The organism is Methylobacter sp. (genome assembly GCF_004322395.1).
Taxonomy (GTDB): Bacteria; Pseudomonadota; Gammaproteobacteria; order Methylococcales; family Methylomonadaceae; genus Methylobacter_A.
On record NZ_SCTW01000132.1, the window covers coordinates 1 to 57,136 of the forward strand.

Annotated in this window: 50 protein-coding genes and 2 other RNA genes; 10 read left to right on the plus strand and 42 right to left on the minus strand. The window is 47.4% G+C overall.

Annotated elements, in window-relative coordinates; genetic code table 11:
• Window positions 1-382: 382 nt before the first annotated feature.
• The 9 genes from EPO18_RS17485 to EPO18_RS17525 all read right to left on the minus strand — a co-directional run bounded on the left by EPO18_RS17485 (window position 383) and on the right by EPO18_RS17525 (window position 8,240).
• Complete coding sequence (locus EPO18_RS17485; protein ID WP_292435534.1) at window positions 383-772, minus strand: glycine zipper family protein; 390 nt, start codon at window positions 770-772, stop codon at window positions 383-385.
• 523 nt (window positions 773-1,295) lie between these two features.
• Window positions 1,296-1,634, minus strand: a complete 339-nt coding sequence (locus EPO18_RS17490; protein WP_292435535.1) for a histidine triad nucleotide-binding protein — start codon at window positions 1,632-1,634, stop codon at window positions 1,296-1,298.
• Between the two features lie 52 nt (window positions 1,635-1,686).
• The gene (gene recR, locus EPO18_RS17495) at window positions 1,687-2,283 is read right to left on the minus strand and encodes a recombination mediator RecR (protein ID WP_292435537.1); all 597 of its coding nucleotides are present in this window, start codon (window positions 2,281-2,283) and stop codon (window positions 1,687-1,689) included.
• Between the two features lies 1 nt (window position 2,284).
• Window positions 2,285-2,608 carry a YbaB/EbfC family nucleoid-associated protein gene (locus EPO18_RS17500; RefSeq protein ID WP_292435538.1) on the minus strand — a complete coding sequence of 108 codons (324 nt, stop codon included), beginning with the start codon at window positions 2,606-2,608 and terminating at the stop codon, window positions 2,285-2,287.
• A 34-nt stretch (window positions 2,609-2,642) separates the two neighbouring features.
• The gene (dnaX, locus tag EPO18_RS17505; RefSeq protein WP_292435539.1) at window positions 2,643-4,244 is read right to left on the minus strand and encodes a DNA polymerase III subunit gamma/tau; all 1,602 of its coding nucleotides are present in this window, start codon (window positions 4,242-4,244) and stop codon (window positions 2,643-2,645) included.
• Between the two features lie 37 nt (window positions 4,245-4,281).
• Window positions 4,282-4,378, minus strand: an RNA gene (ffs, locus tag EPO18_RS17510) — signal recognition particle sRNA small type.
• 134 nt (window positions 4,379-4,512) lie between these two features.
• Entirely contained in the window at window positions 4,513-5,778 is a 1,266-nt protein-coding gene (locus tag EPO18_RS17515; protein ID WP_292435540.1) for a hypothetical protein, read from the minus strand.
• Window positions 5,779-5,934: 156 nt separating this feature from the next.
• Complete coding sequence (locus EPO18_RS17520) at window positions 5,935-7,146, minus strand: GNAT family N-acetyltransferase/peptidase C39 family protein (protein ID WP_292435541.1); 1,212 nt, start codon at window positions 7,144-7,146, stop codon at window positions 5,935-5,937.
• A complete protein-coding gene (locus EPO18_RS17525) occupies window positions 7,143-8,240 on the minus strand; it encodes a DUF2817 domain-containing protein (protein WP_292435542.1) in 1,098 nt (365 codons plus the stop codon). The genes EPO18_RS17520 and EPO18_RS17525 overlap by 4 nt, the downstream gene beginning before the upstream one ends.
• A 483-nt stretch (window positions 8,241-8,723) precedes the next feature.
• On the opposite strand from EPO18_RS17525, the gene EPO18_RS17530 reads away from it, so the two are divergent.
• The gene (locus EPO18_RS17530; RefSeq protein WP_292435544.1) at window positions 8,724-10,199 is read left to right on the plus strand and encodes a RimK family protein; all 1,476 of its coding nucleotides are present in this window, start codon (window positions 8,724-8,726) and stop codon (window positions 10,197-10,199) included.
• 41 nt (window positions 10,200-10,240) lie between these two features.
• Here the strand turns inward: EPO18_RS17530 and EPO18_RS17535 are convergent, their stop codons facing one another.
• From EPO18_RS17535 to EPO18_RS17555, 5 genes are all read right to left on the minus strand, one after another.
• The gene (locus EPO18_RS17535; protein WP_292435546.1) at window positions 10,241-10,723 is read right to left on the minus strand and encodes a hydrogenase maturation protease; all 483 of its coding nucleotides are present in this window, start codon (window positions 10,721-10,723) and stop codon (window positions 10,241-10,243) included.
• Window positions 10,716-12,215, minus strand: a complete 1,500-nt coding sequence (locus EPO18_RS17540; RefSeq protein ID WP_292435548.1) for a Ni/Fe hydrogenase subunit alpha — start codon at window positions 12,213-12,215, stop codon at window positions 10,716-10,718. Before EPO18_RS17540 ends, EPO18_RS17535 begins: the two co-directional genes overlap by 8 nt.
• Window positions 12,216-12,315: 100 nt before the next feature.
• Window positions 12,316-12,855, minus strand: a complete 540-nt coding sequence (locus EPO18_RS17545) for an NADH-quinone oxidoreductase subunit B family protein (protein ID WP_292435550.1) — start codon at window positions 12,853-12,855, stop codon at window positions 12,316-12,318.
• Window positions 12,845-13,564, minus strand: coding sequence for a 2Fe-2S iron-sulfur cluster-binding protein (locus EPO18_RS17550; protein WP_292435553.1), 720 nt, complete (start codon window positions 13,562-13,564; stop codon window positions 12,845-12,847). The genes EPO18_RS17545 and EPO18_RS17550 overlap by 11 nt, the downstream gene beginning before the upstream one ends.
• Complete coding sequence (locus EPO18_RS17555; protein WP_292435554.1) at window positions 13,557-15,344, minus strand: NAD(P)H-dependent oxidoreductase subunit E; 1,788 nt, start codon at window positions 15,342-15,344, stop codon at window positions 13,557-13,559. Before EPO18_RS17555 ends, EPO18_RS17550 begins: the two co-directional genes overlap by 8 nt.
• Before the next feature lie 168 nt (window positions 15,345-15,512).
• On the opposite strand from EPO18_RS17555, the gene EPO18_RS17560 reads away from it, so the two are divergent.
• Window positions 15,513-15,983 (plus strand): DciA family protein, encoded by a 471-nt coding sequence (locus tag EPO18_RS17560; RefSeq protein ID WP_292435556.1) that lies wholly within the window; start codon window positions 15,513-15,515, stop codon window positions 15,981-15,983.
• 30 nt (window positions 15,984-16,013) lie between these two features.
• Here EPO18_RS17560 and lpxC read toward each other — a convergent pair whose 3' ends face one another.
• From lpxC to rsmI, 19 genes are all read right to left on the minus strand, one after another.
• Window positions 16,014-16,937, minus strand: coding sequence for a UDP-3-O-acyl-N-acetylglucosamine deacetylase (gene lpxC, locus EPO18_RS17565; protein ID WP_292435558.1), 924 nt, complete (start codon window positions 16,935-16,937; stop codon window positions 16,014-16,016).
• 87 nt (window positions 16,938-17,024) lie between these two features.
• Complete coding sequence (gene ftsZ / locus EPO18_RS17570) at window positions 17,025-18,194, minus strand: cell division protein FtsZ (RefSeq protein ID WP_292435560.1); 1,170 nt, start codon at window positions 18,192-18,194, stop codon at window positions 17,025-17,027.
• Between the two features lie 37 nt (window positions 18,195-18,231).
• Window positions 18,232-19,458, minus strand: a complete 1,227-nt coding sequence (ftsA, locus tag EPO18_RS17575; RefSeq protein WP_292435562.1) for a cell division protein FtsA — start codon at window positions 19,456-19,458, stop codon at window positions 18,232-18,234.
• 42 nt (window positions 19,459-19,500) lie between these two features.
• Window positions 19,501-20,271, minus strand: coding sequence for a cell division protein FtsQ/DivIB (locus EPO18_RS17580; protein WP_292435564.1), 771 nt, complete (start codon window positions 20,269-20,271; stop codon window positions 19,501-19,503).
• Entirely contained in the window at window positions 20,271-21,209 is a 939-nt protein-coding gene (locus EPO18_RS17585) for a D-alanine--D-alanine ligase (RefSeq protein ID WP_292435566.1), read from the minus strand. Before EPO18_RS17585 ends, EPO18_RS17580 begins: the two co-directional genes overlap by 1 nt.
• Window positions 21,206-22,078 carry a UDP-N-acetylmuramate dehydrogenase gene (gene murB / locus EPO18_RS17590; RefSeq protein ID WP_292435567.1) on the minus strand — a complete coding sequence of 291 codons (873 nt, stop codon included), beginning with the start codon at window positions 22,076-22,078 and terminating at the stop codon, window positions 21,206-21,208. Before murB ends, EPO18_RS17585 begins: the two co-directional genes overlap by 4 nt.
• Entirely contained in the window at window positions 22,075-23,535 is a 1,461-nt protein-coding gene (gene murC, locus EPO18_RS17595; protein ID WP_292435569.1) for a UDP-N-acetylmuramate--L-alanine ligase, read from the minus strand. The genes murB and murC overlap by 4 nt, the downstream gene beginning before the upstream one ends.
• Entirely contained in the window at window positions 23,532-24,638 is a 1,107-nt protein-coding gene (murG, locus tag EPO18_RS17600; protein WP_292435572.1) for an undecaprenyldiphospho-muramoylpentapeptide beta-N-acetylglucosaminyltransferase, read from the minus strand. The genes murC and murG overlap by 4 nt, the downstream gene beginning before the upstream one ends.
• Window positions 24,631-25,791, minus strand: coding sequence for a putative lipid II flippase FtsW (ftsW, locus tag EPO18_RS17605; protein WP_292435574.1), 1,161 nt, complete (start codon window positions 25,789-25,791; stop codon window positions 24,631-24,633). Before ftsW ends, murG begins: the two co-directional genes overlap by 8 nt.
• Window positions 25,792-25,816: 25 nt before the next feature.
• The gene (gene murD, locus EPO18_RS17610; RefSeq protein ID WP_292435576.1) at window positions 25,817-27,241 is read right to left on the minus strand and encodes a UDP-N-acetylmuramoyl-L-alanine--D-glutamate ligase; all 1,425 of its coding nucleotides are present in this window, start codon (window positions 27,239-27,241) and stop codon (window positions 25,817-25,819) included.
• 4 nt (window positions 27,242-27,245) lie between these two features.
• Window positions 27,246-28,328 (minus strand): phospho-N-acetylmuramoyl-pentapeptide-transferase, encoded by a 1,083-nt coding sequence (mraY, locus tag EPO18_RS17615; protein WP_292435578.1) that lies wholly within the window; start codon window positions 28,326-28,328, stop codon window positions 27,246-27,248.
• A 23-nt stretch (window positions 28,329-28,351) separates the two neighbouring features.
• The gene (locus tag EPO18_RS17620; protein WP_292435580.1) at window positions 28,352-29,809 is read right to left on the minus strand and encodes a UDP-N-acetylmuramoyl-tripeptide--D-alanyl-D-alanine ligase; all 1,458 of its coding nucleotides are present in this window, start codon (window positions 29,807-29,809) and stop codon (window positions 28,352-28,354) included.
• Complete coding sequence (locus tag EPO18_RS17625; protein WP_292435582.1) at window positions 29,806-31,317, minus strand: UDP-N-acetylmuramoyl-L-alanyl-D-glutamate--2,6-diaminopimelate ligase; 1,512 nt, start codon at window positions 31,315-31,317, stop codon at window positions 29,806-29,808. Before EPO18_RS17625 ends, EPO18_RS17620 begins: the two co-directional genes overlap by 4 nt.
• A 5-nt stretch (window positions 31,318-31,322) precedes the next feature.
• Entirely contained in the window at window positions 31,323-33,053 is a 1,731-nt protein-coding gene (locus EPO18_RS17630; RefSeq protein WP_292435585.1) for a peptidoglycan D,D-transpeptidase FtsI family protein, read from the minus strand.
• On the minus strand, window positions 33,054-33,302 hold the full coding sequence (ftsL, locus tag EPO18_RS17635; protein WP_292435643.1) for a cell division protein FtsL: 249 nt from the start codon (window positions 33,300-33,302) through the stop codon (window positions 33,054-33,056).
• 24 nt (window positions 33,303-33,326) lie between these two features.
• Window positions 33,327-34,253 (minus strand): 16S rRNA (cytosine(1402)-N(4))-methyltransferase RsmH, encoded by a 927-nt coding sequence (gene rsmH / locus EPO18_RS17640; RefSeq protein WP_292435588.1) that lies wholly within the window; start codon window positions 34,251-34,253, stop codon window positions 33,327-33,329.
• 16 nt (window positions 34,254-34,269) lie between these two features.
• On the minus strand, window positions 34,270-34,737 hold the full coding sequence (mraZ, locus tag EPO18_RS17645; protein WP_292435590.1) for a division/cell wall cluster transcriptional repressor MraZ: 468 nt from the start codon (window positions 34,735-34,737) through the stop codon (window positions 34,270-34,272).
• 363 nt (window positions 34,738-35,100) lie between these two features.
• Window positions 35,101-35,451: RNase P RNA component class A (gene rnpB, locus EPO18_RS17650), an RNA gene on the minus strand.
• Window positions 35,452-35,560: 109 nt separating this feature from the next.
• Window positions 35,561-36,421 carry a 16S rRNA (cytidine(1402)-2'-O)-methyltransferase gene (gene rsmI / locus EPO18_RS17655; RefSeq protein ID WP_292435605.1) on the minus strand — a complete coding sequence of 287 codons (861 nt, stop codon included), beginning with the start codon at window positions 36,419-36,421 and terminating at the stop codon, window positions 35,561-35,563.
• A gap of 141 nt (window positions 36,422-36,562) precedes the next feature.
• Between rsmI and EPO18_RS17660 the strand changes: the two genes are divergently transcribed.
• The 6 genes from EPO18_RS17660 to EPO18_RS17685 all read left to right on the plus strand — a co-directional run bounded on the left by EPO18_RS17660 (window position 36,563) and on the right by EPO18_RS17685 (window position 45,360).
• Window positions 36,563-38,380, plus strand: coding sequence for a penicillin-binding protein activator (locus tag EPO18_RS17660; RefSeq protein ID WP_292435607.1), 1,818 nt, complete (start codon window positions 36,563-36,565; stop codon window positions 38,378-38,380).
• 2 nt (window positions 38,381-38,382) lie between these two features.
• Window positions 38,383-38,742, plus strand: coding sequence for a YraN family protein (locus EPO18_RS17665; RefSeq protein WP_292435610.1), 360 nt, complete (start codon window positions 38,383-38,385; stop codon window positions 38,740-38,742).
• 148 nt (window positions 38,743-38,890) lie between these two features.
• Window positions 38,891-42,658, plus strand: a complete 3,768-nt coding sequence (locus tag EPO18_RS17670; RefSeq protein ID WP_292435612.1) for a bifunctional diguanylate cyclase/phosphodiesterase — start codon at window positions 38,891-38,893, stop codon at window positions 42,656-42,658.
• A 149-nt stretch (window positions 42,659-42,807) separates the two neighbouring features.
• Complete coding sequence (locus EPO18_RS17675; RefSeq protein ID WP_292435614.1) at window positions 42,808-43,395, plus strand: SIS domain-containing protein; 588 nt, start codon at window positions 42,808-42,810, stop codon at window positions 43,393-43,395.
• Between the two features lie 2 nt (window positions 43,396-43,397).
• Entirely contained in the window at window positions 43,398-43,970 is a 573-nt protein-coding gene (locus EPO18_RS17680; protein WP_292435616.1) for a BON domain-containing protein, read from the plus strand.
• The gene (locus EPO18_RS17685) at window positions 43,954-45,360 is read left to right on the plus strand and encodes an FAD-binding oxidoreductase (protein ID WP_292435619.1); all 1,407 of its coding nucleotides are present in this window, start codon (window positions 43,954-43,956) and stop codon (window positions 45,358-45,360) included. The genes EPO18_RS17680 and EPO18_RS17685 overlap by 17 nt, the downstream gene beginning before the upstream one ends.
• A 96-nt stretch (window positions 45,361-45,456) precedes the next feature.
• On the opposite strand, the gene EPO18_RS17690 is transcribed toward EPO18_RS17685, so the two are convergent.
• The 3 genes from EPO18_RS17690 to EPO18_RS17700 are packed head-to-tail and all read right to left on the minus strand — an operon-like array spanning window position 45,457 to window position 48,778.
• Window positions 45,457-45,945 (minus strand): flavin reductase family protein, encoded by a 489-nt coding sequence (locus EPO18_RS17690; protein ID WP_292435622.1) that lies wholly within the window; start codon window positions 45,943-45,945, stop codon window positions 45,457-45,459.
• On the minus strand, window positions 45,945-46,775 hold the full coding sequence (nadC, locus tag EPO18_RS17695) for a carboxylating nicotinate-nucleotide diphosphorylase (protein ID WP_292435624.1): 831 nt from the start codon (window positions 46,773-46,775) through the stop codon (window positions 45,945-45,947). The genes EPO18_RS17690 and nadC overlap by 1 nt, the downstream gene beginning before the upstream one ends.
• Window positions 46,772-48,778, minus strand: a complete 2,007-nt coding sequence (locus tag EPO18_RS17700) for a DUF1631 family protein (protein ID WP_292435626.1) — start codon at window positions 48,776-48,778, stop codon at window positions 46,772-46,774. The genes nadC and EPO18_RS17700 overlap by 4 nt, the downstream gene beginning before the upstream one ends.
• Window positions 48,779-48,944: 166 nt before the next feature.
• On the opposite strand from EPO18_RS17700, the gene ampD reads away from it, so the two are divergent.
• On the plus strand, window positions 48,945-49,499 hold the full coding sequence (gene ampD, locus EPO18_RS17705) for a 1,6-anhydro-N-acetylmuramyl-L-alanine amidase AmpD (protein WP_292435628.1): 555 nt from the start codon (window positions 48,945-48,947) through the stop codon (window positions 49,497-49,499).
• A 79-nt stretch (window positions 49,500-49,578) separates the two neighbouring features.
• Here ampD and lspA read toward each other — a convergent pair whose 3' ends face one another.
• The 5 genes from lspA to EPO18_RS17730 form a co-directional block, all read right to left on the minus strand.
• On the minus strand, window positions 49,579-50,058 hold the full coding sequence (gene lspA, locus EPO18_RS17710) for a signal peptidase II (protein WP_292435647.1): 480 nt from the start codon (window positions 50,056-50,058) through the stop codon (window positions 49,579-49,581).
• 7 nt (window positions 50,059-50,065) lie between these two features.
• Entirely contained in the window at window positions 50,066-52,897 is a 2,832-nt protein-coding gene (gene ileS / locus EPO18_RS17715) for an isoleucine--tRNA ligase (protein WP_292435631.1), read from the minus strand.
• 286 nt (window positions 52,898-53,183) lie between these two features.
• Window positions 53,184-54,158 carry a bifunctional riboflavin kinase/FAD synthetase gene (gene ribF, locus EPO18_RS17720; protein ID WP_292435633.1) on the minus strand — a complete coding sequence of 325 codons (975 nt, stop codon included), beginning with the start codon at window positions 54,156-54,158 and terminating at the stop codon, window positions 53,184-53,186.
• A gap of 141 nt (window positions 54,159-54,299) precedes the next feature.
• Window positions 54,300-54,578 carry an Lpp/OprI family alanine-zipper lipoprotein gene (locus tag EPO18_RS17725; RefSeq protein ID WP_292435635.1) on the minus strand — a complete coding sequence of 93 codons (279 nt, stop codon included), beginning with the start codon at window positions 54,576-54,578 and terminating at the stop codon, window positions 54,300-54,302.
• Window positions 54,579-54,658: 80 nt separating this feature from the next.
• Window positions 54,659-55,201 (minus strand): L,D-transpeptidase family protein, encoded by a 543-nt coding sequence (locus EPO18_RS17730; protein WP_292435637.1) that lies wholly within the window; start codon window positions 55,199-55,201, stop codon window positions 54,659-54,661.
• A gap of 72 nt (window positions 55,202-55,273) precedes the next feature.
• On the opposite strand from EPO18_RS17730, the gene EPO18_RS17735 reads away from it, so the two are divergent.
• The gene (locus EPO18_RS17735; RefSeq protein ID WP_292435639.1) at window positions 55,274-56,908 is read left to right on the plus strand and encodes an alpha-D-glucose phosphate-specific phosphoglucomutase; all 1,635 of its coding nucleotides are present in this window, start codon (window positions 55,274-55,276) and stop codon (window positions 56,906-56,908) included.
• Here EPO18_RS17735 and EPO18_RS17740 read toward each other — a convergent pair.
• The coding region (locus tag EPO18_RS17740) for a hypothetical protein (RefSeq protein ID WP_292435641.1) at window positions 56,905-57,136 on the minus strand (232 nt) is incomplete at its 5' end. The genes EPO18_RS17735 and EPO18_RS17740 overlap by 4 nt on opposite strands.

Consider the following 57,136-nt stretch of genomic DNA (forward strand, 5'->3'; position numbering starts at 1 on the left):
CGATAAACCAGTAAACTTCCTTCAGAAACCTTAGCCGCTCAAAGCGGCACCAGCTCATCAGAACTGCTTGAGATCCGCTGGGTATTTTAGCCGTTCGACGTTTTGACACGGCCTGGACCCAAACCAGCCTTCCAATCTAAATTTTCGATCGGCTGATTAGTGGCGCAATTCTGACTGTCGTTAGGATAAGCGGGAACTATATGTCACTCTTTACGGGAAGATATAATGCTCGCAGCTCGATCTGTGCCGGTATATTGGGCAGATACATCAGGATACATCAGGTTCACACTTTTATTTGCTACCTGTGTACGTCCTTTGCAGAAGTTTTGTTTTTTTCAGAAACGAGTACTTCGTCAAAAATGACGGTTTTTTAAGGTTGCCTTTAGTTGACCAGTGTATGGCCGCGCTGACGCATACATGTTTTGAATGATCGTTTAAAGTCCTCGTTGGCCTCATAACCTTTCCACAATCCAGCGGGAATGGCCAAAATAGCACCACCCGCGGCACCTGTTGCAGCACTACCCGCTATAGCGCCAACAGCTGCGCCACCAGCTGCACCAGTAACAGCACCGACACCTGCGCCCATGCCGACTTCTTTCGTGATATCCGATGCTTGGTCTGCCAGCGCCTTACACTCTACCATGTCGCGCTGAACGGATTCTGGATGTTGGTCCATGCGGGGATCGACAATCGGGCGCCAGCCACTCATAGATGCACACCCAGTGGCCAATGCAGAAAGCACCAACACTGTTGATAAATTACTTCTTTTCATAGTTAGCTCCTTATTATTAAATCAATCTTACCGGGTAAAGATTAATTCAACATGAACAGCATATTAAAACTAGATTAAATTGCCAGTGGTTCCGCAATTTGGCGAATGAAGTGATTCAGAAGGTTGGTTGGCTCTGCACCCCGTTATCTGACAGCTAAAATGACAAGCCATAATGCCCTCTTCTTCAGCACTATGGAAACCGTCTTGGAACGACAGCTTTACGTAGTAGACAGATCATCAATTTACATCAACGATAGTCAGTTGTTGGCCGAGACTGTGTCAAAACGTAAAGTCTTCAACTTTGGTGGAAATAATCAATCGATTATTTCCTGAGTTTCGCTCAGAAGTGGGAGCTGTAATTATGAGTTTACCATGTTTTGATGGGCAAGTGGAGTAAATATAACCGTCGGGAATTTTGTTTGTGCGTTTTGACACACCCTCGGCCGCAAGCGGATAATTTAGAGCTTCAGATATCTAACAGAGAGCTGAATCAGAAATCTATTACTTCGAGTTAAATTCAGATTTAACCCGGCGGCCAGATCATTTGCCGGCCGCCCAGCAGATGCAAGTGCAGGTGATAAACATCCTGTCCGCCTTTTCTGTTGCAGTTAAACACGGTTCTGTAACCGGCTTCAGATATGTTCTCCTGTTCAGCCAGCTTTGCCGCCGTCTGTAATATATTGCCTGCCAACAAGGTATCGTCCAGGTCATTCAAGGTGGCAATGTGACGTTTGGGGATAATCAGGATATGCACCGGAGCTTGGGGATTAATATCCCTGAAAGCCAAAACATTTTCATCTTCAAAAACCACGTCCGGCTTGATGATACCGGTAACCATCTTACAAAATAAACAATCAGTCATAGCTTTCAACCTCTTTTGAATGGGCGATCGATCGGTCGCCTTTGACGGAATACTACATTTCTACGCGGCCATTAAAAGCATGAGACAAGGTGCTGCTGTCGGTAAACTCCAGCTCGCCGCCCATCGGTACGCCGTGGGCGATTCTACTGGCCGATACGTCGTGTTTCCTGGCCAGCTCGCCGATAAAATAGGCCGTTGCTTCGCCTTCAACGGTGGAATTGGTTGCCAGTATCAGTTCTTTGATATGGCCTGTTGCCAATTGTTGCTCAAGCTGATCCAGGCCGAGCTCGTCGGGTCCGATGCCGTCCAATGGCGATAATCGCCCGTGCAATACAAAATAGCGGCCTTTGAACCCCGTTGCCTGATCGACGATCCAGACATCGGACGGGCTTTCTACGATACAGATGATGGTATCGTCTCTTGACTTATCGGCGCAGATTTCGCACAGCTCGCCTTCGGTCAAAGTGCGGCATTGCCTGCAATGGCCCATCTTCTCAAGCGCCTGTAGCAGCGTTTGAGCCAGTATTCTTGCACCGTTGCGGTCGCGCTGGAGCAGATGGAACGCCATGCGCTGGGCGGTTTTAGGGCCAACGCCGGGCAGGCAGCATAAATTCTGGATCAACTGCCCTAATAAGCCTTTTCTGTGCATATTAAAAAGGCAGCTGGAATCCGGGGGGTATAGGCAGGCCAGCTGTTACATCCGCCATTTTTTCTTTTTTCATTTTTGCGACCTTGTTGACTGCATCGTTAATGGCTGCCGCGACCAAGTCTTCGAGCATATCCTTATCTTCGCCTATCAGCGACGGATCTATGGTTACTTTTCTGGCTTCACGTTTGCCGGTCATCAGGATGGTCACTAAACCACCGCCTGACTCGCCCATGACCTGCATGGAGTTTAGCTCTTCCTGAGCTTTCTTTAAGTCTTCCTGCATTTTTTGGGCTTGTTGCATGATGTTGCCAAGTGCGTTTTTCATTTGCTTGTCTCCATTCTCGTTTGATGGGATCTCTTTAGATAGGTTCTATGGTACCGGGCATGACCCTGGCACCCAAGTGTTCTTTTAAAGTCTGAACGTTTTCGTCTGAATTAATTGCGTCGACCGCCGCCTGTTGCTTGTCTTCGCGTTGTTTGGTCAATTGCACGGCGGGGGTGTCAATCGTGGTTTTTTCGGTGGTAATCACCAGTTTCAACGGCGCTTTGCGATAAGCCTGTAACGCCTTTTGTAAATTTTCTTCGGTACGAGCGCTGCGCAGTTGTTTATGCCCGGGATCCAATATCAAGGTGCAAACCGTATCGTTGATATTTTCCAAAATGCAATTATGAGCCAACTCTCGGGTTAAACCGCTGATCTTCATGGCGGCAACCATTTCCATCCAATTGGTATCTTGGTTTTGCGCAACAGTTTCCGAAGGACTGTTTTCAACAACGACAGCAGATTGTTGCGTTGCCGCCGGCTCATAAGCAGGTTGTGCCTGCGTTTTAACATTGGGTTGGCGAATCTGAGCCGGTTTAACCGGCGCAGATACTGTACCGGCCGGCCTGAAGGTCAGCATGCGCAACATGACCATTTCAAAACCGCTGCGCGGATCGGGCGCCAAGTCCAGATCCCGTTGTCCTACCAAGCCTATCTGGTAATAAAGCTGGACATCTTCGGGGGTATATTTGGCTGCCAATGCAGCAATCATTTCCGCGTCGAAATCATGATCGATAGCTCCGGGTATTTGTTGCAGCAAGGCGATGCGATGCAGGACTTGCAAAATTTGTTGCAACACATCGCTAAAGTCCGGCGTTAAGTTGGCGATCTCGTTTATTTTGTCGAGTATCGCGACTGCATCGCCCTCGGCCAGAGCCGTTAAAATATTCTCAACCGGTTGCTGCGCTACTGTGCCTAGCATCATGTTGACATCCTCAGTGCCAACCTTGCCGTTGCCGTACACGATAGCCTGATCCAGCAGGCTTAAGCCATCGCGCATACTGCCATCGGCAGCGCGTGATAATAATTTTAACGCGCCTGATTCAGCCTCGATACTTTCTTGCTGGAGTATGAATTCCATTTGGGTAAAAATCTGGCCGGGCAGCAATCGCTTGAGATTAAACTGCAAACAGCGGGACAATACGGTAACAGGGATTTTATGAGGATCGGTGGTGGCCAGCAAGAATTTCACGTGCGGAGGTGGCTCTTCCAGTGTTTTCAGCAAGGCATTGAAGCTGTGCCCGGACAGCATGTGTACTTCGTCGATCAGGTAGACTTTATAGCGGCCTTGATTGGGCGCGTATTGCGCATTGTCGAGTAAGTCGCGGGTATCTTCAACCTTGGTGCGCGATGCCGCGTCGACTTCGATTAAATCCAGAAAACGTCCTTCGTCCAGATCGCAGCATACGCTGCACACGCCGCAAGGATTAAAATCCTGAAGATTTTCGCAATTGATGGCTTTGGCTAAAATCCGGGCTATCGTGGTTTTGCCTACGCCGCGCGTGCCGGTAAATAAATAGGCGTGATGAAGCCGGTCATGTTGCAAAGCGTTCATTAACGATTTGACGACATGCTCTTGTCCGACGACTTCTGTGAAATTATGGGGACGCCATTTTCTGGCGAGAACCTGATAACTCATGGCAGGCTCATTAAGGTAAGTATGAGTTGGGCGGCGATCATGCCAGCCACATCCCGGCACACGAATCTGCTGCTACCGTTGCTCCCTTCCGGACCTGGCGGGGTTTACAGCGTATCGTTGCGAGAGGACCGACACGATCACCATTAAACATTAGCCGTACTGGCTAAAGGACGGCTATTATCGTTGAATCGGTTTAATAATACAAGCCGGGATGGCATAAGTTTTGAAAAAAGCTGAAGCGGAACATGTTAGCATGAATTATAAATACTCACTTTTTCATAACCATCCATACCGGTTGATCCTGACTGCCTAATCCTCCCAGGTACACGCGTCGTTTAAATTTTCCGTCCACGTAAATCGGGTCGGTTTCAACTTCGGCAAATACAGGAAGAGGCGAGCCGATAGTTAGCCCGCTTTCCTTCAGATTGAGCTTAGCCTCAAATTGACGATGCTGCTGCAAGGTGGATGCGCCTTTTGCCATTCGATAAATGCACCAATCGGATATAGGGTATTTTTTCCAACGCTCATTGTCATTGTTTGGCGGATCACCTTGCCATAACACTTGGGTCTGCCTAATTCCACCCACCGTTTCGAATTCACTGCGATCAACATGAATACGTTCATTTCTAATCGCAGGATCTATGTCGACATGAATGTAAAACCGGAATTGGTCAAAACCGTTCGGTGTTGTATCGCCCGGCACGTCGGCGGCCAAGTAGAGCCAATCATTGTCGGCCTGCAAATACAGAACAGTACCGGTTTCTTCCGGCACTAAAGGTATACGGGCAGCCTGCTGCCACTCCTGAACTTGAATGGTGCCGTCGATGGTTATGGTTTGGTCTGTTATAACCGGAATCTTCATAGCCTTTGTACTAGCGGGCAAGGTAAGATTTTTAGCGATTTTTGACCGAACATATTTGATGTGGTGCTCTTCTATAAAATCCTGGTACCCATGCGGTATACCGGGTTTATTTGCCCAGGCAACATAGTCAGAATTAGTCAGTTTCCGCCGGTACAGTGTTATCAAATCGGTTTCAATATTATCCGGCGCTATCGGTTGATAAGGTGTTTCTTGCTCTATCGGCTGACTGGGTTCCTGTTCCACCGGCCGGTAGTGTGTATTATGGATGGGTTCCGGCGCTTTGGCCGTGATTGCGGTTTCCGGCGTCTGATTCACTGTTGTCGAGATGTCCGAAATCACGCCAGTCGCAATTTGTAATAATGCGTTAAATTTTTCCTGCCATTCATATATTTGCCTATCGGTAATTTTAGCTATCTCTACTCCTCCGATAATCAAAAATACGATAACCGCGGCATATATACCGCCATCTATAGGTTGGCGCTCGTTAAATGCAAGGGGATTAGCGGCTTTTAGTTGCGCCGTAACGGCTTCAACAGTATCTTTAGCCGTCATCAAATCACAATTGGCAGACTCTCTGTAACGCTTGATGGCTCCGATTTTATTGCCGGAATAAATCAGATTGGTGATTTCATATTGAACATCCGATGGAACGTCTTTTAATAGTTTATTCATGAAAGTAACCCGCTCGAAACAATTGCAATACGATTAAGCCGGATGCGCTCAATCCAGTTTTTTACCAACGGTGCTGGGACTTTTATTATTTGTAATAAAAGTTTGAGTGAATAGCTTCGCCGGCGCTTAATATGTTAAATTCTTGCCGTCCGGATTCTATTTTTTTACATCGCGCATTCCACCTTCGCCAATCCGTTCGCTTTGTCTGATTGAATCCGGCCCCGGCCAAATGATCACCGCCGTCCTGAGCCGGTTTTTGCCAAAAGTGGACATCCGGCCGAAATCTTCAAAAGCAATGGGAATAAACTGGCAATCGAGTTCACTCTGACGTATTTCTTCGGGATCCGGATCATGCACATACAGGCAGTCATCATCGAAGCCGCTCATGACCACCCAGTGCGGAACTTTTTTTCTATCCATCTGAAAAGTGCTAATCAGGATCAATGGTATCGCTCCGGCTTTGAAAGCACTGATCAGATCGCCCTGGCTGATATTGGCATAATGAATTTTGATGTCTTGTTGCTGGGCCTCGAGCTTGAAACAGTTATCGGCTAATTCGATGACCCGCTTTTTTTCTTCACTGCGAACGCCGTCTACAAATAGAGCCCCGGCCTGGTTAACCCAAACCTCAACCTCAAATTGCCGCCGCTTTGCCGCCAGCGCCAAACCTATCGGATGGCAACCGCCGGGCCCCGAAGTCATAAAAATAGTGGTCGCTTCGCGCCACAGGCTGAGCTCTTCTTGCTGCGAAGGTTGATAAGCCCTGTTTAAACCATGCATGGCCATCATCAACGATGCGGGGCCGCAGGTAAACGGCGTGGTTTGTCTTAGCCAATGCACCGACCGGTGTTGAAAATTACCGTGATAGCGGCGGATAAGTTTTTGGTACCGTAACGCATCTTTGTGGTCTTCATAGTAATCGCGGTATATGCCGAATTTCTGGTAGCCCAGCCATTCATAAAGCTTGATCGCCGAAGTATTATCGACGCTGACTTCAAGGCGAAGGTACAACCTGCCGGCATCACTGGCGGCCTGTTCGCCCGCCGCCATCAGTAATTTAGCGATGCCTTTGCCTCTGTGCTGAGGCGCAACGCCCAACGAATAAACTCTGGCCAGCCGGGTGCCGGGATGGTAAATAATAAGGATATAACCAACGACTGCCAGGGATGGCGCAAGTGTCGCAACCGGTAGGGAACCGGTGCGACCGATCTCATTTATCTGTTCTGCAACCAGCAAAGCGCGATGCTCGGCGGTTATCCAGTGTTTGAAACTGCGTCGGCTTAATTGATCGGTGTCAAAACAGCTCTCTTCAAGCGCCACCAATTGATTAAGATCGGCTAACAAGGCAGGACGAATTACAATACTCAAGACGATACTCCCGATAAGCCTTGCGCAATCACTTGGCGGGCGCGGAACATCACCATTTCCTGCCATGCCCGGTCATTGGGACAAAAATGACGGCGCATGACTTTGCTGTGTTCCAGGCGGGCTTGCTCATTATCGGCCCCGGCCCATAATTGATGATCGCGCAGCAAAATTTCAAACAACTGATCGGTGCTGAAAGTGCCGAACTCCAGAGTGACGTAACAGCTACGGTCATTCATGATCGCATGCCATGCATAATCCAGCAGGCCGTTTTTGGGAACCGAGCTGGATGTACCCAGAAAAGGCAACGCAACCGAATCGCCATACCATCGGCGTGCTGCATGTGTTCCCGCGCTGTCCGGCTGATGGTCGCAAATGATTTCGCCATAGCCGAAAGAACCCAGTCCGGTATGCAAATCGATGACCGCCAAGTCTTTTTCTTTCAGCGCATATCTATGCATCAAATCCTCACAGACTATCCTTCCATGCGCCGGTGCTTTTCCGCCGTAAAACGGCCCGAACGGATCGCTGTATTGTCCGGCGCTGATGGCTTTTTCCAGTGCCACGCGGCCATGCTGTCGTTCAAACTCGGCAAGAGCAACTTTTCGTTGAGCGGCATTTTCCAGGTAAAACGCATCTTTGAGCAGGTCATAGTCTTGATTCTCAGGCAACGGCCCGGAAAAATCGACGCTATTGCGGTTAAGATCAACACCGTCCGCATCGCAACGACGCTGCCAGGCATAACCCCACGGCGTTAAAGCATGAACCATCAACACCGCGGTATCGGCCGGAATAATCACCAAACCTTCGGCGATCAAAGCCAGTTGATCAATCTGCACGGCGCTCCCGGCAAAGCCCTCAACACCATGCGTTCCGCCAAGCAAAACCAATACTTTCGACGCGTCTTCCGGGCCGATCCAAACCGTATCGGTAGCCAGCTCTTCGCCTTCGGGCCCGGAGCCGTTACACGGGTACAGCAGGTATTGCGTAGGACAAGAAAGCTTAGCTAATTGTGCAAGCCAGTGTTGTCGGCCAGTAGCATAGCTGTCGGGAAAAACGGCGGTATCGATAGCGGCAAGAGGAAGACGATGGTGCATGATAGTTACCTGATCCCCGAGGGGCACTGGAAAGTTTTTTAGCATAGCCGTGCTAAGCAGATCATACATTTTGAACTGTTTAATTGAAAAATAATATCCCTCAGTTAAACTATAAAGCAATGTTTGCGGAGTCTACTCGACTGTTTACTCACGGTAAATACCGGTTTGGCATCGACCATTTCCACAACGGCGTAGACATTGAAGCACAATTGTTGAAAAAAATTTCCCATAATCTTGTTTTGTCATGCTCGACCAAAATCGGTCACCGAAACGTATCGATTAGGCTGTATAAATTTGATTTCTTGCTAGCTCGGTTGTGCCGTTGCCAATGGTTCTGATGATTTGCTCCTTTTTGATTAATGCTTGATTCAATTTTTAATTTCTCGCAACGTAACATTAAGTTTTAATTAAAAGTTAAAAACTCCTTGTGCAAACAACCTGCTGGTTACAGAATTAAGTCCTATTTAACTTACAGAGGTTTTTATGGCACGTACTCTTCTGGTTGTTGATGATCTCTCCGACTGGAATCCTTATTACCCTAGCGATCAAGTTATTACTTTTGAAACTTATCTTGCGACCGCGCAGAACGAATCTCAACAGCGCGTCCGCATCATCAATCTTTGCAGCAGTTACCGTTATCTGTCTGACGGTTATTATTGCTCGCTGCTGGCCGAGGCTAGAGGACACCACGTTATTCCTTCGGTTCGTGTACTAAACGACCTGAGCAAAAAAGCGCTCTACCGGCTCCAGCTTGATGACTTGTCGGAGACACTGGGGCGTGTATTCAAAACCGCCGACAAAGACAGAGAAATAACGCTGCTGAGCTATTTCGGCACTACGCCCGACCCGGCTTTTCAGGACGTTGCCCGATTACTGTTTGAACGTTTTTCCTGCCCCATTCTGGAAGTGACGTTGCGCTGTTACGCAAAGCAATGGGAAATCGTCGGCTTAAAAGCCGTATCTCACCGGCATCTGGATGATGCACAGCAGACTATTTTTGCCGATGCACTGGATAAATTCAGCACCAAGGTTTGGCGCAAAGGACGCGCCCGTAAAGCGGCGCGATTCGATCTTGCGATACTGATCAATCCCGAAGAACAATTGCCGCCGAGTAATCGCGGCGCACTGAAAAAATTCATCAAAATTGGCAGGCAATTGGGCATTGAAATAGAGCTGATAACCCAGCAACATTATGTGCGCTTGCCCGAGTTTGACGGCTTGTTTATACGCGAAACCACTAACATAGATCACCACACTTACCGCTTCGCCAAAAAGGCCGAGGCTGAGGGTTTAGTAGTTATCGACGATCCGACTTCGATGCTGCGCTGTACTAATAAAGTCTATCTTGCCGACCTGTTCCGCACCCATCGCGTGCCGACGCCGAAGACTTGGCTGCTGCACAAAGGCAATGCGGCCCATCTGGATAGAGTGGAAGCGGAAGCCGGATTTCCGGTAGTGATAAAAATCCCGGATGGCTCTTTTTCTCGCGGTATCGTTAAAGTCCATGACCGAAAAGAGCTGGAGCTCAAAGTCGAAGAGCTGTTCCAAAAATCCGCTCTGCTGCTGGCGCAGGAATTTCTTTATACCGATTTTGACTGGCGTATCGGGGTTTTTAATAACAAGGCGTTATATGCATGTCGCTATTATATGGTTAAAAATCACTGGCAAATTTACCGTCACGGCAGCAGCCGAATCGATACCGGCAGTTTTGCTACTTTGCCGACCTTTGAGGTTCCCAGAGCTGTGCTTGATGCCGCATTAAAAGCAACCCAGCCGATAGGCAACGGATTATACGGAGTGGATGTCAAGGAAAAAGACGGGAAAGGTTATGTCATCGAAGTCAATGACAACCCGAATATCGACAGCGGCGTTGAGGACAAGTATCTGGGCGATGAACTGTATCGGTTGGTTATGACTGAATTGCTGCGGCGCATGGAAAATCGCAGTAAAGGAGTATGATTTTTATAGTTTTGCGTTTTACTTAGAAACGCGGCTAATGATCAGCCGACACTTACTTGTTTTAGCCAAAAATCAAGATCGGGATTGCTTAATAGTCGCCCTGCGAATGAACAAGCCTGCACTAAATTATTTTCGGCGTTTGAGCTTAAACCGTCGCCCAACTCGAATTGCTCAGCTTTAATGCTCAGCAGAAAACACGGCGGCGGTGCTTGATTTTTTATCGATTGGTACACGTCCAAAACCGCCGCGGGACTCATCGCATGAGTCGTGTAACTTTTGTCCTTGGCGGGCTCCAGCAGCGCAAAATCAAACGCATTGGCACAAGCTACGGACGCGTCGACAAATAACACCAAGCGCCGATTTTCCAGATCCAACGCATGTTCGATTTGTAATTGAAAATCGGACAATATTTCAATCGCGTCCAAGCCGCAATAACTTTCTGCATATTCTAATAGCAACGGCCCCAGCGCATCATCACCGCGGCTGAGATTACCGTAGCCGAACAGTAAAACCGGTTTAGGCATTATCCCGCTCGATTTGACCGTCACTGTGCTTGATCAGCTTATCGATCAGTTTGCCTTCAGCGTCGACCAGCTCAAGTTGCAGAGGCATTTTGCCGACAGCATGGGTCGCGCAGGACAGACAAGGATCATAAGCGCGTATCGCCACTTCCAGGTTATTCAACAAGGGTTCGGTCAGTTCCCGTCCGGACAAATATTCCGCCGCGACTTGCCGTACCGATTCATTCATGCCCATGTTATTGCTGGTAGTCGAAACGATTAAGTTGGCCTTCGTGACAATGTTGTTTTCATCGACTTGATAGTGATGGAACAAGGTGCCACGCGGCGCTTCAATGACGCCGATGCCTTCATAGCGTTTTTCGCCTTGCGCGACCAAATCGTGGCCCATGATGTCCGGGTCATTGAGCAATTGTTTAATGCTTTCGGCGCAATGCAGGACTTCAATCAGACGCGTCCAGTGAAATGCCAAGGTGCTGTGTACCATCGCTTCGCCGCTGTGCGCCTTAAACTCGACGCGGGCTGCTTCCGCCAGCGGCGTATCGATATAGTCGCAGTTATTGACCCGCGCCAAAGGCCCGACCCGATACCAGCCTTGTTCCTGCCCCAGCGACAGCAGGTAAGGAAATTTCATGTAGGTCCATGAACGGACTTCTTCATGGATATAATCGTTATATTTACAATAATCGATGTGATCCATAATAGTTTCGCCGCGCTCATTCTTGGCGCGGATACCGCCATGATAAAGCTCCAATGCGCCGTCTGGCTTGGTCAAGCTCAGATAATTGCTGCGTATAGTTGCAAAATCATCGTAATAAGGCAGATTGGAGCAATGCACTTTTTTGATCAGTGCAACCGATCCCGCAGCCCAATCTATCATTTGATCTATATCTTCCAGCAAATAGTCGCGTTCGGCTTTGCTCAATGATTTATTCATGCCGCCGGCAATCGCCCCGGTGCCGTGAATACGTTTTCCGGACACCATGCGTATGACTTCCTGTCCGTATTTGCGCAGTTTTACGCCCTGTACTCCGATGTCGGGATAATTCACCAATACCGCAACAATCGAACGCTTGCTGATATCGCTTTCAAAACCGAACAACAAATCCGGGCTGGACAGATGAAAGAAATGCAAAGCATGGGATTGCATCACTTGCCCGAAATGCAGCAGGCGTCTTAACTTATCCGCTGAGACGGGCAAGTTTTCAGGATCGATGCCAACCAATTGGTCTATGGCTTTGGCGGCGGCCAAATGATGACTAACCGGGCAGATGCCGCATAAACGCTGCACCAAAACCGGCAGTTCCCAATATGGACGGCCTTGAATAAATCGCTCGAAGCCGCGAAATTCAACGATATGCAATCTGGCTTGCTGGACTTTGTTATTTTCGTCCAGTAGTAGAGTAACTTTGCCGTGACCTTCAACCCGCGAAACTGGATCAACGACAACGCGTTTTAAACTGTCCCGGTTTTCAGCTGTTTCTAAATGTTCGTACATGATTTTTCTCGTATTTGTAAATCGGATTAGCAACCCGACATTTTATCGATAGCGTTTGCCGGATTACTCTAAGGCAATCCGACCTACGAAGCTACGGAACTTAATCGTAATGAACCAACTCATAAGGCAATGAAGGTTCGCGTCCTTCAATCAAATCGGTCAGGAATTTCCAAAATACGTCTGCTGACGGCGGGCAGCCGGGTAGAAAATAATCTATTTTCACGACTTCATGAATCGGGTGCACCTGATTCAACAGCAAGGGCAATTCTATATCGCTGGGAATCTTTGGATTTTCCACACCAATACCCTCTATATATGACTCATTCAGGCATTCTTCGAGCGGAATATGATTGCGCAGAGCAGGCAGCCCGCCATTAATCGCACAAGCACCGACCGCAACCAAAATTTTGCAATTTTTACGAAACTCCCGCAATACGTGCACGTTTTCGGAATTACACACGCCGCCTTCGATCAAGCCTATATCGCAGTCGGTGCAGTGCTCTATGTCGGTAAGCGGTGAGCGGTCGAACTCAACGACTTCGGCCAATTGCAGCATTCTCTCGTCTATATCTAAAAACGACATATGACAGCCGAAGCAGCCTGCCAGCGATGTTGTTGCTACTCTAATCTTATTCGCCATGTTGAAGGTGCTCCGTTTCCAAACTCACTTGATCGATTTCTTTATGATCGTAAATACGCTGACCTATCGGTACCTGATAGCCGGTTCGTTTAACCAAAATCGCACCGGTAGGACAAATATGAGCAGCCCGATCCGTTGCATCCAGATCGGTATCTTTTAACAATCCGCTTTCAGCATTGGCGATTAAATGCTTGTCGATGCCGCGCCCGCTAATCGCAAACACGTTCTTACCGTCTTCTTGCTGACTGGCGCGAACGCACAATGTGCAAAGAATGCAGCGATTCTGGTCAAGCATCACGTCAGGATGGGAGGCGTCCACTTCCCGGTCCGGATAAAACAACGGAAAATGATTGTCGAGCATGTTCAAATGATAACCGACAGCTTGCAATTGGCAGTTGCCGGTTTTTTCGCAGCCTGGGCACAAATGATTGCCTTCCACAAACAGCATCTGGGTGATTTTTCTGCGGTCATTGATCAGCTCTTCGGTTTCACTTAGCACATCCTGACCGTCCATTGCCGGAAAGGTGCAAGCGGAACAGTTACGCCCATTCACTTTCACCGTGCATAGTTTGCAACTGCCATGTGGAGTGAACTCCGGCTGATGACATAAGTGCGGAATATAAATACCGGCAGCCATCGCGGCATCCATAATGGTCTGACCCTCTTCAAAAGGAATAACTTTGCCGTCAATGGTAATTGTCTTACTCATGTTCACTCTCCGTTTGAGCCAAGTGTGCACTGGCATCATGCCGATTTGCCATGCGCCGCGCTGTTTCCAGCGCACCATCCAAATCGAATCCCGGTTCAAAACTGATTTCTTTTAAGTGGCTTTCGTACAAGCCAAGATAGCGTTCCAATGTTGTTAATATCGGGTTCGCAGCCGTTTGACCGAGACCGCAGTGGCTGTAATTTTTAACCAGCTGGCACAGCTCTTCAAGCGCGACAATGTCGCCGGCCGAGCCGTGACCTTCGACAATCTTATCGATCTGTTTTTTCAGCAGTGAAGTGCCGACCCGGCATGGCGTACAAAATCCGCAGCTTTCATGAGCGAAAAAATGGGTGAAGTTATGAACTGCGTCGAGAATATTTCGGCTGGAGTTAAAAATAATAAATGATCCGCCGGTGGCTAAATCTTCAAACGCCAACTTACGGTCAAGCTCCTGATTGGAAATAAACGTTCCCGACGGCCCGCCGACCTGGACACCTTGCACATCGGCCGCGCCGCAATCGTTTAAAACAGTCCTGATAGTTACGCCGAAAGGATATTCATAGATACCGGGGCGGTCACAGTCGCCGCTGATGCTGAGTATCTTGGTGCCTTTCGATTTTTCGGTGCCGATATTTGCAAACCAGTCTCCACCATTGACCGCAATAGCCGCCGCAGCCAGAAACGTTTCTACATTGTTGACTACGGTAGGTTTGCCGAGATAGCCTTGGGTGACCGGATAAGGCGGACGATTGCGCGGAATACCGGCTTTGCCTTCCAGCGACTCAATCAGCGCGGACTCTTCGCCGCAGATATAAGCGCCTGCGCCCAGACAGATTTCAATATCAAAATCCAGGCCTGAGCCTAGAATATTGCTGCCCAACAACCCGTTCCGACGGCGTTGATCCAAAATGCCTTGCAGCTTATTGTTAAGATGCAGATACTCGCCGCGCAAATACAAAAAGCCCTGTTTGGCCCCGATAACCGCAGCACCCACTGTCATGCCTTCAAAGACCTGATCGGCATAAGAATTTAATAATACCCTGTCTTTAAACGTGCCGGGTTCGCCTTCATCGGCATTGCAAACAACATAGCGCTCAGTCTGCTGTTCTTCCGAGCAGAACTGCCATTTGATCGCCGTTTTAAATCCGGCGCCGCCCCTGCCCCGCAAACCCGAGTTATCGATTTCTTTCAGCGTCTCCTTGATGCCCCGTTTAAAAGCCGATCTAAGCGCCGCGCCTTGCTCAATCTGCCGATCCAGCAATAGGCCTGATTTGTAGATATTATCATCTACATGAAATAACTCGCTCGGCCATTCATTCAGGGGCTTTTGTTGATTAATCAGTTCTGCGATTTTATCGATTGCAGGCCGATCCAACCGGGTCAATGCATAGCCGTTAACCAAGCCTGCCGGACCCTGGTCGCACATACCGGTACATGAGGTATTATCCAGGCTGACTACGCCGTCTTTCCTGACCTCACCAGCTGCAACACCCAATTTATTTGCCAGATAATCGAACAGGATTTTCTTGCCCAGCATATGGTCGGTTATCGAATCGCTGATCAACAGCTCATATTGTCCTCTGGGGGTTAGATGGAAAAAACTGTAAAATTCAACAACGCTGATGATTTGCGTCCTGGGAATGCTTAGCAGCTCGGACAACTGCTCTATTGCTGCTTCCGGGATATAATGATAGTGGGCTTGAATCTGCCTTAGAATTTGCAACAAATGCGTTGGCTGATAATGATTGTTTTCTGCGATACCACGAATAAACTGCTTCACTTTATCTCCCTGGCTTTATCTCTCTGGATGTTTGGTGGACATGATACTGGCGAGTTATTACGTTTAAATTACATATTCCCTTACATAAACCAAACTATATCCCACAATCTTAAATAAACCAATAATCCGGCAAAAGACTTTTCAACGCAAATGGACAAACAACTATTTATGGTAAAAAAACCTACCCACTTTAAAGCCGCATTATCGTACCCAAACCGCACTATTGCTTATTTTTACAGCCAGATTGAGCAACAAAAACAGGTATTACGGTGCATTCATGGGGTATTGCCGCCGGCAATCGCTCAACATACACTGCATTGCGTTGTTAACGGTAAAAAGCTGCTGGTTTATACCGATACAGCTGCGTGGGCATCTCAACTGCGTTTTTATAAAAATGATATTCTTGCCGCTATTGCCCCGGTAACTCGGGAGTCGATCTCGGTTATGCAAATTAAAATAGGAGGAAAGACGTTACAAGCAACGCCTTCCGGCAGGAAGCCGAACATTCCTTCGGCAGAAAATATAGACTTCATCCGCAATCACTGTCTGACTGTTTCGGATGAACAATTGAAAGGGGCTTTACTTAAATTAAGCGCAACGCTGGCAAAACTGTCAAAACCTAAACCCCTGACTGATTAACCAGTCAGGGGCTGGCCGCTCGCTACAACTTTATGCAGCAGATCTGGGCGACTCGGCAGAGCGCATAAAGGAAATCGGGGCGTTTTCTTCTTCTTCAAAAGTAACCATTTCCCAAGCCTCTTTATCATTTAATAAAGCGCGAAGTAATTTATTGTTCAAGCCATGACCCGATTTGTAACCGGTAAACTCACCAATCAGGCTATGTCCCAACAGATATAAATCACCTATTGCGTCGAGAATTTTATGCTTAACAAATTCATCCGCATAACGCAGGCCGTCTTCATTGACGACTTTATCATCATCAACCACAATTGCGTTATCAAGGCTTCCACCCAAGGCCAAATTATTTTGCCGCAGCCGTTCAATATCTTTCATGAAACCAAAAGTTCTGGCTCGGCTGACTTCTTTGACAAACGTAGTCGATGAAAAATCCATTGTGGCGGTTTTGACATGGTCTTGAAAAGCCGGGTGCTCGAAATCAATCGTAAAAGTAACCTTGAACCCTTCAAATGGCTCAAAAGCAGCCCATTTATCGTCATCCTCGACCCTTATACTGCGCTTTATCCGAATATACTGCTTAGGGCTGTCCTGCTCCTCAACTCCCGCAGACTGGAGCAAAAATACAAAAGGCCCGGCACTGCCATCCATAATCGGAACCTCTGCCGCGCTGACATCGATAATTGCATTGTCTATGCCTAAGCCGGCAAAAGCCGAAAGCAAATGTTCTATGGTCGATATTTTTATATCGCCTGCAACCAGGGTTGTCGACAGCATAGTTTCGCCGACATTTTCCGGCGTTGCTTCAATGGTCACCGGATTTTCCAAATCGACTCTGCGGAATCTGATTCCGGTATTCGCATCAGCCGGGCGTAAAGTTAAATAAACTTTATCGCCCGTGTGTAGCCCTACACCTGTTGCCCTGATTGTGTTTTTTAAGGTTCGCTGTTTAATCATAAAATAAATAACGCTAAGTAAAGAGGGCAAAAACCGCAAATTTTATCACAATGGGACCCGAAGACTGAATCCTTTGTCTACCCTTCACTAGTCTGCTTGGCGTCTTAAAAAAGCCGGGATATCCAGATAATCTAAATCCATGTCTTTTTTAGGCTGAGCTCCAAAACGCTTTTCTCTGCCTTCGGTTTTGTTTTGTCGCATAACTGTCGGTTTATCCAGACCTTCATAATTAACTTCACCGGCCACATTTTGATTGGCATAACCGGCTGGCGCTTTAGGCGCAAGCTTAACGACCTTTGATGGCATGCCCATTCCTGTAGCAACAACAGTTACTTTAATATCATCACCCAATTCCGGATTAATTGACATGCCGATTTTAATAATTGCGTCTTCCGAAGCGAATTCGTGAACAATATTACCGACTTCATCGAACTCGGCAATGCCCATATCCGCTGCTGAAATATTAACCAAAATACCGCGCGCACCTTGTAAATTAATGTCCTCCAACAATGGACAAGCAATGGCTTTTTCCGCCGCTTCACGAGCCCGATATTCTCCTTTTGACGAGCCGGTACCCATAATCGCAGCACCCATACCGGACATTACTGTTCTGACATCCGCAAAGTCGACGTTAATCATGCCGGGATGAACGATAAGTTCGGTAATGCCTTGCACGGCATCCAATAACACATCGTTAGCCGCTCTAAACGCATTGACCAAAGATACATCGTTGCCCAATACCGGCAATAATTTTTGGTTTGGGATGATGATCAATGAATCAACATACCTTTCAAGCTCCGCAATACCTAGCTCTGCTGTTACCAATTTCTTTTTGCCTTCAAACGAAAAAGGCTTGGTCACTACTGCGACCGTCAGGATTCCCATGCCTCTGGCAATTTCAGCAATAACAGGGATCGCACCGGTACCGGTACCGCCGCCCATGCCTGCTGTCAGGAAAACCATATCGGCGCCCTGTAAAACCTCTCTGATACGCTCTTTGTTTTCGTCTGCCGCCATTCTTCCAATTTCAGGATTGGTGCCGGCACCCAGGCCTTTAGTCAATTCGACACCTAACTGGATAATCGTACCAACGTTTAATTTTCTAAGCGCCTGCGCATCGGTATTTGCGCAAATAAACTCAACCCCTTCGACAAGATTCCCAACCATGTGGCTGACTGCATTGCCGCCACCGCCGCCGACACCGATTACTTTAATGACCGCATGCTCGTTGCTCATATCCATTAATTCATATTTCATAACCATTACCTCTGCCCCTTAATTACTTAATAAACTATTAAAAATTACCTTGAAACCAATTTTTCATTCTTGAGAACACACTGGGACCTTCAGAGTCAATTCCCCTGCCAATACCCTGATGTTCTTTTCCATACATTAACAATCCGACCCCTGTGGAATGAATCGGATTTTTTACCACTTCAGTCAACCCCGTTACATTTTGCGGCCCACCCATGCGAACCGGCATATGGAAAATCTCTTCCGCCAAATCGATTAATCCCATAACTTTTGAACTGCCGCCTGTTAGCACTATCCCGGCGGCAATTAATTCTTCAAAACCGCTGCGTCTCAGCTCTGACTGAACCAGCAGCATTAATTCTTCATAGCGGGGCTCAATAATCTCCGCCAGATTTTGCGTTGAAATCTTGCGCGGCGCTCTATCGCCGATACTGGGCACCTCAATGACTTCATCAACATTCGCCAATTGCGTCAAAGCGCAGGCATATTTTCGTTTGATATCTTCGGCATTCAGTGTCGGCGTACGTAGCGCGACTGCAATATCATTGGTCACCTGATCACCGGCTATCGGGATTACTGCCGTGTGTTTTATCGCACCGTCTACAAAAATCGCAATATCCGTGGTGCCGCCGCCAATATCGATCAGACAAACACCCAACTCTTTTTCATCATCGGTGAGCACTGAATTACAGGATGCCAATTGCTCCAGCACAATATCATCGACTTCCAGTCCGCAGCGCCGGATGCACTTGACGATATTTTGCGAGGCGCTGACGCTGCCGGTAACCATGTGCACCTTGGCCTCCAAGCGAATACCCGACATCCCGATAGGCTCCTTAATGCCTTCCTGAAGATCGATCACGAACTCCTGGGGCAGAATATGCAAAATCTTTTGATCGGCAGGGATCGCCACCGCGCGCGCGGAATCGATTACCCTGTCTATATCGTACTGGGTCACTTCCTTGTCCTTAATAGCCACGATACCGTGAGAATTAAGGCTTCTGATATGGCTCCCCGCAATACCCGCATAAACCGACCTGATCTGGCATCCGGCCATTAATTCGGCCTCTTCAATAGCGCGCTGTATGGATTGCACGGTCGATTCCAGATTTACTACCACACCTTTTTTCAAGCCTCGCGACGGTGTTGATCCAATGCCTATGATCTCAATATTGCCATCACTGGAAAGTTCACCAACAATAGCAGCGACTTTTGACGTACCGATGTCCAGTCCAACTATTAAATTACGCTCTGCTTTTTTCGCCATTTTTGTTTACTCTGCATCAACTCTTAAGATTAACCATCTATTTCACGTTGGGGGGTTGGCAATTTCTTTCCGACCGCCAGGAATGGCGGAAGTGTCGCTATCGGAAAGGAACCGATGCGACCAGTCAATCTCTTCAGTTCCCGGTTTCCATGAAACCGCATATCCGTTGGGATACCTCAAATCGACTATTGCTATTTTCTCAACCTGTTCTTGCCCTAGAACTTCCAACGTTTTCAAAAACCGCTGTAATTTCTTTAACTGTTCATTTCGTCCCAACAGTATTTCCAATCCTGTTGTAAGTTTAATCTTCCATGCCCACCGATCATTAATTGTAAACTCCGCCATTTTCATAGACTGATCGGCTAAAGCGGTGTTTACGCCTTTCATTATTTCCAACGTTTTAAGCTGTTGCTGCTCCGGCCCTTGCAATATAGGCAAGTTCTTAAAAGCATCTATATTCTTCGGCGTAATGATCTCGCCGCGTGCGCTGACCAGTTGGTTCTGCCCCCACCGCACGTAGGGCTTCTTTTCTCGTATCTTTATATCTATCGCATCGGGCCAGACTCGTTTAACGGTAACCGTATCCACCCAAGTCAATTCCGAAACAGCCTGATGAATGGCCTGCATATCGGCATCGAAAAAACCGGTTATCACCAACGGTTGCAACGCTGCCTTTATCTCGTCCTTACTGAGATATTGAAAAACTCCTTCGGTACGCACATATTTAACCGGAAGGCTTTTAACGCCAACAACCGCCATCCAGGCCAGACCAGCCAGCAGCAATACGGTTATTGTGACTTTTCCAACAGCCATTAATCATTTCCGCAGCTGGTTTCCAGAATACGCCAAACCAATTCTTCAAAATCCATGCCCGCCTGTCTCGCCGCCATCGGCACCAGGCTGTGGTCGGTCATGCCGGGAACGGTATTGACCTCAATCAACTGATACTGCCCTGCATCGTCAATAAATACGTCCACCCTTCCCCAGCCTTTAACGCCAACAACTTTGCAAGCTGTTACCGCCAAGTCCCGGATAAACTGCTCCTGGTCCTGGCTCAGACCGCAAGGGCAATGATATTGCGTTGTTGTTGCCTGATATTTAGCTTCGTAATCGTAAAACGCATTTGGCGTTTCCAATCGAATAGCAGGTAACGCCTCGCCATCCAATACCGCAACGGTATATTCCTTACCGGTAACCCAAGCCTCCGCATAGACATCGCAACGGTATTTTGCCGCCACGGCCAAGGCTTTTTGCAATTCATCCCGATTAGTCGCCTTGCTCATGCCTATGCTTGAGCCTTCCTGCGCCGGTTTGACGATAACCGGGAAACCCAGCTTTTCTATACATTCATCAAGATCGGATTCATCTTTCAACAAGCACCATTTAGGCGTAACTAAACCGTAACCCTGCCAGCACAGCTTGGTTCGAAGTTTATCCATACTCAATGCCGATGCCATCACACCGCTGCCGGTATAGGGAATTCTCAATACTTCCAGAATCGCTTGCAATACGCCATCTTCGCCGCCGCGTCCGTGGATAATGTTAAATACCCGGTCGACCTTTTGCCCTGCCAACGCGTCTATCGGACTGCCTGTCACATCAACCGCAATCGCATCCACACCTTTATTTTTTAACGCTTCGTAAACGGCTGCCCCGCTTCTTAAAGAGACTTCTCTTTCCGCCGCCGAGCCACCCATCATTACCGCGACACGGCCGAATTGTTCTGGCTGATTTAGCGCCAATGATTTCATACTGCTTCACCTACCATACAAACCTCAGTCTGCAAGACTACCCCCTGCTGTTGTTTAACTTGTTCCTGCACATAATGAATCAGAGCTTCTATGTCCGCTGCCGTTGCATTGCCGGTATTGACGATAAAATTCGCATGTTTTTCCGATACACAAGCACCGCCGATCGCGTAGCCTTTTAATCCGGTTTGCTCAATCAATCTTGCCGCATAATCGCCTTCCGGGTTTTTAAATACCGAACCGCAACTAGGCTGATTAGTCGGCTGCGTCGCTCCCCGTTTTTCCAATAATCCTTTGATCTTATCTTGACTTGCTGCCGTGTCGCCTTGCTGCAATGTTAACAGGCAAGATATGAACCACTCGTTATCAAAACCCTTTACCGACCGATAACCGACTTTAAAATCCTGCGGTTTTCTATCTGTTACGTTACCCACTGTATCCAGCATTTCAACGCTTTTAACGATAGCCCAGGTTTCTCCGCCAAAGGCTCCGGCATTCATTTTTAAGGCTCCGCCCATGGTTCCGGGTATACCCGCCAGAAACTCCGCACCGATTAAGCCTCGCTCTCCGCAAAAACGCGCCACATGCGCGCAGGGAACGCCTGCTTCAACATAAACCGAACCATCGTCGGTTAAGTTCATCTCTTTTAACCGTCCTTTTGTGTTAATCACGGTACCGCGTATACCGCCATCCCTGATTAATAAATTACTGCCCAAGCCCATCCAGAACATCGGCTCGGATTCAGGCAGAGCCTTTATAAACTCGATCAAATCCTGCCGGTCTTGCGGAATGTACAGCCGATCCGCAGGTCCGCCAACGCGCCAACTAGTGTACTTCGCCAGTTTTTCCTGCTTGAGTAAACGGCCTTTCACAAATCATTTCCAGTTGAGGCCTTTTCCTGCAACGTCTCTGCCAACAACTGCGGCAACTGTGCGGCTATCTGCCCGACATTGCCCGCGCCCATGGTCAATACCACATCCTCGGGCTTTACAATGCTCGCCAGTATTTGCGGCAATTCTTCCCAATTTTCGACAAATACCGGATCAACCTGTCCGCGCACACGGATTGCCCGGCTTAATGCCCTGCCGTCCGCGCCGGGAATCGACGTTTCACCTGCCGAGTAAACATCCATCAGGATCAGCACGTCAACGGTCGACAGCACTTGCACGAAATCTTCAAATAAATCCCGGGTGCGGGTATACCGATGCGGCTGAAAAACGATCACTTTACGCCGGTCCGGCCAAGCCTGACGCAAGGCCTCAAGCGTCGCGGCAATCTCGCGCGGATGATGCCCATAGTCATCAACCAGTGTCAGTTTGCCCTCGCCCATCGGCAAGTCGCCGTTAATCTGGAACCGCCTGCCTACACCTTTAAACGCCCCCAAACTCCTAATGATGGCTGCATCATCGACCGCCAGTTTGGTTGCGACGCTAATAGCCGCAAGCGCATTGAGCATGTTATGCCAACCGGGCATATTCAAGGTGACTTGTAACGGCGGATAGTCGCCTCTTCGTATGACTTCAAAAGAGGTATGCATGCCTTCTTGTTTAATATTTACCGCGCGGACATCGGCATCTTCATGCACGCCGTAAGTCGTTACCGGCTTGGATATTTCCGGCAGGATCGCCCTGACGCCTTCATCATCCAGACACATCACCGCCAATCCGTAAAAAGGCAAATGATGCAGAAACTCCCTAAATGTATCTTTTAATCGCTGAAAACTGCCTTCATAGGTCGCCATATGATCCTGGTCGATATTGGTAACTATCGCCATCATCGGCTGCAAATATAAAAATGACGCGTCGCTTTCATCGGCTTCGGCAACCAAATAATGCCCCAAACCTAATTTGGCATTACTGCCCGCGCTGTTTAAGCGTCCGCCAATTACAAAGGTAGGATCAAGCCCGCCCTCTGCCAGAATGCTCGCGGTCAAACTGGTCGTTGTGGTTTTACCATGCGTTCCGGCAACGGCAATACCAAACCTGAAGCGCATCAATTCGGCCAGCATTTCCGCGCGCGGAATAACCGGTATTCTTTGGATATACGCTTCATCAATTTCTTCATTGCTGCGGTCGATCGCGCTGGAAGCTACCACTACATCGACCTTGGCTATATTTTCCCGCTTATGGCCGATATTGATGGCCACGCCCAAACCAGCCAGTCTTGCTGTTACTGCACTTTCTTTAATGTCCGAGCCCGAGACTTGATAACCGAGGTTCGACAACACCTCGGCAATGCCGCTCATGCCGGTTCCGCCTATGCCGACAAAATGTATCCGGTCGATGCTGCCTAATGCCTGGGCCTGCATCTGACTGTTAGGAAAGGTCATAATCCCGCCTCGGCCATGCAAACACCGGCAACGATTTCGGTCGCATCCAATCTTGCGTATTTTTTTGCAGTTTTACTCATTACATCCAATTGCTTAATCACTTTTGTTATATGTTCTACCAGCGTTGCCGCATTCAAATCTTTTTGCATCAATATCAGCCCTGCACCGGCATCGGTTAAATACCGGGCATTAGCTGTTTGATGATCGTCAATCGCGTTCGGCAATGGTATAAAAATAGCCGGAACTCCTGCCGCAGCCACTTCGCTGACGGTCATTGCACCGGATCGGCAAATTATCAGATCCGCCCATTGGTAAGCCGACACCATATCTTCAATAAAAGCACTCACTTCCGCTTTTACGCCTAATTCTTTATACCGGCTATCGACCTGCTCCCGCATTGCATTGCCGGTTTGGTGCTTTATTTCCACTGAATTTCCATTCGACAGGTCGGGACCCAAAGTTGCAAGTGCATCAGGCACAACCTCATTCAATACTTGGGCTCCTTGACTGCCGCCAACGACCAATATGTTAATCCCCCTCGATCCCCCTTTTTCAAAGGGGGAGGCTAATCCCCCCTTTGAAAAAGGGGGGCTAGGGGGGATTACAAACTGTTTCCTTAACGGGTTGCCGGTAAATTTGGCGTTAAACTTTTTATTAAAGCTGTCCGGAAATGCTTCCAACACCTGATTGGCCATGCGCGCCAGCAACCGGTTAGTGGTGCCCGGCACCCGGTTTTGCTCATGAATAATCAAGGGTATACCTAAGAGTTTTGCCATCAGTCCGCCTGGGCCTGCAACAAACCCGCCCATACCTAACACTACATCAGGCTTGCGTTTTCGCAGTATCTTTCTTGCTTGTATACAGGCTTTCACCAGCAGCAGCACGGCTGTTATTTTCGGCAACCATCCTTTGCCTCGTACGCCGGCAACCGATAGCCAGTCGATCTCTATACCCTGCTCCGGAATCACTCGACCTTCCAACCCTTTCTGCGTACCCAGCCAACTGACCTGCCAGCCTTTTTCAATCAGTTCTTGAGCTACCGCTAATGCAGGAAACACATGCCCGCCGGTTCCCCCAGCCATAATAACTATGCTTTTATCCATGCCGGTTTCTCTTTGGTATACCCGCATTTATTTCTGCAACTTCATTTTGCACCCTAAATAGCAATGCAACCGCACAGCACATGATCATCATGCTGCCGCCGCCATAACTCATCAACGGCAAGGTCAAACCTTTGGTCGGCAATATACCCATATTGACGCCCATATTGACGAATGCCTGAAAGCCGAACCAAATTCCCAAACCATAGGCAATAAATGCGGAAAACCGTTGACCTACTTTTTCTGCGGCCGCGGCTATTGCAAAAGTGCGCCATACCAACAGCGTAAATAATCCAATAACAGTCACGACTCCAACCAAACCCAGTTCTTCCGCCACCACTGAGAACAAAAAATCCGTATGGGCTTCGGGCAGATAAAATAATTTTTGTATGCCGCTACCCAAACCCACTCCCAACCATTCCCCGCGCCCGAACGAAATAAGCGCCTGGACCAATTGAAAACCGGTCTTCAACGGATCGGCCCAAGGATCCATAAAACTGGTGACCCTAACCAAACGGTAGGGCGAAAAATACACCAACAACATCGCCAGCACACCGATTATCAACAACAGCACTATGAACTGAGATAATCTCGCTCCGGCTAAAAACATGATGCCCATCGCTATCATTAAAATAACCACAGCTGAACCGAAATCCGGCTCCAACAACAATAACAAGCTGGCTACCGAAAACAGCCCTAAGGGTTTGAGCAATCCGAAAGCCGAATTCTGCACTGATTGCTGATGTCGATTGACATACCCGGCCATATAAATGACGGAAAAAAATTTGACCACTTCGGACACTTGTATTCTCACTCCGCCTAGCGACAACCAGCGCACACTGCCGTTAACCTTTACGCCGAGGCCGGGGATCAGCACTATGATTAATAACAGCAATCCCGCTATAAACAACCGAGGCCCATACTCTTCCCAAACCCGCATAGGCACCGATACGACGCCCCCGCCGAAAATCAACCCTAACCCGATATGCATCAGTTGCCTGACCGGATAATAAAAGCCGTCGCCGGTCAGTTTTATGCCTAGATGCAATGAGGCGGATGCGACCATTACATAGCCGATCAGTAATAAACTGATAGTCACCGAAAACAGCACCGGATCAAAATGAAATCGACTAACCCGTCTGTGCATTGGTTTCATTTATGCCTCTGGAGCAGTTGCCTATTCATATCGCGGCTACTGATGGAGGGGCTAATGTTGCCGCTTTAGACGATGACGCCCGGTCGACCAAGGCCAATACCGCTTTAGTAAATTTTTCGCCGCGGTCCTGATAATTTTTATATTGATCAAGACTGGCGCAGGCAGGCGAAAGTAATACGCTCTCACCCGCATCGGCAAGACCCGCTGCAATCTGTACCGCTTGGGTCATATTGTCTGCCGAATAAACAGGTACGCAATCATTCAGAGCCTGCTTTATCAAAGCGGCATCCTTGCCCATCAATACCACGCTTTTTGCTTTCTCTTTGATTGCAGGCGTCAATTCGTTCATGTCGGCGCCTTTTGCATCGCCGCCTGCAATAAGGATGACCTTGCGCGCATAACCTTGCAACGCTGCTACACAAGCGCCGATATTGGTCGCTTTTGAATCATTAACCCAGGTAACGCCGCGTATTTCTGCAACGCGCTGCATCCGGTGGCTCAACCCTTTGAATTTTCGCAAAGCATCGCACATGACCTGTTCATCCAACCCCACAGACACACCCAAGGCTAATGCGGCCAAAGCATTGGCCGCGTTATGCCTGCCTTCTAGCGGCAATTCAGCCAGCGGCATCAGGCATGATTCGTTATGCATCAGGTATTCTGTATCTTCCTGATAGGCCAAATGAAAATCGGCTTTTTTGTTAATTGAGAAGGTAAATGTCTTTCTGCTGTCATCCTGCATTGCAGAGACTACTGGATCATCGATATTGATGATCATGACGCCGTCTCCCTTGAAAATTCTTTGTTTTTCCCGTGCGTATTCGGCTAAATCGGCATGCCTGTCCAGATGGTCGGCGCTAACATTGAGAACTGTCGCAGCCGCTGCATTCAAGGCTGAAGTTCGTTCCAGTTGAAAACTTGATAATTCCAACACGTAAAGTTGTGCATTCAACGCCAGCAAATCCAAGGCCGGCGTGCCAAGATTTCCGCCTACGCCCACTTGAATCCCTGCCGCTTTTGCCATCTCACCGAGCATGGTGGTCACTGTGCTTTTACCGTTGGAGCCGCTGATCCCAACAATAGGCGCATCGACTGAGCAGGCAAACAGGTCTATATCGCTGACGATTTTCGAGCCGTTGGCTATGGCTTTTATAATCGCCTGTTCATTAAGCGATACGCCGGGACTGACCACCAGATGGGTCGCCACCTTAAATGCGGCCTCGTCAAAGCCTCCGGTAAACACCGGCGTATCAGGCATTTGCTGAAAAAACTCTTCCATCATCGGCGGCTTAGCGCGACTATCGGTAATGGCAAATTTAAAACCTAAACTTTGCAAATAATGCGCAACGGAAATTCCTGTGTCGCCAAGACCCACAACCAAAATCTTGGAGGTTTGCGGCTCTAACGCAAAGTTTTTCTTTAACAATTCAATAATTGCTGCGCTATCCATTCTCTTATCTCAGTTTCAAAGTAGCCAAGCCAATCAATACCAAAATAACGGTAATTATCCAGAATCGCACGATAACGCGAGGTTCAGGCCATCCTTTCAATTCAAAATGATGATGGATCGGCGCCATACGGAAAACGCGTTTCCCGGTCATTTTGAATGAGGCCACCTGGATAATTACCGACACCGTTTCCATGACGAACACGCCGCCCATAATCATCAACACGATTTCCTGCCTAACCAACACCGCCAATACCCCTAGTGCTCCGCCCAGCGCCAGCGCGCCGACATCGCCCATGAATACCATCGCGGGATAAGCGTTAAACCATAAAAAGCCTAATCCGGCGCCGACCAAAGCAGCGCAAAATACGATCAATTCTCCGGCATTGGGTAAATAAGGTATCGCCAGATATTGCGAAAAAGTTACATGCCCCGACAGATATGCAAAAATCCCAAGGCCGGTCGCGACCATTACGGTCGGCATAATCGCCAAGCCGTCGAGACCATCGGTCAAGTTGACTGCATTGCTGGTTCCGACAATTACGAAATAGGTCAGAACTATATACAGCCAGCCCATATCCAGCATGACGTCTTTAAAGAACGGGACTATCAGTTGGGTTTCTGCAGGCAGTATTGCTGTTTTGTACAAAAAAATCGCCGCCATTAAGCCTATGACCGATTGGCAAGTGTATTTAGCTTTTGCCGACAGACCGTCGCTGTTGCCCTTGATGACTTTTCTATAATCATCAATAAAACCGATAATGCCGTAACCCAGAGTCACCAATAAAATAACCCAAATATAACGGTTGCCGAGATCCGCCCACATCAACGTGCTGAAAGCGATGGCGACCAGTATCAAAGTCCCGCCCATGGTAGGCGTGCCTTTCTTCTCATAATGCGATTGAGGCCCCAGATCGCGGATGCTTTGTCCGATCTTGTTGTGGCTCAATCTCCTGATCATACTAGGGCCGATAATGAAAGAAATGAGTAATGAAGTTAAGGCGCCGAGAATGGCTCGAAACGTCAGGTAATGAAAAACCCGGAACCCTCCATCAAACGTCATTAAATAATCTGCAAAATAAAGTAACATTAATTTATATCCTAAAATTTCACCTACATAGATGCAGGTAAGCATCCTGAACTCGACTGCATCGACGCAGCAGGCAGGGTACTGCAAGTAGACGCTTGAGGTGATACAGAAGCCGTTGCCGAGGAGCGAAAATTTTCAACCAATCCGGCTACTACGTTTTCCATGCGCTGAGCCCTTGATCCTTTGACCAATATCGCTTCATCGCCCTTAAGCTCTTGCTTTAACATTTCAATCAATTCATTTTGGGTATCAAAAAAAGTGGCTCCTTTGCCAAAAACCTTTACAGTATTTCGGGCATCAGAACCTATAGCGAGGAGACGCACGACACCACTTGATTTAATCAGTTCACCCATTTCTTCATGTATTCTCGGACTCTCAGGCCCCAACTCTCCAAAAGCGCCCAAAACCAGCCAACGCTTACCTGTACAGTTAGCCAGCACATCCAGCCCTGCTTTCAGTGAAGCCGAATTGGCGTTATAAGTATCATCTATAACAATGTTGCCTAAGCGGCTTACCAGCGGCTGCAATCGCCCTGTAACCGGTTTTACGCTTTCCAGTCCCTGTTTAATCTGTTGCAGGTCAATGTCCAGCGCTAGGCATGCCGCAGTTGCTGCCAGTGCGTTAAGGACATTATGCCGGCCTGCCAGCTTTAGTTTCACTGTCGATACGCCGGCGTCGGTCACTAATTCAAAACTTGTAGCGAATGCATCGTTAACAATTTCTGTTTTAACGGAATGCGCCGTCACTGTCGCCGCTCCATCGATCCCAAACGATATGATCTTTCTTGTTCCTGCTACCGACTTCCAATAGTCGAAATATGCATCATCGCGGTTAAGAACCGCCACGCCGTCCTGTTTAAGCGTCTGGATTATTTCCCCTTTCGCTTGGGCGACACCGTCAACACTACCGAAACCTTCTATATGCGCCGCCCCGACATTGGTAATGATCGCAACATCGGCCTGTGCATATCGGCTGGTATATTCAATTTCGCCCGGATGGTTCGCGCCCATCTCGATAACGCCATACCGGTGTTGCTCGTTTAAGCGCAATAAAGTTAAAGGCACACCGATGTCATTATTTAAGTTGCCTTTGGTAAACAGAGTATTGGCATTGACGCTCAATATCGCCGCCACCATTTCCTTGACGGTCGTTTTGCCGTTACTGCCGGTAATACCAATTACCGACGCTGTCGATTTTTTCCGCCAAGCACCCGCAAGTTCAGCCAGTGCCAGGCGCGTATCATCAACAACGATATGCGGTATTGTTGAGCCAATACCCGGATGCACAATTGCTCCCGCAGCACCGTTTTGCTCTGCCGCTACTACGAACTCATTGCCATCGAAGTTATGGCCTTTAATCGCGATGTAAAGCTGTACCGGTTCTATCGCTCTTGTGTCTATACTGACCGATGAGATCGCAACATCTTCCCCGACCAATTTTCCGTGCACGTATGCAGCAATCTCACTCAGCATCATATTCATCGATTCCGCCTGCTCAATGCGTCTAGCACAACCTGCCTGTCGCTAAAAGGTATGCACACACCATTGCTTTCCTGATATTGCTCATGGCCTTTGCCTGCAATCACAATGCAATCGTTTTTAGCTGCACTTATTACCACTGTTTGTATCGCCTGTTCTCTGTTTTGAATGACTTCAACTTTAGTCGATCTGCAACCGGCCAAAATATCGTTAACTATATCCAGTCCGTTTTCATAGCGCGGATTGTCATCGGTAATAACGACTCGATCCGCCCATCGCTCGGCAATTTCTCCCATTTGCGAACGTTTACCCGTATCCCTGTTTCCGCCGCAACCGAACACCACCCATAAAGTCTGCTTGCAATGCTGTCGCAAGCTGGACAAAACTTTTTCCAACGCATCCGGGGTATGAGCGTAATCCACAAAAATCATTGGATCGGTCTCTGTCCCAAAACGCTCCATACGGCCAATGACCGGCTGTATGGAGGTCAGCTTTTTAGCTGCGACGTCCAATGAGATACCCATAGCCAATATTGCAGTCAAAACGGCCAGAACATTCTCTATATTAAAATCGCCGTAGAGTGGTACTTTCAGCCGTTGCCGTTCATCCCGCCAACGCACGTCAAATTCGATTCCATCGGCTTTATGCAATATATTTTCTGCATTAACGGATTCGCCTGAATCCGATGTTTTTCCCTTACTGCTGAAATGCCATAGCTGTACCGATTCGGGCACCGCGGCAATAATCCGCTCGCTGTACGCATCATCCAAATTCACTGCTGCGAAAGCTAAACCCGGCGTTTTCAACAGCGCCAGTTTGGCCTGCACATAAGCGTCCATCGTGCCGTGATAATCCAGATGATCGCGGCTAATATTGGTAAATACCGCTCCTTTAAACATTACTCCGTTGACCCGGCCTTGCTCCAAGCCATGCGAGGACACTTCCATCGCTACCGCTCGCTTTTTATTCTTTAATAATTCAGCCAGTATTTTCTGAATTGCCAGCGCATCGGGCGTGGTGTTCAGCGTCTTGTTAAGCTTGCCCCATTCTCCCCAGCCGAGCGTCCCTATAATTCCGCAGTCATCCAGCATCTGGCTTAAAAACTGACTGCAAGACGTTTTGCCATTAGTGCCGGTAATACCGATAACGGTCATAAACCGGGATGGATCACCATAAAAACGCGCGGCCAGCTCGCCCAACTTTAAGCCTAAATTTTCCACAGCAATGATCGGTATTCGCGTAGACATCTTGCGCCGCAAAATCTCTGCCAGCTGTACACCGTTCCCGGCCGGATCGAAAATTACCGCACAGGCTCCATTATTGATAGCCTGCTCAACATGTACCAAGCCATGCTGCTTGGCTCCGGCTAAAGCAATAAATGCATCACCGCCAACCACTTCCCGGCTATCCAAAGTCAAGCCTGTAATCGGCATATTTCCCTGCTCCGAAAACGAGACCAGTCCATTTAATAAGTCTTTCAGACTAGGCACACCGCTATGCTGCTCCTGCATCTTTATTACTGTAAGCCTTGCCTTGTCAATAAGATCGGCATGTTATCCTGCTGGTCGGGCGCAACCTCTAATACCCTTAAGGCTCCTGCCATCACTTTGGAAAACACCGGTGCTGAGACTATCCCACCATAGTATTGTCCCGCTGAAGGCTCATCAATCATAACTACGATAATCAATCTCGGATTCTTGGCCGGGGCCATGCCTGCAAAAACAGAAAAATAGCTTTTCTCAACATATCCGCCCGCTCCGGCTTTTTTTACCGTCCCGGTTTTACCGGCGGCGCTGTAACCGTCGACTCTTCCTTCGTATGCTGTGCCGTCTTTCATAAGTACACTTTCCAGCATGGCTCTGACTCTCTTGGCCGTCTTGGCTGAAAATACCCGTTGTTGATCGACATCTTCATCCCGTTTTAATAAGCTAACCGAATGTAAAATGCCGTCATCAGCCAACGCCGTATACGCTCTTGCCAATTGCAGTGCCGATGTGCTCACACCATAGCCGAATGACAATGTCGCTCTGTCGAATTCGTGCCAGTTTTGGTAATCAAGCAAGCTTCCGTTGGCTTCTCCTGGGAAGCCGGAACCGGCAGCAACGCCAAAACCCAACTTGTTGTAAATTCCCCAAAAATATTCCGGCGGCATCCTCAATGCCATCTCACTAACCGCAACATTACTGGATTTCTTCAACACTCCGGTCAAATCCAGCGCTCCGTAATTATGCACGTCCTTAACCAGATGATTACCGACCTGAAGAAATCCGTGGGTTTCAAAAACCTCATCCGGCTTGACATATCTCCCGTCCAGAGCCGCTGCAACAACAAATGGCTTAACCGTCGATCCCGGCTCGAATACGTCTGTTAACGACCTGTTCCGGTATAAACTTTCCTTTAAGCTCTTTCTGCTATTCGGGTTAAATGACGGCTGATTCACTGCCGCCAGAATTTCCCCGCTTTTTGCATCCAGTACCACCAGCGCCGCTGATTTGGCTTTGTTAAGATTGACGGCCAACTGCAACTCGCGATATGCCAAGTACTGGATGCGTTGATCAATGCTTAACTCTAAATTCCTGCCTGCGATCGGCTCTTTTATGTTTTCTACGTCTTCAATAATTCGGCGCTGCCCATCCCTGATCACCCGCTTGCTACCTGGAATGCCTTTTAATGATCTTTCATATCCCGATTCAAGCCCCGCCTGCCCTATATCATCAATATCGGTAAAACCGACTAAATGCGCAGAAACCTCTCCTGTAGGGTAAAAACGCTTGAATTCCCGTTCAAAATAAATTCCAGTAAGTTTCAGGGCCTTTACCTGATCGGCAACTACCGGGCTCACTTGGCGAGCAATATAAGCGAACTGTCTATGCTGATCGCCCTTAATCAGCTCACGAACCTTTCCTTTCGGTAAATTCAACAATTTTTCCATTTGCCTGATTTCGTTTTCTTTTGCCGGCTCAACCTCTTGCGGATTCATCCAAATGGACTCTACCGGCGTACTGATTGCTAAAGGCGCACCGTTTCTGTCTTTTATCATGCCTCTGTATGCCGAAACCGAGACATCGCTGACATGGCGCATATCGCCTTGTTCTTTAAGAAACTGCTTATTCAGCACTTGCAAATCGATAGCTCGGCCAACTAGCACCGCCATACAAACCATTATAAAAACGACTACTATTTTTCTTCGGCCTGAAAAATCGCCGGTCTGCCTACTTGCGTTATTTTTGCCTTGAAAATGTATCATTTACGGCTTTATATAAATTATTCTTTCCCGCAACGGCATAACCAGTTTCAATTGCTCCCGCGCCACTTGTTCCACCCGATTCTGTTCAGCCAACGTTGTCAGCTCCAATTGCAGCTGCCCCCATTCCACTTCATACTGATCCAACGCTCTTTCCTGCTTTTGGATCTCAATAAAAATTAATCGCGACTGATATTTACTGTAAATTACGGCCAGAGCGGATACCAACAGTACCAATATCAATCCACTCATCCCTATATAGCGAACTGTTGCCACTTAAACCCTCTCAGCTACCCGCATGACCGCGCTTCGTGCCCTTGGATTTTGAGCAATTTCCTGCGGCCCTGCTTTCAGGGCTTTACCTGCTTTTTTCAAGATACCTTTAGTAATATCGACTTCTTTAATCGGCAACTTGCCCGGATTATATTTGGCCCCGGACTCGGATCGGATAAAACGTTTGACGATGCGGTCTTCCAATGAATGAAAAGAAATAACCACTAATTGCCCCCCTGATTTCAAAATCCGCGCAGACTGCTGCAAAACAGCCTTCAGCTCTTCCAACTCGTTATTGATTTCAATACGGATTGCTTGAAAACTACGGGTTGCAGGATGTTTGTGCTTTTCTTTTATCGGCACTACGTCTTCTATAAGCTTTGCCAACTCTCTGGTTGTTGTAATAGGCGATTGGGCTCTTTTTTCCACAATTGCATGCGCTATACGCCGTGCAAATCGCTCTTCGCCATATTCAAATAAAACTTTGACCAACTCCTTTTCATCAACTTCGGCTAACCACTGCGCTGCCGTAACGCCTGAATTGCCGTCCATCCGCATATCCAATGGCCCGTCGCGCAAAAAACTAAAGCCTCTTTCCGGGTTATCAAGTTGCGGCGATGACACACCCAAATCTATCAAAATGCCGTCAATTTTTCCGACCAGACTTTCGCTTGCAACTACGTTTTCTAACTCGGAAAAACAACAGTGTTTCAGCTTAAACCGTTCATCCTTGAGCATGGCCTGCGCATAATCGGAGTTAATCGCATCCAAGTCCCGATCAAAGGCGAGCAACCGACCGGATGCTCCCAATATATCTAAAATTCCCTGACTATGACCGCCCCTTCCGAAAGTGCAATCCAGATAAACGCCGTCTTTTTTAATAACCAACTGTTGCAGCGCTTCTGCAAACATAACGGGCAAATGTTCCACTAACAAATCTCCCGTATTAAAAGGATAAAGAGCCTAAATCTTCCAATCCTTCATTATCGTCGCCATCCAGCCATTCACTCTCTTTTGCTCTCCAAGCTTCTTCATTCCAGAGTTCAAATTTATTGAGCTGGCCAACCAGGACAATTTTTTTGTCTATATTCGCAAATGTTCTCAGTTTTTCCGGCAATAACAGACGACCTTGCCCATCCATTTCACACTCGGATGCATTACCGATAACAAACCGCCTTAACTTGCCGGCCATTTTATTTAGCGTGGGTAATTTACTGATCGTTTGTTCGAGTTTTTCCCACTCAGGCATCGGGTAAAGCCACAAGCAACCATTTTCTCCGACGCATCGTTCGTTTACGGCGACCGTCACAACCATTTGACATTCGCAACAATCCTGTAACTCCTCCCGGTAGCGGGTGGGGATTGCAAGACGTCCTTTGCCGTCTAAATTGATTGAACTAATGCCTCGAAACAAAATTTACCCCAGATATCCCCAAAAAACCCTTTTTTTCCACTTTTCACCACTTGTGCCCACTATAGTTTTCAAATAACCCCTAGTCAAGGATGATTTCATTTAGATTCTTTCTTTTTTGACAATGACTTACATCACAATCTGTGAGGGATATAACTGCATAGAACATGGAAAAATAATTCCTATTTTTTATCAAAATCTTAATTACTCTTGATGAGAAAACACTTTAAGTCCAAAACTATCGGGAATTTCCAGATTTTTTGATAAAAATGAGAACTAAATTATGTTACTGCCGCAATAATTACCGGACAGTTTTTGCGTCTTCTTCAAGACACGGAGAATACCGAGCGAAACTCGGAAAATGGAAGAAAAAGTCGGCCTATAAGCCGGGTTCTGTCGAGAACAGTCATTCATCTAGGCTGCAAGTCGCCTTGCAGCTCAAGCAATCTACCCAGGGACCGCGCGGGCCACGCGTCTGTCCCCCTATTTGATCTTGCTCCGGGTGGGGTTTACCATGCCACTCCTGTTGCCAGTTGCGCGGTGCGCTCTTACCGCACCTTTTCACCCTTACCGATCACTAAGTGACAGGCGGTATATTTTCTGTGGCACTTTCCGTAGGCTCACGCCTCCCAGGCGTTACCTGGCACCCTGCCCAATGGAGCCCGGACTTTCCTCCATTTTATCTTGCGATAAAACAGCGACTGCTCAGCCGACTTTTTCAATGTTCAGTATACCATACATTTACATCAATACGACATGCATCAGCCTTAATTTATAAGCAAAAAGCAGACCAGAAAATACCACTCGAACCGCATTAACGAAAATACTAAGCCTCTTTAGTTTTTTCCAGGTCTAATGCGGCCTGATACAACAGCTTTTTTCTAACACCGGTAATTTCTACAGCCATTGCAACTGCGGTCTTAATAGAGCATTCGCTTAATAACACACGCAATATTTTTTCCTGTTCGGGCGTAATAATTTGCTCTTTTTTATCGACGTTAGCGCCATCGACAATAACCACAAACTCACCTTTTCTCATATTGGCATCTTGCTCAACCAATTTAAGCGCCTCAGCTAAACTGGTTTTCACGATAGTTTCATGCAACTTGGTCAGTTCTCTGGCAATAACAATCTGCCGATCCAGAGGCAATACCTCCGACATATCCTGTAATGAAGCTAGAATTCGATGACTGGATTCATAAAATATCCAAGTTGTTGGATACATTAAGCGCTCTTTAAAAAATGCTTTTCGCGCTGACGAAGTTCTCGGTGAAAACCCCTCAAAAACGAACTGCGTGACAGGCAATCCCGAAGAAGACAATGCCGCAATCAGCGCGCAAGCGCCCGGCACCGGCACCACATCAAGCCCAGCCTCCTTGACCGCTTTTACCAGCGGCATACCGGGGTCGCTTAACAACGGAGTTCCAGCATCGGAAACCAGCGCAATCGATAAGCCCTCGCGCAGCTTTTCCAGCAATCCGGCAGAGGCTTTGTCTTCGTTATGTTGATGTAACGAAATCAGCTTGTTGCTAATGCCGTAATGCTGTAGCAGCATTTTTACATGCCGGGTATCTTCTGCGGCTATCAAATCGACCTGTTTTAATATTTCAACCGCTCTGAAACTAATATCTGCTAAATTACCTATCGGTGTAGCAACAACGTATAATTTGCCGCATTCACTTGACATTCGGTACACTCACTTGAAAACCCCTAATTATTGAAGATGCGACCCAAATATAAGCCGCCATTATTATGCGCTCTGCTTTCCGGTCTATTGTTTTTTTCCGGTTGCGCACCCACGCCTGCCACGGATGCAGGAGGTAGCGTAATGCAGGAGCAACCACCGGAGGACCGCGCCTTGTCTGAGCAAGAAGCACTGGTAACAAAACCTTTCATAAGAAATGAGCAGCCGAAGCAGGTGCTTGAATTATACCAGCAACCCGGAACGCCATCGTTTTCAGACCAAAATCAGCAACGCTTGCAATCCATCGAATCGTTAATCCAGACAGGTGACGGTGTTAATGCAAAACAGGCTGCCGATATGATTAATCCAGCTGATCTTTCAACCGAGCAACGCGCTCAACTAAGCCTTCTTTACGCCCAAATTCTACTCAGCTTTGGCGAAGCGGAACAAGCCATTGAAAATCTTGCGCTGATTCAACCGCAGCAACTCAACCCGGACAATCGGATTAAATATTTTCAATCGCAGGCCTTTGCCTATTCATTAACAGGAAATCTGTTTGACAGCGTCAAATCCAGAATTGAACTACACCGGTTAATAACATCTCCCGATGAGTTGGAAAAAAATCAGTCCGCCATTCTTGAAGCATTACGCCTGTTGCCCGACTCCGACTTACAGACCAGCCAAACAGACACTTTAGCCGGCTGGATGTCTTTAGCCAACATTTTAAAACATATAAATCAGCCTGATTTTAATGCCCAAATAAACCAATGGCGCTCAACCTTCCCGACGCATCCTGCTGACTTAAGCTTCTTAAACCGCTCTCAGGACATGCCGGAAAATGCGCCCTTGCAAATCAAAGCCATCGCATTATTGCTGCCCGAATCAGGGACTTTTGCCCAAGCAGCCAAGGCTATCCGCGCCGGTTTTATGGCAGCCTATAACCATGCCGGCAACATGCCCAAACCTACCCTCCGCTTTTACGACAGCGAACAGTCAACGTCGCAAGCTCTATATAATCAAGCTGTCGCAGAAGGCGCACAATTAATCATCGGTCCGCTTGATAAAGAACGCCTCCAAAGCTTAACCGATACTGTTACTTTTAACATACCCGTGCTGGCCTTAAATCATATTCCAGGCCTTCAAAAAAGCCTACTCTACCAATTTAGCCTCAGCCCACTGGATGATGCCGAGCAAATTACCCATAAAGCGTCGGAGGATGGACATCAAAACGCGCTGCTGCTGATTCCTGAGAACGCTACGGGTAAACGGATCGCCAATTATTTAACAGAAGACTGGCAAAATCAGGGGGGCACTATACTAGAAACACAAACCTACAACCCCAAAGAGACCGACTTTTCAGCACCCATTCAAAAACTGCTCAACCTGAATGAAAGCGAACAACGTTACAATAAAATTCTTACATTAATACCTGGGGTAAAACATATCCCCAGGAGACGACAGGATGCCGATGCTATCTTGTTAAGCGCTTACAGTGCCGAGGCGCGCTCCATCAATCCCCAGCTACAATTTTATCAGGCCGGCGATCTTCCCGTTTATGCTATGCCTAACATCTACACCGGACAAATCAATGCATCGCTAGATGCCGACCTTAATAAAATAACTTTTTGCGACACTCCTTGGTTATTCAACAAGGCCTATCAAGGCGAACTCAGCATGGATGCACTAAAAGAAACCTGGAAACAATTTCCCAGTGCTTATTTACGTCTTATTGCGATGGGCATTGACGCCTACAACCTAGCCACCCGCTTGGACAGCTTGAACGCGAATCCCTATCCCGGCGCTACCGGGAGTCTATCGCTGACTAACGATCAGCGCATCCAGCGCAAGCTGGTCTGCACCAAGTTCACAGCCGGACGGCCTGAAATGAGCGATTTTGTTATTGAAAATAATGCAAATACAGCCCCAAAACCTGCTGAAGAGCAAAATCTGAAATCTGATTAACGATGCTGTTTACTAAGTTTAAAGCAGCACATTTAATTCGCGGCGAAAGCGCCGAAGAACAAGCTCACAATTTTCTGATTAAAAAAGGACTCAAACCGGTGAGCCGGAATTTTCGCTGTAAACAGGGCGAACTCGACTTAATCATGACCGATAAGCAGACGCTGGTTATCATCGAAGTCCGGTTTCGCAAAACCGATAAATACGGCAGTGCCGTTGAAAGCGTCACCCGTACCAAACAGTCCCGCATCATTGCGGCTACGCATGTTTATCTTGCCTCAAAAAAAACAAATGGCCCTATCCGCTTTGACGTGGTTGCCATTTCCGGAAATGGCAACATAGACTGGATACAAAATGCGTTTTAACCCGCCACAATCAAAAAACATCGCCTGTAATCAATAACTTACAAAAAACATATTCGAACCGCGCTTTTTTGCTGTGCTAAAATTTTACCAGCAAAAAATATTCGCCTGTTAAAGGCAAACAATCATTGTTGATCGAAATTTAAATCTGATGAGCAAGCGCCCGATACTGCAGAAAATCATCCCTAAGCAACTCAACCCTATAAATGTTGCCTTGCTTTATGCCGCTTTTGCAGCTCTGTGGATAATTGCATCCGGCAATCTGTTAACCTTTGCCGTTGACGATGCAGCCCTTCAGGGACATATCGAGTTGGCAAAAGGCCTGGCTTTTGTCGCCGTCACCAGTGGCCTGCTTTACCTGTTGCTCAAAGGTTGGCACAGAACTTTAATCGATCCGGCAAATATACTCAATGCCCACATCCGTCCTTTAGCAATAAGCCGTCTGACGCTATTGTTTGCGGCTCTGGTGCTGATTGTGCCGCTGATTGGACTGGCGATCATCACATTGTACGGCCCGAAAATAGAACGCGAGGCTTACGCCAATCTGGAAGCCATCGCCAAACTTAAAACCGAGCAAATCGAAAACTGGCTGGATGAGCGGCAGGACGACGGCTTAGTGCTGACGGCCAGTACAGGCTTCGTCGAGCACGTGGATAAATTTATCAAACAACAGGCTTCTTCATCGCGCGAAATTATCCAAAAACGGCTTAACCTGTTGCGCACCATTCACGGTTACGACAGCGCGCTGTTGCTTGATACCAAGGGGCAGTTGCTGTTTACCTTGGGCGAACATGACGACATGCCCGTTGATCTTCAACGATTGCTGCGCCAATCTCTAACCGGCAAGCAGGTTCAGCGAGGGGAGCTTTATCGGGATGATACTGGAAATATCCAACTGGACTGGGTAGCGCCTATTTTTGTTGCCGACGCGCAAGGCGAACGCCCGATAGCTGCGGTAGTGCTGCGTATTACCGCCCAACATTTCCTTTTCCCCTTGATCCAGGCTTGGCCAACAACCAGCCCCAGCGCCGAAACGCTACTGGTTCGACAAGACGGCGGTTCCGCGCTTTTTATTAACACCTTGCGCCGCCGCGACAACACGGCGCTATCGTTGCGCTTGCCCTTAACCAACCCCTCATTTCCTTCTGTCGCAGCCATTCTCTCCGGACAGGCCGGCATCACCAAAGGCTTTGATTATCGCCATATTGAGGTTCTGGCTGCTTATCGCCCGCTGAAAGGCACAAACTGGCACCTGATCGCCAAAATTGACCGTCATGAGGTACTGGCGCCGTTACGGGAACTGGTGCTATGGGTCAGCCTAGTTGCCTTGGTCGCCATCGTTGCCATCAGCATAGCGCTGTTAATGTTATGGCGTCAGCAGCAGCGAACACAAAACCTAGCCCTTCTGGCGCATAAGGCAAAGACGGAATATCAGCTCAGTATTGCTGACGCAACCCTGCAACAAAGTATGGAACGTACACAAGCACTGATAAAATCAGCTTTGGATGCGATTATCAGCATGGACCAATTCGGCAAAGTCATTACATGGAATCCTCAGGCCGAAGTTATTTTCGGCTACACGCAGGATCAAGCCATCGGGCGTGAAGTTGCTGAGCTAATTGTGCCGCCAATATATCGCGATGCTCATCGGCAAGGTATCGCACGGTTCATCCGGGCAGGTTCCGCAACTATCATGGGTAATCGCATAGAAATTCAGGGCATGCATTCCGACGGTTCGGAATTTCCAATTGAATTAGCGATCTCAACACTGACGCAGAACAATGAACAATTTTTCAGCGCCTACATACGCGATATTAGCGAACGTAAACAAGCTGAAGAGGAAATACGATCAAGTAAAGCTAAACTAGAAGCTGCTCTGGCCAGCATGAACGATGCGGTATTTATTTCCGATTTCGAGGGTCGAATCATCAACTTTAATGACACCTTCGCAACATTTCACAGGTTCAGAAGCAAAGAAGAATGCGCTACGACATTTGCCGAGTATCCTAATTTCATAGATGTATACTCGACCGGCGGGGAACTTGTACCCTTGGAGCAATGGGCAGTACCCCGTGCATTGCGAGGTGAATCTGCGACAAATGCCGAATTCCTTTTACGCCGAAAAGACACCGATGAAACATGGGTTGGAAGCTATAACTATGCGCCCATCCGCAACAATGATGGCGTAATCGTTGGCTCGGTGGTCACCGCACGCGACATCACCGAACATAAAAAATCCGAGAATGAACTGCGTATTGCGGCGACAGCGTTCGAATCGCATGAGGCCATGTTAATCACCGATAACAACCAAATCATTCTGAAAGTCAATCAGGCATTTACCCAGATTACCGGATTCAGTGCCGAGGAATCCATCGGAAATACGCCTGCCATGCTTAAATCGGACAAACAGGATCGACAATTCTACGACGCGATGTGGGAAAGCCTGAATCGCGATAAATTCTGGCAGGGGGAAATCTGGAACCGGCGTAAGAACGGCGAACTATATGCCGAATGGCTCAACATCTCCGCCGTGACCGATGCCAGCGGACAGGTCAGTAATTACGTCGCGTCATTCGCCGACATTACGGCAATCAAGAAGTCGGAAGAAACCATTTACAATCTGGCTTTTTACGATTCTTTAACCAAACTGCCCAATCGCCGCCTGCTAATAGAAAGATTGCAACAAGCGCTCAACTCCAGTTCGCGACATCTTAACTACGGTGCGATCCTGTTTATAGACCTGGATAACTTTAAAGAGTTAAACGACATTAAGGGTTATGAGATTGGCGACTTATTGCTGATTGAGGTCGCCAAGCGCCTGAAACTCTGTGCGCGCAGCAATGACACTATCGCCTGTTTAGGGGGAGACGATTTCGTGGTGGTGCTGGAGGATCTGGGCATAGAAGCTGATCAGGCAGCAGTTCAGGCTGAAAGCATCGCCGAAAAAATCCGTATCGCCATCAGCCAGCCTTTCACTTTACAAGAACTGGAATACCATAATGCTTCCAGTATCGGCATCAGCCTGTTTCGTAATCATGAAATCAGCGTCGATGATTTGCTTAAGCATGCCGATACGGCTATGTACCAAGCCAAGCAGTCCGGGCGCAATACCATCCGTTTCTTTGATCCAGCCACTCATGCCGCGATGGAAGCCCGCATCGCGCTTGAAGCCGAGTTACGGCTAGCCTTGCCTGGCAATCAATTCCGGCTGTATTACCAAATGCAAGTGGATACCACCGGCAAGATATTGGGGGCAGAAGTACTGATACGCTGGCAACATCCCGAACGAGGGTTGGTGTCTCCTGCCCAGTTTATTCCGTTGACTGAAGAGAACGGTCTGATTGTTCCTATCGGCCAATGGGTACTGGAAACCGCCTGCGCTCAAATAAAACGCTGGGAAACGGATGCAAATACCCGGCATTTACAACTTGCCGTTAATGTCAGCGCACTTCAATTCCGCCAGCCCGACTTCGTTGAACAGGTATGCGGGGTGCTGGAAAAAATTGCCATTAATCCTGACAACCTTAAACTCGAACTCACCGAAAGCCTGGTGCTCGAAGATGTTAACGATACGATCACCAAGATACAGGCCCTTAAAAAATTGGGGATACATTTTTCCATGGACGACTTCGGCACCGGTTACTCATCGCTGGCCTATTTGTCGAAACTGCCGCTGGAACAATTGAAAATCGACCAGTCTTTCGTATACAACATCGACGTAAAAGCTTCCGATGCAGTGATTGTGCAAACTATCATCGGTATGGCCAAAAACCTTGATATGGAGGTGATTGCCGAAGGCGTGGAAACTGAACAGCAACGCGACTTTCTTCAGCGCAATGGCTGCACCCGTTACCAAGGTTACTTGTTCGGCAAGCCGGTACCGCTGGAGGAATTTGAGCAATTGCTGTGCAATGCATAAAGTTGAATTTAAATCTATTTGCACAAGTAGTTAATCAGTATATTTTGCATTCCATGTTGCTAAAAACACACATATGAATGTGCAAAACTTTCAATCAGTTATATTTAAACTATCGCAGGCTCGGATGATAGTCTTTATAATCGTTGGTCATGAGCCCACAAGACCGCATAATTAACCATTTCACAGACAGCCTCCGAACCCAGCAGGCTACGCTAACCAGCCTCGGCGAATTGATCGAGTTTGCTTCACAGCGGCTGGTCGCAACCTTGCTTAATGATAAAAAAATAATCACTTGCGGCAATGGCCGTTCGGCGATACTCGCCCAATTGCTGTCATCGGCCATGCTTAACCAATATGATCGTGACCGGCCTTCGTTACCCGCGATTGCCTTGACTACCGACACGACCACCATCACCGCGATAGCCAACGACTATCATTTCGATGACGTATTCGCCAAACAGCTCAGAGCATTAGGGCAAAGCGGCGATATATTAGTCGCTTATACCGATGGCAACAATTCAGCCAATATCGCTAAAGCCATTGCCACAGCTCACGATAAAGATATTACTGTTATCGCGCTGACCGGAAACAACGGCGGCATGATTGCACCGTTACTCAATGAAACCGACATAGAAATTCGCATACCGTCAAACGCCAGCGTACACATTCAGGAAGTACATGCATTGATTACCCACTGCTTGTGCGACTTAATCGACCATCAATTATTTGGCGGTTGATTATGAAAAAACTTGTATTGCTGCTACTGATGCATAGTCTTTTTATTTCGGGTTGTTCGACAATTAAGGCGGGCGGTGCGGAATTAACCGGCTTATCATTATTAAACGACCGTCGCAGCCGCGATGCGATTTTGGCTGACGAAGCTATTGAAGACAATGCGAGCGCCAAGCTGAATGCTTATTATGATTTGCGCGAAAAATGCCACTTTAATATCACCGCTTACAACGGCGCAGTGCTGGTTACCGGCGAAACGCCCAAAGAAGAGTTTCGCGACCGGATTATCGACATTGTCCGCGTCATTCCCAACGTAAAACTGGTACACAACAAGCTGACTATCGCCAATCCCAGTCCTCTCAATTTCCGGGCCAATGACGCGATAATTACCGGCAAGGTAAAAACCGCACTGACTCAAATACCGGAATTCGATGCGTCCTGGGTAAAAGTCATCACCGAACAAAGAACGGTTTATCTGATGGGGCTGGTGCATAGAAACGAAGGCGCTGCCGCCATTGACGCAGCCAGACGTCAATCCGACATAAAACAAATCATCACGGTTTTTGAATACATTGACTAATATTGCTCCCTTACCTGCCGATTTCTTAAGCTTACTTGCTGAATTTTTCATCCCCGAAGACATTTTAACTGCACCTGAAGACTGCTGGACTTACGGCTATGACAACAGCCGTCGCCATGTACTACCCCAAGCCGTGGTTTTTCCAACCACGCATGAACAAGTGGTCAGTATCGTTAATGCATGCAACCGCTTCAACATTCCGTTGACTGCCAGAGGCCGCGGCACCGGCACCACCGGCGCGACCGTTCCACTGAAAGGCGGACTGATCGTGTCGCTGGAACGCATGAACAAACTGGTCGAATTTTCCCCCGATAACCGCTACATCATCGTGGAACCGGGCATGACTAACCAGCAGGTGCAGGATATCGCTAAAGAAAAAGGCTTTTTCTGGCCGCCCGACCCGACCAGCGCGGCCTTCTGTAGCGTTGGCGGCAATCTGGCCTATAACTCCGCAGGCCCCAGGGCGGTAAAGTACGGCACACCCAGGGAAAATACTTTAGGCTTGCGCGCTGTGACCGGGGCAGGCAAGGAAATCCGCGTCGGCGTTCATACCAGCAAAGGCGTGGTCGGTTATGATCTGACTCGGCTGATACTCGGCTCGGAAGGCACACTGGCGATTATTACCCAAGCCACATTAAAACTGACGCCGCTGCCGGAAGCGACCAAAACGCTCAGAGCCATATACAATTCCGTTTTCGATGCGGCCAAAGCCGTCTCCGCGATTATGTCGCAACCGGTCATTCCGTGTGCGCTGGAATTTATCGACGGCAATGCGATCAACATGATCCGGCAATATTCGGAAACCGATCTGCCGGAACACGCAGGAGCCATGTTAATGATTGAAGTCGACGGACAACGGGAAGGTTTGGATACGGCAGCTGAGAAAGTCGCCGCAGCCGCCCAAAACGACGGCCTTTTGGATATCAGGTTGGCTCAGACTGAAGCGGAAGTTAAAGCGCTCTGGCAAACCCGGAAAGCGTTGTCTCCGGCGTTGCGCAAGGTGGCTCCGAAGAAAATCAATGAAGATGTGGTGGTTCCGGTTACCGAAATGCCTGCGTTGATAGCCGGGTTAGGCGAACTTTCAAAAAAATACGACCTAGCCATTATTAACTTTGGTCATGCGGGCAACGGCAATATTCATGTGAATTTGCTGCTCGATCCTGATGAGCCTGAACAAGGCAAAAAAGCCCACGCTTGCCTGGATGAAATTTTTTCTTTGGTATTGGCGCTAAACGGTACGCTGTCCGGCGAGCATGGCGTGGGCCTGGAAAAAAGGGATTTTGTCGACCGGGAACTGGATGTGAATTCGTTGGAATTAATGCGCGACATTAAGCGCCAATTCGACCCGAACGGCATATTGAATCCGGATAAAATGTTTCCACTTGCATAACTGCGATTAATAGAACGCGGATGACGCGGATTTGGCTGATAAACACGGATAAAAAATAAATCCGCGTAAATCCGTCCAATCCGCGTCATCCGCGTTCTATTTTTTAACTACTGAAAGTTCGCTGCTGCCGTCCATGTCGCCGGTCTGGCTGTACAACAAAGGCCGCCCCTGATTAAGCGTTGCTGCTGCAAGCACTTTGCAAACAGCAATTTTATGATCCCCGGCATCGGTATAATGACTGACCTGACAATCGAAATAGACCAAACTTTCGGATAAAACAGGCGCGCCGGTTTTGGCTTGCTGCCACTGAAAACCGACCATTTTGTCTTTAGACGACCGTCCAAAATGCTCGGCTATCGCATACTGATCCTGTCCCAGCACATTAACCGTACAAACGCCGCTTTCCTGTATTAATTGGTAAGAGTAATGTTTAGGATTAATACTGATCGCCAGCAGCAAAGGATCAAAAGACACCTGCATCACCCAGGCCGCAGTAAAGGCATTTTGACGATCGCCCACACCGACACCGATCACATAAACGCCGTGACTGATCTGTTTTACCAATGTTTCAGCATTCTCAATCATCAATGCACCAGTTTAATACGCATCGATAAATCAACCGCCCGGACGTGCTTGGTTAATGCGCCGATGGAAATATAATCGACGCCTGTCTCGGCAACTACCCTGATATTGTCCAGATCAATGTTGCCGGAAGCCTCAAGCTCTATGGCTCCGGCATTTAACTTTACCGCCGCGACCAACTCTTCAAAACTGAAATTATCGAGCATGATTCGATCGGGCTTTGCGGCGACAGCCTCTTGAAATTCCCGTAGGGACTCCACTTCAACTTCCACAGGAACTGACGTCAGTTCACGTACCGACCGGATTGCGTTGGCTATCGAACCTGCCGCAATGATATGGTTTTCCTTGATCAAGACCCCGTCATATAAGCCGATCCGATGGTTATAGCAGCCACCGCAGGCTACTGCATATTTTTGCGCATTTCTCAGGCCCGGAATGGTTTTGCGGGTATCCAGCACCTTGCAGCCCGTACCGGAAACCGCATCGGCATATTGCCGGGCAACGGTTGCGGTTGCAGACAAGGTTTGCAGCAAATTCAGTGCGGTACGTTCGCCAGTCAGCAAACCTCTTGCTGCACCGCTAAGCTTGCATAAGACCGTATTTTTGCCAACCGACTCGCCTTCAGCCACCAGCCAGTCGATCTTAACGCCGGCATCCAAGGAATTGAATACCTTATCAAACCACCATTGACCGCAAAGCACCATGTCTTCACGCGTAACCACATCGGCTTCAGCTATCGTAGATTCAGGAATGATGGCCGCGGTTATATCCCCGGAACCGATATCTTCTTCAAGATAATGTTTAACATCTACCATTTTCAATTGTTCTGTCATAAGCTCATCAATTCTGAAAGCACCCGCTCGGTCAGCGTTTTTTCACTCATTTTAACAATGGCGGCCTGCCCCTGACGCAACTTTTTTGCCAATTCATCAGTCTGCATTTCAAATATTTTTATTCCGCTTTTCCCGACAAACAGCATATTTTCTGCATTTTTCCAAAGCAGCTTGCCCCATTGCTTTCCGGATTCCGAAATGAGTGCAACCCAGCTTTCCTCAGCAAGATTTCCAGCCTTCTCCGAGCATTCATCCACTATTATCGCTTCGGCGTTTGGCTTCTTGTGCACAACAGTTACTGCATCACCAGCTGTTTTTTCCTTTTTATCCATTAAAATAATATGCCATACGGCAAGATCTTTAAAAAAGCGCGACTGTGCAGATTTATCATATGAAATTTGTTTCAAGCCTTTCCTTAATTCTGCAATCAATCCCGGCAACAACTTTAATATCTGTTTTCTTTCGCGGTCATCTGCCGGAGGCATAACGCTTATAATTAACTCATCCATAGCCTGCACCGATTTTTCCCACTGTTCCGGCTGTTCATCTTTATGTGTATAAGCGTCCAGCAAGACATTTGACCAAACATCACGTAGAAACTCGACTATTGCTGTCGGCAGGTTTTTATCCTTTATGCTGTTCTCAATGGCTATATCGACTATTTTTCTGCTCGACGCCAATGCTTGTTTATTTATCATAAACTGCTTGGCGTTCTCTTCGATATTTTGAGTACGCTGTTTTTGTTTGTTTAGGTAATTCGAAAACTCACCTGCCTCTGCCGTCCAGCAAGCCAATTCAAAACCGCGATTCTCGGTTATTTTTTTTACTGCGCTTGCAATTCGTTCCTGAATTAACCGTTCATCATGCTCATCCGTATTTAAACACAATCCGGCGGTAAACAAATCATCAAGCAACTGTCTTACAGGACTGTTCTGATTTGTAAAAATACTGTACCGTCCTAAAGAAACCGCCGACATCGGAATTTCCAGTTGTAAAACAGCTGTTTTTACAGAGTACTGAAGCAGTTCATTCCGCTCTATTTCGCTGAAAATTAAATCTGCCAAATCCAGTACGTCTTCGTCATGCGGAACCAGATTTTTAACCTTACCGTTAAAACTCAGCTCCTCCAGTTTTTTTAGCACTCGCCATTTTAACGGCTGCTTTTTTTCATCCGAATCCGATTCATCATTAAACTGCTGAAGAATCTGCAAGGCATTTATTATTTCAAAATGTTCATAAAATGCATTTCCGGTAACTGGAATTAAATCGTAAGCAGAAGGAAAATGAGCCAATCGCCAAAGCTCCAGTTTTTTCTGTAGCAGTATAAATTCTTCACTTGGCTGTTCAGCGCTTTCAGGAATGTGATCAACCTGTTCCTTGATCTCCCCCACTACATATAATTGTGTCGGGCTCGGGTTTGTGCGACTTTTAATGAGTTCACGATAAATAAATCCTAACTGCATAAAGACATTAACTTCAAATGCCTTATATAGCGCAATCCTTCCATCTACATTTAGTCTCAGCGGATTAACAACCTCAACCAAGGCACGAACCAACTTTCCCGGAAATATCGGATTTTGACTATCGGCTATAGTTTGTTTTCCCGACTTAGTTACAAGGCTGTTAAGGCTAGTCAATTCTTCATAGAATGAACTCTCACACTGGCGGATAATCCGAGTGATTTCGTGGTTTTCTTTTACTGCGTCTTCACTGACCAGCGATATTTTAGAAAAATCTAACTCTCTTCCCTGGTAATTTGCGAGTTTATAATTATTGTCGAAAATATCGTTAACTTTGAGCAAATAATTTTGCTTAATATCTTTTCGAATGGAACGAAGATACTCCAGCAATTTTGTATATTGACCCTTACTTACTTTTTCGCGGTTTTTGCCTAACTGCAAGCCAAATTCAATGTCGATTCGTGCGCAACACTCATCTACCATTTGTTCAAAATATTGAAAAAAAACTGGCTTAATTTTGTTTAATGTTTCAACCTTATTCATATTATCCAATCCTGAATGTATGTGTTGAGGATTATCTGTATATCTGCTGTTATTTAAAGGTAAGTTAGTCATAGTCTAGTCCTCTCTAAGTTTTATGACTAATAATAGGCCTATTTATCCTAAATACTGTGCCTTGTTTCCATCTTTTCACTTTTTTGACTAACCCATGAAAATAGAGCAGCACTGGTTAACCGACATTATCCGAGTCCCTTCTCTTAACTTTGATGAGCGATCTGAGCCTGCGGATATTTCATTACTGGTTATTCATTGCATCAGTCTACCGCCCGGCGAATTTGGCAATCAATATATAGATGATCTGTTTTGCAATCAGCTGGATCCTGATGAACACCCTTATTTCAAAGACGTATATCAACTTGCCGTATCTGCACATTTACTGATTAAGCGAGATGGGAGCTGTGTTCAGTATGTACCATTTGACAAGCGTGCTTGGCATGCAGGGAAATCGTCCTATGAAGGACGGGAACGATGTAATGATTTTTCTATCGGTATAGAACTTGAAGGAACCGAATTTGTCGATTATACCGATCAGCAATATGTGCAGCTTGCCGCCGTGATTCGCACCTTGCTTAAAGCTTATCCTAAACTATCGACGCAACGCATTGCCGGGCATAGCGATATTGCGCCTGGACGAAAAACCGATCCGGGCGCATCTTTTGACTGGCAAAGACTTTTAAGACTGTTGAACATGGAACACGGATGACGCTGATTAGACGGATTTACACGGATTTTCAAAGCTAAAAACCGTACTTCTATCCGTGTTCGATTACAAAATTTTGGCTCTACACTGAGTCCGGATGTTTCGGCTGCCCTAAGCCGAACGATTCCACCAGCATTAACATCACGCCCAAGGTAATCGCGGAATCTGCGATATTAAAAGCTGGCCAGTGCCAGGACTCGTAATAAACATCGAGAAAATCGATCACATAACCGTAAGCCAGCCGATCGATCAAATTGCCGATAGCGCCACCCAGAACCAGCGCCAAAGCCACTGCCAGCAAAGTTTCGTGTTTTTTTAATCGCGTTAGCCAAACCACTATAACAGCACTGATAACCAGAGCCAATCCGGCAAAAAACCAGCGCTGCCAACCGCCGGCTTCGCTTAGGAAACTGAAAGCCGCACCGGTATTGTGGACATAGGTCAACTTAAAAAACGGCATGACCTGAATAGATTCATAAAGCTGCATCGTGCCTGCTATCGCAAGCTTGCTCGCTTGATCCAAAATTACCGCCAGTAACGACAGCCATAACCACTTCAACATAATAAAATCACGCATAGTGCCGGTGCTCTCCATCGCCCGCTACATTTTCAACGCAGCGGCCGCACAGTTCGGGATGTTCCGCTGTCTTACCGACATCAGGGCGCTGGTGCCAGCAACGTACGCATTTTTCATGTTCGGATACGACGACCTTTAATTTAATGCCTTCAATTTCAGTCTGAATCGCTTCTTCAGGGGCATTTTGTTCAACCATAACCGAAGCGTCGGAGGTAATGAAGATAAAACGCAATTCATCCTCTAACTGATTTAACGCATCAACAAACCCGGCATTGCAGTACAGTTCAAGTTCAGCATTCAACGAAGAACCAATGTCGCCTTTGGCCCTGCTTTTTTCCAGCTCCTTGCCGACAGCGGCCCGGACTGTCATGACTTTTTGCCAAAACTCGCGATTCAAAGCGGAATTGTCATCCAGTTTGACCAAGCCCTGATACCAGGTTTCCAAAAACACCGACTCACTGCGCTTACCCGGCATGTATTGCCAGATTTCATCGGCGGTATAACTGATGATCGGTGCCAACCAGCGGGTCAACGCTTCAAGCACATGATACATCGCGGTTTGCGCCGAGCGCCGCGCCAAGCCGTCGGCTTTTGCGGTGTATTGACGATCCTTGATGATATCCAGGTAAAATCCGCCCAAGTCAATCACGCAAAAATGATGCACTTTTTGGTAGATATGCTGGAATTGATAGGTTTCGTAAGCGGCTTTGACTTCTTCCTGCAACGCGAACGCCCTATCCACAACCCAGCGATCCAGTGCCAGCAAATCTTTATCTTCGACCAAATGTTGCGCAGGATCGAAATCGTCCAGGTTGGACAGCAAAAACCGTGCGGTATTTCTAAGGCGTCTGTAGCCGTCCGAGGTGCGCCTTAAAATTTCATCCGATACACTCATCTCGCCGCGATAATCCGTCGATGCAACCCATAAACGTAATACATCCGCGCCCAGGTCTTTCATAACCGATTGCGGGGCAACGACATTGCCTTTTGATTTGGACATTTTCTTGCCGTCGGCATCGACGGTAAATCCGTGCGTCAACACGGCCCTGTAAGGCGCAACCTCATTCATCGCGACCGATGCGAGCAACGATGACTGAAACCAGCCGCGATGCTGGTCGGAGCCTTCCAGATATAAATCGGCCGGAAAGTGCAGTTGTTCGCGCTTTTCCAAGACGCAGGCGTGGGTAACGCCGGAGTCGAACCAGACATCCAGGGTATCGTTTATCTTTTCGTATTGTCCGGCTTCATCGCCTAATAATTCAGCGGCTTCCAGCTCGAACCAAGCGTCTATACCTTTTTGCTCGATACGCAGGGCCACCTGCTCAACCAATTCAACCGTACGCGGATGCAATTCGCCGGTTTCTTTATGGACAAAAAACGCGATCGGCACGCCCCAGGTGCGTTGACGGGAAACACACCAGTCAGGCCGGCCTTCCATCATGCTTTCAATGCGCGCTTGGCCCCATTCGGGAATCCAGACAACGCGCTTGACTTCACTCAGCGCCTGCTCGCGCAGTTTGTTTTTATCCATCGAGATAAACCACTGCGGCGTAGCCCGGAAAATAATCGGGGTTTTGTGCCGCCAGCAATGCGGATAACTGTGCAGTATCGCGACATGATGCAGCAATTTGCCTTTTTGCTCCAACACTCCCAAGACATGGGCATTGGCGTTGAACACATGCTCGCCGGCAAAAATTTCTGTGCTCGGCAGAAAAACGCCGTCGTTACCGACCGGGTTATCGACCGGCAAGCCGTATTTCAAGCCGACCACATAGTCGTCCTGGCCGTGGCCCGGCGCTGTATGCACCGCGCCGGTACCGGCTTCGGTAGTGACATGGTCGCCCAGAATAATAGGCACTTGCCTGTCATAAAAAGGATGCCGCAATAACTGATGCTCTAATACCGCACCTTTGCAATAAGCAATCACATGGTAGTTTTCGATGCCATAACGCAGCATCGCATCTTTAAGCAGGGCTTCGGCAACGACCAAGCGTTCCTTATCGCCGTCTTTTTCGCATTGCACTACCGCGTATTCCAAATCCGGGTTTAACGCAACGCCCTGGTTTGCAGGCAGTGTCCACGGCGTGGTTGTCCAAATGACCACTGATAACGGCCCGTAACCATCATGCTCAGGCACATGATGGCATTTATCCAAAAAGTCATCTTCATTAACGACCAGAAAACGCACATCGACCGCAGGCGAATGCTTGTCTTCGTATTCGACTTCCGCTTCAGCCAGCGCTGAACCGCAATCGGTACACCAGTGCACCGGCTTGGCGCCTTTTGCTATGTGGCCGTTTCGGCTGATTTTGCCTAACGAACGCACAATATCGGCTTCAAACGCAAAATCCATGGTTAGATACGGATGATCCCAATCACCTAAAATGCCCAGCCGGATAAAGGCCTCTTTTTGTATGTTGACCTGTTTTCCGGCATATTCGCGGCAGGCTTTGCGGAACACAGCCGGGGATACTTTGACGCCCGCTTTGCCTATTTTTTTCTCTACCTGTAATTCAATCGGTAAACCGTGACAGTCCCAGCCCGGCACATAAGGGGCATCGAAGCCGCTCAATGATTTTGATTTAACAATGATGTCTTTTAATACTTTATTAACCGCATGGCCGATATGAATTTCACCATTGGCATATGGAGGGCCGTCATGCAGAATAAACTTGGGTCTTCCGGCAAATTCCTGCCTGATTTTGTTATACAAATCTGCTTCATTCCATTTTTTCAGGCGTTCCGGCTCACGTTGAGCCAAATTGCCTTTCATAGGAAATGCAGTGTTGGGTAAATTCAGTGTTTTTTTATAATCCATTGTCATAACAATATAAACTCAGCAAAAATCGTAACTATCCAGTAGCTAGAAAAAATAACACTCGGCAATTGCTCCTCCGTTGCTCCGCCTCTCCCATCCATGAGGTCGTACCTCCTGCATGACCCACAGGGATGTGGGAAATGCAGATTTTGCATGGAGCAAAAATCTGCCCATACAGTCGACAGACGACACGGATTTGACTAATAACCACTAACAAAATTATTAATATTTTTTTTATAAACTTGGCTTCGGTTTTTTCAAATCCGTTCCAATCAGTGTCGCCTAGAGGCGCCTACTGTTGGTATCCGTGTTCCATTATAAAATTAGCATCTGCTGAGCGATTACCAAAAATCTTTTTGGCCTCAGCCACATCTTTTACAATCTGAGCTTTAAGCTCATCCAATGACTGAAAACGCATTTCATCCCTAATCTTTTGTTTAAAATGCACTTCCACATAACGCCCGTAAATTTCTTTATTAAAATCAAACAAGTGTGTTTCTAATATGACCTTTGAACTACCATCAACCGTGGGCCGGGTGCCTACATTCGCCACACCTTCAAATTCTCGCCCATCGATACCGGTCATGGTTACGGCAAACACCCCATTAACAGGGGTATTTTTTCTAAACATCAGTATGTTGGCGGTAGGATAACCGATAGCTCGACCTCGTTTATCACCATGCGCCACACGTCCGCAAACAGAATAACAGCAACCGAGCAATTTTTCAGCTAGAGCTAAATCACCACCGCCCAACGCATCCCTGATCAGCGTACTGCTGACTCGAAGCCCGTCTATTTGATAAGACCCAGTGTCTTCAACATCAAAACCGTATAGCTTGCCCTTATCTTTGAGCATAGCAAAATTGCCGCGTCGGGCCTTGCCAAAATGAAAATCATCTCCGACCACCAAATGCTTTATATTCAATTTCTTTACTAAAATATCTTCAATAAACTGCTCGGCATCACAGTCGGCAAAGTACTGATTAAATCGCAATATCAATAAATCATCAACGGGCAACTTAGAAAACCGGATCACTTTCTCGCGCAAACGCATCAACCGTGACGGTGCATTTTCTCCAAGAAAATACTCCAGCGGCTGAGGCTCAAAAGTCATCGCGACAACGGGCAAAGCTAAAACCTCACCTCGCTCTGCCAGCTTTTTTATTACGGCCCTGTGTCCTAAATGCAAACCGTCAAAATTACCAATAGTCAGTACGCAGCCGTTTTTTAACGGTTCTAAGTGAGATAATCCTCTAATTAAACGCATGAAATATGATGAATTCCAAAAGGTTTAATTCTACCATGGGTAAATAGTGCTTGGATTCAAATCATCATAACTGAATCATCTGCTCAAAAAAAAAGCCCGGTGGAATCCCACCGGGCTTTTTATTTTTAAATCAGAGATGAATTATTTCATCATTGATTTTTTGAACATACTGTCCAGTTTGCTGTTTGTATCTTGAGCATACTGAGCTGCACGGTTAGCTGCAGCTTCAGCAGAAGCAGCTTGTGAAGAAGCGGAATCAGCAGCGCTTTTTGCGCTAGCTGCATCAGCAGATGCTTGTGCAACCGAAGTTTTCAAGCCATCAACTTGTGATTGTAGGTTTTCAATATCCGAAGTGCTTGCACAGCCAACAGCTACGCTAGCAACTAAAGCAACCATTGATAATTTCATTACTTTTTTCATGTTATTTCCCTCTTAAAGTTATTACTACAAAAAAACGCTTACTAATTTTAATTATAAACTATTTTCAAATTATTTTCCATTTATTTTATTTTTACCACCGTCCCTTTATCCAGCCATTGACTTAAATGATCAATCTGGCCGTTAGTTAACGCGATACAACCATGAGTCCAATTCATCGATTTATGAATTTTTTCATCCGCTCTTCCCAAACCATGAATACCGATCCGTCCACCTAACGGTGTATTTTGCGGCGGCACCTGATGGTAACGATGAGCGGTTATAATATTATTATAAGCCACCTGATTAATAACTCCCTGCTCCAAAGCCTTTTGCGCATCTTCTGCTGATGGATAGGTTAAACCGAAAAACTTTCGAAACGAACTTTTTTCGCCAACCCAACCTATCCTATAACTTCCGAAAGGCGTAACGTTATCGCCCCGATGACTTTTAAATCCGGCACCGCCTCGGCCAATGGCAATGTCATTTATAGTATCAAGCGTCTGCTGACCTTTTTTTACCTCAATGGTGAGCGCTTTCGTATCTACTAAAAGCCAGACGTCATCATCTGCAATTACCGAAAAAGAAAACAAACTAAAACACAGCAATGAATAAATTCGTAACATAAATGTTTTACACTAGATAAGAATTTTGGTGTACTTTAGTCACCAGGTTAATTGTCGAATTAAGGATCCAGCATGCAAATAGAAATTATTACAACGCATCCATATAACGACCAGAATCCAGGCACATCCGGACTTAGAAAAAAAGTTAAAGTATTTCAACAGCCCGGTTATCTGGAAAATTTTGTCCAATCAATTTTCGACTCGTTATACGACTTCACCGGAAAAACGCTGGTACTGGGTGGAGATGGACGATACTTTAATAGACCGGCCATACAAACCATCATCAAGATAGCGGCAGCCAACGGTTTCGGCAGGCTTATTATAGGTCAAGCTGGGCTGTTGTCTACCCCAGCTGCATCACATATCATCAGAAAAAATAACGCATTCGGAGGTTTAATTCTCTCTGCCAGCCACAATCCCGGTGGCCCTGACGAAGATTTCGGCATTAAATACAACGTCAGTAATGGCGGCCCTGCCCCGGAAAAATATACCAGTGCGTTTTATCAGCGCAGTCTAAATATCGACAGCTATAAAATAGCCCGCATCGAAGATATAGACTTGGATCAAATTGGTACTCTCAAAATAGATGACCTTACCATCACTATCATTGATCCGGTGGACGATTATGCGGAACTCATGCAATCAATCTTCGACTTCAATTTACTCAAACAAAGCGTCAGCTCCGGCTATATAACTCTCCTTTTTGACTCCATGCACGCCATTACCGGACCTTATGCAAAAAAAATACTGGTAGACATATTGGGTGCAACACCAGATTCGGTCATTAATGCCGAACCGCTGGAAGATTTTGGCGGTCATCATCCTGATCCCAATTTGGCCCATGCCCAAGAACTTGCCGAACGCATGTTCAGCCCGTCAGCCCCGGTTTTCGGCGCAGCATCCGACGGAGACGGCGACCGCAACATGATTACCGGCAACAACATTTTCGTAACGCCCAGCGACAGTCTAGCCATTATGGCGGCCAATGCTCATTTAATTCCCGCTTACGCCCAAGGCTTGCACGGTGTGGCTCGCTCCATGCCTACCAGCCAAGCGGTCGATCGTGTCGCCGCCCACTACAACATTCCCTGCTACGAAACACCGACCGGCTGGAAATTTTTCGGCAATCTTCTGGATGCAGGAAAAATCACCCTGTGCGGCGAGGAGAGCTTTGGCACCGGCTCGAACCATGTCCGAGAAAAAGATGGCTTATGGGCGGTGCTGTTCTGGCTGAATTTAATCGCCAAGAAACGCCAGCCTGTTGCCGACATTGTCCATGAGCATTGGCAAAAATTCGGTCGGGATATTTATTGCAGACACGACTATGAAGCCGTGGAAATGGAAATCGCCAACGGCATTGTCGAGCACCTGAGAAGCCAGCTACCCGCATTGCCTGGACAAACTTTCGGCGAATATAAAGTTAAATATGCCGATGAATTCAGTTATGAAGACCCTGTAGACGGCAGCATCAGCGATAAACAGGGCATACGCATCGGTTTTGAAAACGGTTCACGCATTATTTTCCGTTTATCGGGAACCGGAACCGTCGGCGCAACCTTAAGAATCTATCTGGAACGCTTTGAACCTGATCCATCCAAGCACGAACAAGATGCACAAGTGGCCTTGGCAGAATTAATCGACCTTGCCGAACAGTTTTGTGAGATTAAAAAACGTACAGGTAGGATTGAGCCTAATGTAATCACTTAAAAGCAGATGAAAGACACAAGGCGAAAGGTAAACATTGCGCCTTTCGCCTTAAATAATTCACAAAAACGTGATTTTTCAGTTACAAAGCAAATTTTGGACTCTGAAGCAGCTACACTAAACCAATGGGATGGACTCCTCCCACCTTGTATCGGCATCAAAGTGCCAGACTGATAGGATTGAATATCAGACAAACTAGCGGAGGAGTCCGAAATGAATATTAAACGGGTA

Coding starts and splice junctions, on each gene's coding strand:
- EPO18_RS17485 (WP_292435534.1), bottom strand. CDS start 772: ATGAAAAGAAGTAATTTATCAACAGTGTTGGTGCTTTCTGCATTGGCC.
- EPO18_RS17490 (WP_292435535.1), bottom strand. CDS start 1,634: ATGACTGATTGTTTATTTTGTAAGATGGTTACCGGTATCATCAAGCCG.
- recR (WP_292435537.1), bottom strand. CDS start 2,283: ATGCACAGAAAAGGCTTATTAGGGCAGTTGATCCAGAATTTATGCTGC.
- EPO18_RS17500 (WP_292435538.1), bottom strand. CDS start 2,608: ATGAAAAACGCACTTGGCAACATCATGCAACAAGCCCAAAAAATGCAG.
- dnaX (WP_292435539.1), bottom strand. CDS start 4,244: ATGAGTTATCAGGTTCTCGCCAGAAAATGGCGTCCCCATAATTTCACA.
- EPO18_RS17515 (WP_292435540.1), bottom strand. CDS start 5,778: ATGAATAAACTATTAAAAGACGTTCCATCGGATGTTCAATATGAAATC.
- EPO18_RS17525 (WP_292435542.1), bottom strand. CDS start 8,240: ATGCACCATCGTCTTCCTCTTGCCGCTATCGATACCGCCGTTTTTCCC.
- EPO18_RS17530 (WP_292435544.1), top strand. CDS start 8,724: ATGGCACGTACTCTTCTGGTTGTTGATGATCTCTCCGACTGGAATCCT.
- EPO18_RS17535 (WP_292435546.1), bottom strand. CDS start 10,723: ATGCCTAAACCGGTTTTACTGTTCGGCTACGGTAATCTCAGCCGCGGT.
- EPO18_RS17540 (WP_292435548.1), bottom strand. CDS start 12,215: ATGTACGAACATTTAGAAACAGCTGAAAACCGGGACAGTTTAAAACGC.
- EPO18_RS17545 (WP_292435550.1), bottom strand. CDS start 12,855: ATGGCGAATAAGATTAGAGTAGCAACAACATCGCTGGCAGGCTGCTTC.
- EPO18_RS17550 (WP_292435553.1), bottom strand. CDS start 13,564: ATGAGTAAGACAATTACCATTGACGGCAAAGTTATTCCTTTTGAAGAG.
- EPO18_RS17560 (WP_292435556.1), top strand. CDS start 15,513: ATGGTAAAAAAACCTACCCACTTTAAAGCCGCATTATCGTACCCAAAC.
- lpxC (WP_292435558.1), bottom strand. CDS start 16,937: ATGATTAAACAGCGAACCTTAAAAAACACAATCAGGGCAACAGGTGTA.
- ftsZ (WP_292435560.1), bottom strand. CDS start 18,194: ATGAAATATGAATTAATGGATATGAGCAACGAGCATGCGGTCATTAAA.
- ftsA (WP_292435562.1), bottom strand. CDS start 19,458: ATGGCGAAAAAAGCAGAGCGTAATTTAATAGTTGGACTGGACATCGGT.
- EPO18_RS17580 (WP_292435564.1), bottom strand. CDS start 20,271: ATGGCTGTTGGAAAAGTCACAATAACCGTATTGCTGCTGGCTGGTCTG.
- EPO18_RS17585 (WP_292435566.1), bottom strand. CDS start 21,209: ATGAAATCATTGGCGCTAAATCAGCCAGAACAATTCGGCCGTGTCGCG.
- murC (WP_292435569.1), bottom strand. CDS start 23,535: ATGACCTTTCCTAACAGTCAGATGCAGGCCCAGGCATTAGGCAGCATC.
- murG (WP_292435572.1), bottom strand. CDS start 24,638: ATGGATAAAAGCATAGTTATTATGGCTGGGGGAACCGGCGGGCATGTG.
- ftsW (WP_292435574.1), bottom strand. CDS start 25,791: ATGAAACCAATGCACAGACGGGTTAGTCGATTTCATTTTGATCCGGTG.
- murD (WP_292435576.1), bottom strand. CDS start 27,241: ATGGATAGCGCAGCAATTATTGAATTGTTAAAGAAAAACTTTGCGTTA.
- mraY (WP_292435578.1), bottom strand. CDS start 28,328: ATGTTACTTTATTTTGCAGATTATTTAATGACGTTTGATGGAGGGTTC.
- EPO18_RS17620 (WP_292435580.1), bottom strand. CDS start 29,809: ATGAATATGATGCTGAGTGAGATTGCTGCATACGTGCACGGAAAATTG.
- EPO18_RS17625 (WP_292435582.1), bottom strand. CDS start 31,317: ATGCAGGAGCAGCATAGCGGTGTGCCTAGTCTGAAAGACTTATTAAAT.
- EPO18_RS17630 (WP_292435585.1), bottom strand. CDS start 33,053: ATGATACATTTTCAAGGCAAAAATAACGCAAGTAGGCAGACCGGCGAT.
- ftsL (WP_292435643.1), bottom strand. CDS start 33,302: ATGAGTGGATTGATATTGGTACTGTTGGTATCCGCTCTGGCCGTAATT.
- rsmI (WP_292435605.1), bottom strand. CDS start 36,421: ATGTCAAGTGAATGCGGCAAATTATACGTTGTTGCTACACCGATAGGT.
- EPO18_RS17660 (WP_292435607.1), top strand. CDS start 36,563: ATGCAGGAGCAACCACCGGAGGACCGCGCCTTGTCTGAGCAAGAAGCA.
- EPO18_RS17665 (WP_292435610.1), top strand. CDS start 38,383: ATGCTGTTTACTAAGTTTAAAGCAGCACATTTAATTCGCGGCGAAAGC.
- EPO18_RS17670 (WP_292435612.1), top strand. CDS start 38,891: ATGAGCAAGCGCCCGATACTGCAGAAAATCATCCCTAAGCAACTCAAC.
- EPO18_RS17675 (WP_292435614.1), top strand. CDS start 42,808: ATGAGCCCACAAGACCGCATAATTAACCATTTCACAGACAGCCTCCGA.
- EPO18_RS17680 (WP_292435616.1), top strand. CDS start 43,398: ATGAAAAAACTTGTATTGCTGCTACTGATGCATAGTCTTTTTATTTCG.
- EPO18_RS17690 (WP_292435622.1), bottom strand. CDS start 45,945: ATGATTGAGAATGCTGAAACATTGGTAAAACAGATCAGTCACGGCGTT.
- nadC (WP_292435624.1), bottom strand. CDS start 46,775: ATGACAGAACAATTGAAAATGGTAGATGTTAAACATTATCTTGAAGAA.
- EPO18_RS17700 (WP_292435626.1), bottom strand. CDS start 48,778: ATGAATAAGGTTGAAACATTAAACAAAATTAAGCCAGTTTTTTTTCAA.
- ampD (WP_292435628.1), top strand. CDS start 48,945: ATGAAAATAGAGCAGCACTGGTTAACCGACATTATCCGAGTCCCTTCT.
- lspA (WP_292435647.1), bottom strand. CDS start 50,058: ATGTTGAAGTGGTTATGGCTGTCGTTACTGGCGGTAATTTTGGATCAA.
- ileS (WP_292435631.1), bottom strand. CDS start 52,897: ATGACAATGGATTATAAAAAAACACTGAATTTACCCAACACTGCATTT.
- ribF (WP_292435633.1), bottom strand. CDS start 54,158: ATGCGTTTAATTAGAGGATTATCTCACTTAGAACCGTTAAAAAACGGC.
- EPO18_RS17725 (WP_292435635.1), bottom strand. CDS start 54,578: ATGAAAAAAGTAATGAAATTATCAATGGTTGCTTTAGTTGCTAGCGTA.
- EPO18_RS17730 (WP_292435637.1), bottom strand. CDS start 55,201: ATGTTACGAATTTATTCATTGCTGTGTTTTAGTTTGTTTTCTTTTTCG.
- EPO18_RS17735 (WP_292435639.1), top strand. CDS start 55,274: ATGCAAATAGAAATTATTACAACGCATCCATATAACGACCAGAATCCA.